Here is a 57671-nt window from a genome sequence, read left to right as displayed (position 1 = left end):
TGCCCGGTACCAAAGCCATAAATCATTGATGATGGAAGCCAGTTCGGAAATTTCTGTGTTTAATTGACAAGAACGGGGGAAATCATTTTCGTCTGAAAGCTCGGCTTGTTTATGATTAATTACCTGTTCCAGGTCCGCGATTCGGTCAGGAATCGAACCTCGAATCCGTTCCCAATGATAGAGAATAGCTTCTTGATTTGCTTTGCTGTACTGATCCCAATCCGCTCGTAAATCAGGTATATAAATGCCAAGACGTGAGTCGAATGTAAAGTCCTCTTTCATAGAAGCCTCCAAAAATCAATTATAGGTTAATTTTATTTTACTACAAGTCTATGGTGCATTCACGCAAAAAAGTTCAAAATAAAGCACGAAGCCAAAGTAGCTTCGTGCACGTGCAGTAGTCTTTATTCTATATCTTTTGAAGTACGGACGATGAGAACATCACATGGTGCGTAACGGGTTATATGTTCAGAAACGCTCCCAATAAAGAATCTTTCCACCATATTCATTCCAGTTGCACCGCAAATAATTAAATCTACATCATGCTTCTTAGCCAAATCCCTAGGAATTCTTACTTTTGGTGAACCGAAATCAATTTCATACTCAACGTTGGAGAGACCGGCATCCTCTGCCTGTTTTTTGTAGTATTCAAGCATATCCTCGGCTAGTTTTTCTGCTCTTTCCCCAACAACCGTATCATAGGCTTCAATTAAGGCAAATGATCTAGTATCAATGACATGAACTAATAGAAGGCTGGAATTGTTCCTTTTTGCAATTTCAATTCCCTTTTTAAAAGCCCAATCAGCTTCCTTCGACCCGTCTATCGCGACTAAAATATGCTGATATTTAAGTCCCATGATTATCATCTCCTCACCTTGATTATACAATATTTAACAACGAATAACTGTTGCAATTTTTCGAACAATAATGAAGTAACTTACTTATAAAGGGGTGGGGTAAATGACTAAATTTGATCCGAAAAAGCAATATTCATTTGAGTTTGATGAAAATGGTGCGATTGAAGTAAGTGAACAAATTATGAATTCTTATAACAGCGGCTTTATTGGCGAAGGAACAGCATTAGCGACAAATGATGATTTTTCAGCAATTGAGGAATAGGAAAATGGCGGAGGGGCTGTTCAATGAACAGCCTCTTTTCATTAGTACATATGACTATGAAATTCTTCTTGGAAGGACTTTTACCCAAGAATTTATCTTCGCATTCGCATATTCTTTAGTAAATTCTAAAAAATAGGCAAATAGATTTGGAGGTATGAAAAATGCGTATTGGAGTACCTAAAGAAGTGAAAAACAATGAAAATCGTGTGGCTATGACTCCAGCAGGAGTAAGCAATTTGTTGAACCATGGCCATGAGGTTTATATTGAAAAAGGAGCTGGAATGGGGTCAGGATTCACCGATGACGATTACTTGGAGGCTGGGGCTAAATTAACGGACACTGACGACGAAGCTTGGTCAATGGATATGGTTATGAAGGTGAAAGAGCCGATTCCAAGTGAATATAAATATTTTCGGGAAGGTCTGATCCTATTTACATATTTGCATCTGGCACCTGAACCCGAGTTAACAAGGACTTTAATCGAAAACAAAGTGGTTGGTATTGCGTATGAAACAGTCCAGCTGCCAAACGGAAGCCTTCCATTATTGACACCAATGAGTGAGGTTGCAGGAAGAATGGCGGCCCAAGTTGGTGCGCAATTTTTGGAAAAGGTTTATGGAGGCAAGGGAATCCTGCTTTCCGGTGTACCTGGTGTACAAAGAGGAACGGTGACAATTATTGGCGGCGGTGTAGCGGGGACAAATGCAGCCAAAATGGCGATTGGCTTGGGAGCAAAAGTGACAATCATTGATTTGAATCCAGACCGCCTTCGCCAATTAGATGATATATTTGGCTCAGAAGTCACAACGTTAATGTCAAATCCTTATAATATTGCTGAAGCAGTGAAGGAATCGGATTTAGTAATTGGGGCAGTATTAATCCCCGGTGCGAGAGCCCCGAGACTGGTAACGGAAGAAATAATTAAGACAATGAAACCAGGGAGTGTCGTGGTGGACATCGCGATCGATCAAGGCGGGATTTTTGAAACAACCGACAAAATAACTACCCACGATAATCCGACCTATATTAAACATGGTGTTGTCCATTATGCTGTTGCCAATATGCCGGGAGCTGTTCCAAGAACTTCGACCATTGCTTTAACCAATGTAACCGTTCCTTATGCCGTTCAGATTGCCAATAAAGGCTACCGACAGGCCAGTTTAGAAAATGAAGCACTTATAAAAGGAATAAATACACTAGACGGCTATGTAACTTATAAGGCGGTAGCCGAGGCTCAAGGACTGGAATATAGAGAAGCAAAAGGATTGCTTGGTCAGTAAGGAACATGAAAAAAGGGAGGCCGCTATAGCGCGTTCTCCCTTTTGTATTGAAAAAATAAAAACCAGCTTCATATGGAAGCTGGTGAGAAAGACCCAAATTAAAAGAGCCGCATTTGCCGTACCTCATATAAGAAAGTTTTAAACCACCACTCCTCAAAGTGGGTGTTTTCAGAAGCCTTTCTGCGTGTCCTCCACGTCATATAGACAGAGGCTTGTCATTCCAGCTTCGATGTTTAAACTCCCTATAACAGCTTAAAGGTTAAAACTTTATTATTGTTACGTACAACGCAGCTTGTATTTGTATGTTACATCAAATCAATCTACAGTTCAATGTTAAAAAATTCCAAATGGATTATTTTATTATTTGTAACTCTTTCGGGAATTTTGTTAATGCTCTTGCTCCATCAGCTGTAATATACACATCATCTTCAATGCGTACGCCTGCAACACCAGGCACATAAATACCTGGTTCAATGGTGTAAACCATTCCTTCCTGGAGAACTAGCTGGTTTGTTTCTGTCATCGATGGATATTCATGGATACTGATTCCCAGACCATGTCCCAGCCGATGCGGAAAGTATTCGCCATAGCCGGCATCTGCAATAATTCTTCTTGCAGTCAAATCAACATCGGCTGCAGTTACACCAGGCTTGCTCGCATCCAATGCTGCTAACTGAGCTTTTAAGACTGTATCATAAATTTCTTTTTGCTTATCATTTATATCACCGTATGCAACTGTTCTTGTAATATCAGAACAATAGCGGTCGACGACAACACCTAAATCAAATAAGACGAAATCGCCTTTCTTAATTTTGGTCATGCCTGGATTGCCGTGTGGAGAGGCGGCATTCGCACCAGTTAATACCATAGTTGAAAATGACATTTCTTTTACACCTTTTTGTTTTAGTGCATATTCAAGGGCGTTAAGTATATCAAGCTCGGTTTTCCCTTCTTTAATTTCACTGGCGCCAAACCGAACTGCGTAATCTGCAAGGGCACACGCCTCTTCAATCGCTTTTAATTCTTTTGCATCCTTAATCATGCGGAGTAGTCTTAATTTTTCTTCAGCAGAAATAAACGCTGCATTTGGGAATAATTCCGTTAGCTGTTCATAGCGTTCCACATTCATGTGTTCTTTTTCAATTGCTGCTTTACAAACAGTAATTCCGCGCTTCTTAATCGCATGTACAATCATATCCCAGGGATTTACAATGTCGTTGAAGGCAATGATTTCATGCTGCCAGCCGGCATTTTTTGCATTGTAAATCTCCATTTCCGGACAAACCATAAACGGCTCTTCTTCTTGAAAGACAGCAAGAGCAAGCAATCGTTCATGCGGGTCTGTATAGTAGCCGCTTAAGTAAAATACATTTTCCGACGAAGTAACAAAGCTTACTTGAATATCATTTTCCTTCATCCAGCTTTGCAGTTTTTCAATTCGTTGATTCATTAATAGTTCCCCCTTGAAAAAATCATTTCCTATTTGAGAGTAACAATTGAAAAATTAATTGTAAACAATCTGAACTTATGATGTGCTAAATCAGAAAAGATATGGGTATATTGTGGAAGGAATTCCTAAACTTTTATGGAAGTAGTTAATATAGTATTTGAAAGGGGTAATAGAAATGAAAATTTCTTATCACGGCCATTCTGTTGTCCAAATTAACACGAATGGAAAGACGATTTTAATTGATCCGTTTATTACAGGAAATAGCTTAACAGATTTAAAGGCCGAGGAAGTCCATGCAGATGTGATTATTTTAACGCATGGGCATAACGACCATGTCGGTGATACTGTGGCTATCGCCAAAAGATGCGGGTCACTTGTTGTTGCTAATGCCGACCTGACTACATATCTTAGCTGGCAGGGCGTTGAAACACATGGAATGAATATCGGCGGAGCGTATCATTTTGATTTTGGAACAGTTAAACTGACCCAGGCCTTTCATGGTTCAGGCTACGCAACGGGCAACAATGAAATCATTTATTGCGGCATGCCGACTGGCGTTTTGTTCAGCAATGAAGGCAAAACGATCTATCACGCTGGCGATACTGGTTTATTCTCTGATATGAAATTGATTGGCGAACGTCATCCAATTGATGTGGCCTTCTTGCCAATTGGTGATAATTTTACGATGGGGCCAGAGGATGCTGCCTATGCTGCTAAGCTGCTGCAGGCAAAAACAGTGGTCCCAATTCACTTCAATACATTCCCGCCAATCAAGCAGGATCCTAATCGATTTATTGACTTACTTGAAGAGAAAAACGGCAAAGTGTTAAACCCGGGTGAAGCAATCGAAATTTAACTACTTTTTTTCCTCCTTATAGCATAAAAATGAAACAAGCAGTCTGTTAAGGAGGAAGGAAGATGAAAAAAAATAGATATTTACTATGTATTTTGCTTGCAGCACTTATGCTGTATTTTGCAGTCCCTAGGCTTTCGGTTACTGCTGAGGGAACGCAAGGGATTTTTTCAATCGCTTGGCTAGGGTTTGCTCTAATGGTCATTTCCGGAAATCTAACGGCACTACTTTATACACCCAAAAAGCAAATCTCAAAGCAGCAAATGGGGCAATTAAAGAAGAAATCCCGCTCTTTTCATTAAGACGCGGGATTTCTTTGTGAGATTCCCAGCTCCAGCGCCTAGGGGCTTGGGGTCACAAGTCAATCCGTCAAGAAGGCTCGTCTTGTGCCTGGCTAGCAGAAAGCTGACGCTTATCTGTAAGCATTAAGGGAGACTAATCTCTGGCTTCGCTCTCGCTTGCCAATCGATAAGTCTCCCTGGACCGCCCCTGGTCAAGGCGCTTCCGCTTTATTTGCAAACCGCATTGAATCAAGACTTTTTAATCTTTATAATGAAAACTAGATACATTAACCGTTACTGTTAAATTATATTGGAATTTGATTATAAAGGGTGAAGGTCTTGGCGACAAAGCATGAACAAATTTTAGAATATATTGATGGTCTTCCGATTGGGGAGAAAATCTCAGTCAGGCAGATAGCCAAAGCAATGAATGTCAGCGAAGGCACAGCCTATCGTGCTATTAAAGAAGCCGAGAATAAAGGCTACGTCAGTACTATAGAACGGGTCGGCACGATTCGCATTGAACGGAAGAAGAAAGAAAACATTGAAAAGCTTACCTTTGCCGAAGTGGTCAACATTGTCGATGGTCAAGTATTGGGCGGAAGAACGGGACTGCATAAAACGCTCAATAAATTTGTGATCGGGGCTATGAAATTGGAAGCCATGATGCGCTACACTGAGGCAGGAAATCTGTTAATCGTCGGAAACCGGACACAGGCCCATGAGCTCGCGTTGAGAGCTGGAGCAGCTGTACTTGTTACCGGAGGATTTGACACGGAAGAGCAAGTAAAGCGATTAGCAGACGAACTTGAGCTTCCGGTTATCTCTTCAAGCTACGACACTTTTACGGTTGCTGCGATGATAAATCGGGCGATTTACGACCAATTAATAAAAAAAGAAATTATTTTAGTAGAAGATATTTTAACACCTTTATCGGAGACCTATTATTTAAAAACAACCGATAAGGTTTCAAGGTGGCATGAATTAAACCAGCAGACAACACATAGTCGCTACCCTGTTGTTGACCAAAATTTAAGAATTCAGGGGATGGTAACAAGCAAAGATGTTTTGGGGCAGGATATGGATATAACGATTGATAAAATAATGACAAAGCAGCCTATGACTGTAAACGGTAAAACAAGTATTGCTTCAACGGCGCATATGATGGTCTGGGAAGGAATTGAGGTACTTCCTGTTACTGACGACACCAATCACTTAGACGGGCTGATCAGCAGGCAGGATGTTCTGAAAGCACTGCAAATGAACCAACGGCAGCCACAGGTGGGGGAAACCCTTGATGATATTGTCACCAATCAAATTGGAATTTTACAGGGGAAAGATAAAGGGGATGATGCTTTTACCTGTGAAGTGACCCCGCAAATGACAAATCACCTTGGTACCATGTCCTATGGTGTATTTACGACCATCGTCTCCGATGCCGCTAACCGAGTGCTGAGAAGCTATAAAAAAGGCGATCTTGTCGTCGAAAATATGACAATTTACTTTATTAAACCGGTCCAAATGGAAAGTACATTGGAAATCTACCCAAAAGTACTTGAAGTAGGTCGAAAGTTTGGAAAGGTTGACGTGGAAGTATTTAACGAAGGCATTCTGGTTGGAAAAGCAATGATGATGTGCCAATTGATTGACAGATAACATGACAAAAAAAGCCGCTTCCTTCGTATTTCAGGGAGCGGCTATAATTATATTACTTTTCTGCCTCAAGCAGTTCTGCTTCTTCAATAGCAAACCGATGGTAATGCTTATATTTTTTGAATCCTGCCCAGCTGAATAAGACTCCGTATATAATGAATATGGCTGCAACGATATAAGCCGCAGTTGAGGTCGAAACATAGATGGTATTAATCCCAAACATAAGGACAAAAAGTCCGAGGGCAATATTGGATTTAGCGGAAAGCCATTTCTTTTCAACAGGACGGTTGCTCCTGATGTATTTTGTTTTATAAAATAAATAAAAAGCAAATAAAATAACGATAAGAAAAACCAAACCTAGCATCTAATGTTCCTCCAATTTTAAAAATCACCTAATATTTTACCTGTATTTGAGAGAAAATGCTACAATGTTTATAAAAGGATGGTTGAAAAGGAGAATATATGAAAGAGAAAATACTGGAAACAATCAAACAATATGAAACGATTATTATTCATCGCCACGTTCGTCCTGATCCGGATGCTTATGGTTCGCAGGGCGGATTAGCAGCTATCTTAAAAGCGTCTTTTCCGGAAAAGAATATTTATGCGGTAGGGCAGGAGGAGCCGACTCTTAACTTTATGAGAAGGTTGGATGAAATCTCTGATGAAGTTTATGAGGGCGCACTGGTGGTGGTCTGCGATACGGCCAATCAAGAAAGGATTGATGATAAGCGCTATACTAAGGGGGATATGCTGATTAAAATCGATCATCACCCAAATGAAGATCCTTATGGCGATTTACTGTGGGTCGATACGGCTGCAAGCTCTTGCAGCGAAATGATTTATGAATTTTATTTAGATGGAAAAGAAAAAGGGCTTAAAATAAATGATGAAGCAGCAAGGCTGTTATTCGGCGGCATTGTCGGGGATACCGGAAGATTTCTATTTCCAAGTACAACGGACAAAACATTTGCTTATGCAGGAGAGTTAATCCACTATAATTTCTCGCGTACAGAGTTGTTTGATAGAATGTACGAGCTTGAACCAAATATTATTAAGTTAAATGGGTACATATTGCAGAATTTTGAAATGCAAGAAAACGGCGTCGCAGCAGTCAGACTGACAAAAGAACTGCTTGAGGAATACCATGCAAGACCTGCAGAAGCGTCATTATTAGTCAGTACCTTAGGGGATGTAAAAGGGATTAAAGCGTGGGTCTTCTTCATTGAGGAAAGCGACCAGATCAGGGTGCGGCTGCGTTCAAAGGGACCGGTCATCAATGTAGTCGCCAGGAAGTTTAATGGAGGAGGACATCCGTTAGCGGCAGGTGCCTCCATCTATTCTTGGGATGAAGTAGAGAATGTACTTAGAGAATTACATGCGGTTTGTAAATAAGACACAAAGAAACGGCCTGACAGCGGCCGTTTCTTTATTCAGCTAATAGAAATTATATATTTTCACAAATTTATTATTTCCTAACGCATAAATTCAACTGCGTCTCTGTCTTCGTCCTATCCGGACTCGCCAATCACGAGTTTTCATTCAGCAAACTCCATTTCTAACTGTATGGTCAGTGTAGTATAAATAACCATTTCCTTTACCTTAAGCCGATAGCGCTTTTCGTTTAATTCATATGGTTTGTTTTCGATGATTTTTTTTAACATGTCTTTGCTCTTGGCAACAGTTTCTAAATCTTTGGCAAGCACTATTTTGATATCATCTCTGACTGCTTCTTCTGTTTGAAAAACACTGAATTGATCTAGTTTGTATTTCTCCCAGTTGGTTATTCGGATATTTATTTTTTCAATCGTGATTTTTCCTAAATTTTTATTGTTCAATTCGGCGTAATCTTGCTGCCAAATTTTAACGTCGTCTTTTAACTCCGCTATATCCTTCTGCTGCTTTCTGATTAGTTTTGCATTGTCCTCTTGAAAGACTCCATAAATATATAAAAATATGCACCAGCTGATGGCACCGCCGACGGCCATTCCGGAAATAAAACGCTGCCACGAAGGTCTGCGGTAATAAGGTGGAATTCTCATGACGAAATATGCTCCTGGGTAAGCCAGTTAATAATCAGTGCACCTGTCTGGGCACCGCCCAGGGCCGAAAGAATTAATAGAAATTGTTTAAACAGGTCCTTCGTATCGGCGTTTAAAAAACCGCGTTCAAATGTATAAACTGTATCAAAAGTTCCTCCTATCGCCGCAACAATGGCCCAAATTCTTAGGGCGGATGATAACCGGTAAACTGTTGTTAATGGGGGCTGTCCAGTTATAAAGGAGGCGATCCCCCCAATAAGCGCCCCCCCCAGCACAACGCCTAAGGCAATAAAATAGCTTTCAATAAAAGCTGGAAAAAAACCAAGTTCTTTCATTCCTTCAACCGCCTTTGTCTAGCCAAATGATCTTTATACATTTATATGGACAAGTGCAATTTATTATGTGTTGACAGTAAAAAATAGAACATATTTTCTTTTTTTCGTATCAAGTTTTATAATGGAAGTAAGATAAAAGTAGAATGAGAGGTGCGACGGGATGTCTTTTATTCACCTTCATGTATATAGTGCGTATAGTTTATTGACCAGCACGGCGTCTGTACCCGATTTAGTGGAGAATGCCCGAAACAAAGGATTTCGGACGCTGGCATTAACCGATCGGAATGTAATGTACGGAACGATTGAATTTTATAAGCTTTGTAAAAAGCAGCAAATAAAACCGATTATTGGACTGACAGTGGATATCGAAAGTGAACGGACGGAAGGAGAAACATATCCACTTGTCTTGTTAGCGGAAGATGATACAGGCTATAAGAATCTATTAAAAATATCCAGTGCTGTGCAAACAAAGGCTGAAAATGGACTTCCTCACAAATGGCTTAAGGCTTATTCTAAGGGGCTCATTGCCATTACACCAGGCATAGAAGGGGAGATTGAGCAAGCTTTATTAACAAACGAAGTGACTTTGGCCAAAGATATTGCTCTTGAACTTTCTGGTGTTTTTGGCAGCGGCAATTTTTATCTTGCCCTTCAAGACCATCACCTTGAACAGGACAAAACACTTAAGGAACCGCTCCTCCGGCTTTCAAAAGAATTGAATATCCCGCTCGCAGCCACCAATCAAGTCTATTATTTGGAAAAAGAAGATATGTTTGCTCATGAATGCCTGTTAGCCATTAAGAATGGTGACAAATTGCAGGACGACCATCATCAGCAGCTGGGCAGTGACCAATTCTATTTAAAAAGTTCCGCTGAAATGGCCGAGTATTTTGCAGATGTCCCGGAGGCACTGGAAAATACGCTTAGGATTGCTGAACGTTGTAATATAAATATTAATTTAGACAAAACGTACCTGCCATCCTTTCCGACGGAAAACGGCATGCTTGCTGAAGAATATCTGGAAAAACTTTGTCAAAAAGGTTTAAAGGAAAGAATTTCGGAGGAACCATCCACAGAGTACTTGGAACGCCTGGCCTATGAATTGAATGTAATTAAGCGGATGCAGTTCAGCAATTATTTTTTAATTGTTTGGGATTTTATGAGATATGCACGGGAAAAGGGGATTTTAACGGGACCGGGCAGGGGATCTGCCGCTGGGTCCCTGGTCGCCTATGTGTTATACATAACCGAAGTTGACCCGATTGAACATCATCTGTTATTTGAGAGATTTCTAAACCCCGAACGGATTTCCATGCCTGATATTGATATCGATTTTCCCGACCATCGCCGGGATGAAGTTATTGAATATGTGGCACGAAAGTATGGAGACCTGCATGTTGCGCAAATTGCTACATTCGGTACCCTTGCCGCGAAAGCGGCCTTAAGGGATGTAGGCAGGGTGTTCGGACTAAATACAAAAGAGTTGGATTATATGTCAAGGCTTATTCCTTCTCGCCCGGGTCTAACCTTAAAGGATGCCTATAAGGAGTCGGAAGGTTTACGGAAGTTCATCCAGGAGACGCCTTTAAATAGCCGATTGTTTGATACAGCACTGAAATTGGAAGGCCTGCCCCGTCACACCTCAACGCACGCAGCAGGTGTTGTCATCAGTGAGAAGCCGTTAATCGACTTAATTCCGATTCAGCAAGGATCAGGTGAGATTTTTTTAACACAGTTTTCTATGGAATACTTAGAGGAACTGGGCCTGCTCAAAATGGACTTCTTGGGGCTTAGAAATTTATCGTTAATTGAAACGATCCTGTCTTCTATCTATCGCCACACGGGAAGGAGATTGGATATTGGCACTATTCCGCTTGATGATGCGAAAACCTTCAATCTTTTAGCTCAAGGCGAAACAACAGGTATTTTTCAGTTTGAATCAGAGGGGATGAGGAAGGTGTTACTACGCCTGAAGCCGACCCATTTTGAGGATATAGTCGCTGTCAACGCTTTGTACAGACCAGGTCCGATGGAAAATATCCCGCTTTTTATTGACAGGAAGCATGGACGACAGAAAATTGATTATCCACATCCCGACCTTCAGTCCATCCTTGAAAATACGTACGGGGTCATTGTCTATCAAGAACAAATTATGCAGATTGCGTCTATCATGGCAGGATTTTCCCTTGGTGAAGCAGATCTGTTAAGAAGAGCGGTTGGGAAGAAACAAAAAGAAGTATTGGATAAAGAGCGTCAGCATTTTGTCCAAGGGGCGCTGAAGAAGGGATACAGCGAAGCTTTGGCGAATGAAATATATGATTTGATTGTCCGATTCGCCAATTATGGTTTTAATCGCAGCCATGCGGTGGCTTATAGCTTAATTGCCTATCAGCTTGCCTTTTTAAAAGCCAATTATCCGGTTCACTTTATGGCTGGCCTGCTTACATCCGCCATCGGAAATGAGGCGAAAATCGGCCAGTATGTTCTAGAAGCAAAACAAAAAGAAATTGATATCCTGTCTCCTTCCATTAATTTGAGCACTTATTTATTTCAAGTGGAGAAAGGGAAAATTCGCTATAGTCTGGGTGCCATCCGCGGGGTCGGGGCGGCTGCTTTGAAGGAAATTTTTCAAGCGAGAAAACGAAAGAAGTTTAGCGATTTATTTGATTTTTGTATCAGGGTATCGGGAAAGGCAATCAATCGCAAAACACTTGAATATCTTGTCCATTCCGGTAGTTTTGATGAATTCGGGGAGGACCGGGCCGTCCTTTTGGCCAGTCTGGATGTTGCGATAGAGCATGCGCAAATATTTAAAACGGATGACACAAATCAAATTGATATGTTCGAGGATGAACTGATTCCGAAACCGAAATATGTGAAAGTTGATGAAATGACCCAACAAATAAAGCTCTCCTTTGAAAAAGAGGCGCTGGGTTTATATCTTTCTGATCACCCGATCTCCATATATGAAAAAAGGCTTAGACGAGCTGGTGCTCAAGCTTTATTTCAATTAAATAGCCATGGCAGGAAGGTGGCGGCAGTTGGAGTCTACATTACAACAAAAAAATCAATCCGGACGAAAAAAGGGGAATCAATGGCCTTTTTAACTATAAGCGATCCAACCGGTGAAATGGAGGCTGTCGTTTTTCCTGATGCATACCGAAAATTTTCCCAATACCTAGAGGAAGGATGCTTTGCCCTGCTGGAAGGGAAAGTCGAAGAACGTGATGGAAAGCGGCAATTGATTATTCAACAAGTTACAGAAATCGAGAAATGGCTGAATGCGCATGCAGACAATCAGCCTGTGCTATATTTAAAAATCACCCAAGACAAGGAAAATGAAGGGACTCTCCAAGAATTAAACAAGCTTCTAAGCAGCAATAAGGGTCGAGCGGGGGTAGTTCTCCATTATGACACAACTAAGAAAACAGTTAGGTTAGGCGCGGAGATGAAAATTAACCCCCGTCCAGAAATCATCCAATCCTTAAAGGATTTATTGGGTGGTCAAAATGTAGTCCTGAAAGATTAAATCTTTACAACTTTGGAAGATATGTTATAGTGGTAAGGAGACATGTGTGGTCTGACCACCAATGTTATGATGGGGAATTTATTTTATTTTTTATTCATTTGCGGGGTGACAGTCTTGACTTTAAGAGAAGAAGCATTACATATGCATCGAATTAATAAAGGAAAATTAGAGTCGAAATCGAAGGTGCCAGTAAGAAATGCACAGGATTTGAGCTTAGCCTATTCTCCAGGTGTAGCCGAACCTTGTAAGGATATTTATGAAAAACCGGAAACTGTCTACGACTATACAATGAAAGGGAACATGGTTGCAGTTGTTTCTGACGGAACAGCCGTACTTGGACTTGGCAATATTGGCCCTGAAGCGGCGCTGCCGGTTATGGAGGGTAAAGCGGTCTTGTTTAAGAGCTTTGCCGGCGTTGATGCCTTTCCAATTTGTTTAAACACTACCGATGTAGACAAAATTGTTGAGACTGTTAAGCTTTTAGAACCTACCTTTGGCGGGGTAAATCTTGAAGATATTGCCGCCCCAAATTGCTTTGTGATTGAGGAAAGATTAAAGAAGGAAGCGAATATTCCAGTGTTCCATGATGATCAGCATGGAACAGCTATTGTAACCGTTGCAGGACTTGTTAATGCTTTAAAGCTGACAGGCAAGAAAATGACGGAAATTAAAGTCGTTGCTAATGGTGCAGGAGCAGCGGGGATTGCTATTATAAAATTATTATTTAGCTATGGTGTAAGAGATATCATCATGTGTGACACTAAAGGTGCGATATACGAAGGTCGTCCGGAAGGCATGAACAATGTGAAGGCTGAAGTGGCTAAGTATACGAACCGCGACAGCTTGGCAGGAAGCCTCAAGGATGTAATTAAGGGGGCCGATGTATTCATTGGTGTTTCCGCAGCGGGTTCGTTAACGAAAGAAATGGTTGCATCCATGAATACTGATCCGATTATTTTTGCAATGGCAAATCCGGTACCGGAAATTATGCCTGATGAAGCCAAAGAAGCAGGGGCAAAAGTGGTGGGAACAGGACGTTCTGATTTTCCAAATCAGGTAAACAACGTTCTTGCATTCCCTGGAATTTTCCGTGGAGCACTTGATGTGCGTGCTACCCATATTAATGAAAAAATGAAAATTGCTGCTGTTGAAGCCATTGCCGGTTTGATCAAAGAAGAGGAAATCAATGCAGATTATGTCATTCCGGGACCATTTGATCCGCGGGTTGCTCCAAATGTTGCTGCTGCAGTAGCAAAAGCTGCCATGGAAACAGGGGTAGCACGAATAAAAGTAGACCCTGAAGATATAAAGGAAAAAACAAAAAGGCTCGCTTTAATTGGCAAAAGTGAGTGATATCTTTCGTGACAAATTCTAAAGTGTACCTAGAGATCTTAAAACAGCTAAGAGAAATGATAACGGATGATGGACTAAAGCAGGGAGATAAAATTCCTTCGGAACGTGAACTGTCTGAGCGCCTGAATGTCGGGCGCTCTTCCGTTAGAGAAGCCCTTAGAGCTTTGGAGCTGTTAGGCTTAATTGAAACACGAAGAGGCGAGGGCACTTATCTTCGTGACTTTCGGGGAAATCAGCTGGTCCAGCTTCTTAGTACGTTTATTTTGCAAGATGAAAAAGCAAAACAAGATGTCTTCGAAACAAAAAACTTTATTGAAATGGACGGTCTGCGCCTTGCACTGAAAAGAATGGACCGAATGAATATCGCTGCTGTGAAAGAATGGGTGACGGAGTCAGAAGGATTCCAGGATGATGAATTTTTTTATCAGATTTTTGAAGCCGCAGACAACCATCTTTTTTTTAAGATTTGGGAAATCTTAAAGGATTACTATCATTCCTTATCTTCTTCTCCTGCAGAGTACAAGCGTGAAGACTATCTAAATTTATTAGATGCAATGGCTGATAAAGACGAAATGAAGGTCCTTTTAGCATATGGCCAAATACGAAAATTGTCATCTGTCTAACGACAGAAAGCAACAGATTTTGAACTTTTTTTATTTTATAGTAAATTATACAAGCCCCTTCATAGGGGGCATTTTTAAATCCTTCAGTGGTCTGGCCGCCTATCGGTATATGTATGAGAAAGACAATTGTTAGAAAGACTGCTGATAGAATAACGTCATCAGCCAAAATTCCATACAAGGAGGTTTAATTTTTGGCGCTAAAAGATTTATTTTCCAAAAACCAGACAAAAAAGAAGAAATACGCAACCATTCCTACAGAAGCGGCGAAAAGCGACGTTCCTGAAGGAATAATGACAAAATGTCCTTCATGCAAAAAAATCATGTATACAAAAGAGCTTTCTAAAAACTTAAAGGTTTGTCTTCATTGCGGACATCATTTTCCAATGAATTCAAAGGAGCGTATTGAAAGTTTCCTTGATGAAGGAAGCTTCGAGGAATTCAACGAAAATATGATTTCAAAGAATCCCTTGAATTTTCCCGAATATCTAGAAAAGGTTGAAAAGGACAGAAAAAAAACCAATATAAATGAAGCGGTTGTCACTGGGGTTGGTACAGTTAACGGCCTTAAAGTCGTTGTGTCCATTATGGATTCAACCTTCCGTATGGGCAGTATGGGATCGGTTGTCGGCGAAAAAATTACCTTAGCGATTGAAAAAGCGGATGAATTGTCTGTCCCATTCATTATTTTTACAGCATCTGGCGGAGCTAGAATGCAGGAAGGCGCACTAAGTTTAATGCAAATGGCGAAAACAAGTGTTGCTTTAAAGAAATTCAGCGAAAATGGTGGTTTAATCATCTCAATTATGACCCATCCGACAACTGGCGGGGTGTCTGCTAGCTTTGCATCATTGGGTGATTATAACCTTGCCGAGCCTGGTGCATTAATCGGTTTTGCAGGACGCAGGGTGATTGAGCAGTCAATCCGTGAAAAATTGCCAGAAGACTTTCAAACAGCAGAGTTTTTGTTAAAACATGGGCAGCTTGATGCCATCATTTCCCGACTAGAATTGGCAGAGAAAATTGCAACTATACTTGATATCCATCAGCCAGGGGGTGTGTTCGAATGGCAGGCGAATTAGAATTTGAACGCCCAATCAATGAACTGAGGAAAAAAATAGCTGAACTAAAGGAATTTACGGATACCACTGATGTGGATTTGAGCTCTGAAATCAATAAATTAGAGGCTCGGCTGGAAAAGTTGGAACGGGATATATATGAAAATATTAAACCATGGGACCGGGTGCAAATAGCCCGCCATCCTAACAGGCCAACAACCTTGGATTACATTTCCTATCTCTTTGACGATTTCTTTGAATGCCATGGAGACAGGACTTTTGGCGATGATGAAGCGATTGTTGGCGGAATTGCCAAATTTAAAGGGCTGCCTGTAACCGTAATAGGTCATCAGCGGGGAAAGGATACGAAAGAAAATATCCGCAGAAACTTTGGAATGCCACATCCTGAGGGCTACAGAAAGGCTTTACGGCTGATGAATCAGGCAAATAAATTCAATCGTCCAATTATTTGTTTTATTGATACGAAAGGGGCATACCCTGGTAAAGCAGCAGAAGAGCGGGGACAGAGTGAAGCAATTGCCCGTAACCTTTTCGAAATGGCAGGGTTGAAAGTACCAGTTATCTGTATTGTCATTGGTGAAGGTGGAAGCGGCGGCGCTCTTGGACTTGGTGTAGGCAACCGGATTTACATGCTTGAAAATTCCACCTACTCAGTCATTTCGCCTGAGGGTGCTGCGGCAATTTTATGGAAAGACGCTGCCTTCGCTAAAAATGCGGCAGAATCTATGAAAATCACAGCGCCTGACCTAAAGGAACTAGGAGTTATCGATGATATCGTTCCAGAAATTAAGGGCGGTGCCCACAAGAATGTGCAAGGTCAAGCTTCGGAAATTGAACATGTCCTAATCAAATCCTTGGAGGAGCTTTTGAAGCTTTCTGCTGACCAATTAATTGCTGATCGATACAATCGATTTAGAACAATTGGAGAGTTTGGATTGATAAATGAATACATTGGAGTAAATTAAGGAAAATGCGTGCTCATTTGGGCACGTTTTTTCGTTGAATTATTCACAAAAAATTCATAGAAAATCGGTGGGGAATCCGATGATACCGTTCTCATTATGATATGAAACGCTTTCAGTTAACGAACTATTCCGTCTATTAAGAAATGGCGATTGACATAGTTGTTATGGCTATTCCTTCGTGATATTTTATTAATATTCAAGGGTTTTATGTTAATAATAGAAGAAGGAAAATGAATGCAATTATAAACCTTCCTTCAAGAGGCTTACATAGTACCTTTATCCTATTAATGAGGTGATTACCATGAAAAAAATTGGGGTGCTGACAAGCGGCGGGGATTCACCGGGAATGAACCCAGCAATTCGTGCTGTTGTCCGAAAAGCCATTTTTCACAATGTTGAGGTTTATGGAATCTACGGTGGTTACTCAGGGTTAATTTGCGGCAATATAAAAAAGCTTGAGCTCGGTTCAGTTGGAGATATCATTCATCGCGGAGGAACAATGCTTCAATCCGCCCGTTGCCCGGAATTTAAAACAACAGTGGGCCAGCAAAAAGGAATTGAACAGTTAAAGGCCCATGGTATTGAAGGACTTGTCGTCATTGGCGGTGACGGATCATATCGTGGTGCCAAGGCATTGACAGAGCTTGGGTATCCTTGTGTTGGTGTACCGGGTACGATCGATAATGACATTCCAGGAACTGATATGACAATCGGTTTTGATACGGCATTAAATACAGTCATTGATGCAATAGATAAAATTCGCGACACGGCTACTTCGCACGAAAGAACCTTTATTATTGAGGTAATGGGGCGAGATGCAGGTGATATTGCATTGTGGGCAGGGCTTGCCGGCGGAGCGGAAACGATCCTAATTCCAGAAGAGAATTACAATATGGACGAAATCGCTGATCGTTTGAGAAAAGGTCAAGAGCGTGGAAAAAAACATAGTATTATTGTGGTTGCAGAGGGTGTATGCAGCGGGGGTGAGTTTGCTAAGAAGCTAAAAGATGCCACCAACCTTGACACAAGGGTTTCAGTATTGGGACATATTCAACGGGGAGGCTCGCCAACTGCGGCAGATCGGGTGCTTGCCAGCAGATTGGGTGCGAGAGCAGTGGAACTTCTTATTGAGGGCAAAGGCGGCCGTGCTGTAGGCGTGGAGAATAACAAGCTTGTCGACTACGACATTATTGATGCTCTTGCCAAAAAACATACATTGGATCTTGAACTATATAATCTTTCAAAAGAACTTTCGATTTAATAAAGGGAGGGCAAGAAATGTTGCGCAAAACAAAAATTGTTTGTACGATTGGCCCTGCAAGTGAAAGTGTTGATAATTTAACACAATTAATGAATGCAGGAATGAATGTAGCACGATTAAATTTTTCTCATGGGAATTTTGAAGAACACGGTGGCAGAATCAAGAATATCCGTGAAGCGGCAAATTTAACAGGTAAAACGGTTGCCATTTTGCTTGATACAAAGGGTCCTGAAATTCGTACCCACAATATGCAAAATGGTGCCATTGAACTTAAGGCCGGAGATGAAATCATTGTATCCATGACCGAAGTGGAAGGAACCACGGAGAAATTTTCCGTTACATACCAAGGTTTAATTGATGATGTACAAGCAGGTTCCAAAATTCTGTTGGATGACGGTTTAATTGGACTGGAAGTGATCAACATTGATCATCCAAAGGGCGAAATTAAGACGAAAATTTTAAACAGTGGTACATTGAAAAATAAAAAAGGTGTTAATGTGCCGGGAGTTTCCGTTAACCTGCCTGGTATTACAGAGAAGGATAAACAGGATATTTTGTTTGGAATTGAGCAGGGCGTTGATTTTATCGCGGCCTCATTTGTTCGTCGTTCCAAGGATGTCTTGGAAATTCGCCAGCTATTAGAAGAAAACCAGGCAGCACATATCCAAATTATCCCTAAAATTGAAAACCAAGAAGGCGTCGATAATATAGATGAAATACTTGAGGTTTCAGACGGTCTGATGGTAGCACGCGGTGACCTTGGTGTTGAAATTCCTGCAGAAGAGGTTCCGTTGGTGCAAAAATCGTTGATTAAGAAATGTAATGCGCTTGGTAAACCGGTCATTACTGCTACCCAAATGCTTGATTCAATGCAAAGAAATCCAAGGCCAACTCGTGCCGAAGCTAGTGACGTGGCCAATGCCATTTTTGATGGAACAGATGCCATCATGCTTTCTGGAGAAACTGCAGCAGGGCTATATCCGGTTGAAGCAGTGCAAACGATGCATAATATCGCATCACGGGCTGAGCAAGCTTTGAACCATAAAGAAATCCTTTCACACCACAGCAAAAATACACAACACAACCTAACTGATGCGATTGGTCAATCAGTTGCTCATACAGCATTAAATTTAGAAGTAAAGTCAATTATCACTCCAACTGAGAGTGGACATACCGCAAGAATGATTTCAAAATACCGTCCAAAAGCTGCTATCGTGGCGATCACTGCTGATGAATCGACCTGCAGGCGTCTGTCGCTTGTCTGGGGAGTTTATCCACGGATGGGCAGGATGGCTTCCACAACGGATGAAATGCTCGAAATCGCCGTAGAGGAAAGCTTAAACAGCGGCATTGTTAAACATGGTGAACTGGTGGTTATTACTGCCGGTGTACCTGTGGGAGAAGCAGGAACAACGAATTTGATGAAAATTCATGTAGTGGGCGATATCATTACGAAGGGTCAAGGGATTGGACGTAAGTCAGCTTTTGGAAAAGTTGTCATTGCACATGATGCAAATGAAGCTATCGACAAGGTAAAAACGGGTTCTATCCTTGTTACCATCGGTTCCGATCGGGAAATGGTTCCGGCCCTTGAGAAATGTGCCGCCCTTATTACAGAGGAAGGCGGCTTAACAAGCCATGCTGCTGTTGTTGGTTTAAACCTAGGTATTCCTGTTATTGTTGGAGTCGAAAATGCCCTGAAACTGTTTAAAGAAGGCCAAGAAATCACGGTGGATGCATCAAGAGGAATTATTTATGACGGCCATGCTAGTGTACTATAATAAAAAACTCGCCATCCGGCGAGTTTTTTTTGGTCTAGGAAAGTATACAATCATTGTGGATAACTTGTTCCTGGATAGATACGTCCAGCTCCAGCGCCCTAGCGGCTAGTGTCCTTCGCTCTCCGCCCTACGATAAGTCAAGCACGAATGCGCTTGCGCTCTTCGTGTTTCCTTTATCTCAGTTGGAGAGCTCCAGGCCATACGCCGCGGACCAGGGCGCTTACGCTTTTATTCCTTTAAGCTTCTTTTCCTACAATAAATTTCCATAAATCATGAAAAACATTGGCCCTGTATAGTGTACTAATGATGACAAGAGTTACGGGACCAACAATTAATCCAAGAAAGCCAATTAATTTAAAACCTATGAAGAGTGCAATAAGTGTTGCCAAAGGGTCAAGTCCGATGTTTGAAGAAAGGATTTTTGGCTCCATGATCTGTCTCTGAACCAAAACGATTATGTAAAGGACACCAAGCCCAATGGCAAGCCCAACATCGCCGCTTATAGCTTCATACACAATCCAAGGGACGAATACCGCTCCCGTACCAAGATAGGGAATAATGTCGACCAGACCTGTCAAGAGGGCAATGGTAATCGCATAGTCCACACGAAGAATAAGCAATCCAACAAGAATGATGACCGTTGTTATGGAAATCAGCGTCAACTGGGCTCTAATAAAGCCGAAAAGCGCCTTCTTTAAATCAACAAATACCGTTTTGCCGCTTGTTCTGGCTTTCGGTGGTAATAGCCTTCCGCCCATCGCCTTTAAACGGTACCAATCCTTGCTTATGAAAAAGGTGGCTAACAAGGAGAAAATCAGCACGGTTGCAGCATTTGGAATCCATGAAATAACATTAGGAATGCTGCCAAAAAAGTCTTGAATAAAGTTTCCGACAGTTGTTCCTACCCTTTTACCGATACTTTGAATATTGGTAATGATAGTGTCTTTCTGCCCGGGATTCAACTTATTAAAGACGCTGGTTAATTGATTGTACAAATCCGTAAAATAGTCTTCTAGGAATTTGATTAAAGTATTTAAATGCTCTGGAATAACTTTCGCTAAGTAAGTGGCTCCTGTAACAATCTCGACTACCAGCAAAGTAATCAATCCGGCAAAGATGGCAAATATAATTATAAGGGCAACAAAAACAGCAAGTACTCTTGGCATTTTTGCTTTATTTTCAAAAAGATTGACGAGCGGGTTTATTGCTAGGGCTATAATAAGGCCGATTAAAAATGGATAGGTTATTTTTGATAAAAAGTAAAAGGAAAGCAGCCCTAAAACAACAACGCCGATAACAATTAAAAACCTAATGCTCCGGTTTATGTATTTGGGATTCAAAGATAATAGACCTCCATTTTTTTCAAAAGTCGCTTACTCTATTTTACCATTTTATAAATTTTTCTGCATATTTTTCCATTGCTTAAAAATTTCCTCTTAAACTTATACGTTTCGGTAAAAAATTAGTTTCAGAAGATTATAGAAAAAACTACTAGAGTTTTCTTATTACCTGCCATTGATAATATTATGGTAAAATAATTTAAAAAAGGTTTGTGTGAAAATATAAGCTGAAAACAAATGAAAATGCTCACTTTTTTAGCGCCGTTTTTTTTGAAATAATATTTTTTTGCTATTTTCATTCCTTTTCATTCACAAAAATCTGATTATTGTTTATAATAGGCTTGTAAGCATTATCTTTTTTTACATAAACCATATAGGAATACTGGAATATCTGAAAAATAATTTATTCCTGTGAATGAAAGGGCATACAGACTTTTTGGTTTTAATCCGAGCAATCGCTCAGTCACCTAGGGGTATTGAACAGCTTATCGGCGATGATTTTGCAGTGGAAATCTTTAAAATTACTTTATGCCGTTTCTTTTTATCCTAGACTGGGGATTTTCCGGTTTAAAAGAATTAATGAAGCAGTGGGTAATGGGGAATTTTACAATGTAAAGGAGAGATTTTTGATGACAGTAACACGTGGTCTCGAAGGAATTGTGGCAACTACTTCTTCCATTAGTTCAATTATTGATGATACGCTGACATATGTTGGCTATAACATCGATGATTTAGCTGAAAATGCAAGCTTTGAAGAGGTTATTTATCTATTATGGCATCGCAAGCTGCCTAATTCAGAACAATTGGCTGAATTAAAGCAGCAGCTTGCTGATAGTGCTGCACTTCCACAGGAAGTAATTGAGCACTTTAAATTGTTCCCGGTCCAGACGGTACATCCCATGGCAGCACTTCGTTCAGCTGTTTCTTTATTAGGACTTTACGATACGGAAGCAGATGTTATGGAGAAGGAATCTAATTATCGTAAAGCGATTCGTCTCCAAGCTAAAATGCCATCTATCGTGGCAGCTTTTGCACGTATTAGAAAAGGACTTGAGCCAGTTGCACCTAGGCAGGATTTGAGCTTTGCAGCGAATTTCTTGTATATGCTTTCTGGTAAAGAACCGGAAAAAATTGCAGTAGAGGCAATTGATAAAGCCTTGGTTCTGCATGCCGACCATGAATTAAACGCTTCTACATTCACTGCCCGTGTCTGTGTTGCTACATTATCCGATGTTTATTCAGGTATCACAGCAGCAATCGGAGCGTTAAAAGGACCTCTTCACGGAGGAGCAAATGAAGCTGTTATGAAAATGCTTACCGATATTGGCACACTTGAAAACGTTGAGCCATATATCCGTGGCAAACTTGAGAATAAGGAAAAAATCATGGGCTTTGGTCATAGGGTATACCGCCAAGGAGATCCTCGTGCCAAGCATTTAAAAGCAATGTCTAAGAAATTAACAGAACTTACCGGCGAGCCGCATTGGTACGATATGTCAGTGAAAATTGAGAGCATCGTAACCGGTGAAAAGAACCTGCCGCCGAACGTTGATTTCTATTCTGCATCTGTATATCACAGCTTAGGTGTTGACCATGACCTAATGACGCCAATTTTCGCTGTCAGCCGTGTATCGGGATGGCTTGCTCATATTTTGGAGCAATACGACAACAATCGTCTGATCCGCCCGCGTGCTGAATACACAGGTCCTGGAATGCAGAAATATGTTCCAATCGAACAAAGAGGATAACATTTTACTTTTTTTCGAAAAATTGGTTAAATAGGATTTGGTAGAGGTTAGGGGTGGATACCTGCTAACCTTTACTTAAGTCTTTACTATATCATCATGTTTTCACGTTTTTACATACTAGGAGGGAGTACTACAATGCAAGGTGAAAAAATTACAGTAACAAATGGAGTCTTAAACGTACCAAACAATCCAATTATCCCATTCATTGAGGGAGACGGTATCGGTCCAGATATTTGGGCTGCATCTGAGAGAGTTTTAAATGCAGCTGTTGAAAAAGCCTATAAGGGCGAGCGTAAATTAGTTTGGAAGGAAGTTCTTGCTGGAGAAAAAGCATTCAATCAAACTGGCGAATGGCTTCCAAAAGAAACTTTAGATGTAATTAATGAGTACCTGATCGCCATCAAAGGCCCACTGACAACTCCTGTTGGCGGCGGAATTCGTTCGTTAAACGTAGCTTTACGCCAAGAGTTAGATTTGTTTGTGTGCTTACGTCCAGTAAGATGGTTTGAAGGTGTTCCTTCACCAGTTAAGCGTCCGCAAGATACAGATATGGTTATCTTCCGTGAAAACACTGAAGATATTTATGCAGGTATCGAGTATGAAAAAGGAACTGAAGCTGCTAAAAAGGTAATTGACTTCCTTCAAAACGAAATGGGCGTAAATAAAATCAGATTCCCTGAAACATCAGGTATCGGTATCAAGCCTGTTTCTCAAGAAGGTACAACACGTCTTGTCCGTGCTGCTATTAACTACGCAATTAAAGAAGGCCGCAAATCCGTTACACTTGTGCATAAAGGCAATATCATGAAATTTACAGAAGGCGCGTTTAAAAACTGGGGTTATGAGCTTGCAGAAAAGGAATTTGGCGATAAAGTCTTTACTTGGGCTCAATATGATCGCATTAAAGCTGAGCAAGGTGCAGATGCTGCGAACAAAGCTCAGGCTGATGCTGAAGCTGCTGGCAAGATCATCGTGAAAGATGCGATTGCAGATATCTTCTTACAACAAATCCTAACTCGTCCACGTGAGTTCGATGTTGTGGCAACAATGAACTTAAACGGTGACTTCATTTCAGATGCGCTTGCAGCGCAAGTTGGCGGTATTGGTATCGCTCCAGGAGCAAATATCAACTACGAAACTGGCCATGCTATTTTTGAAGCAACCCATGGCACTGCACCAAAATATGCAGGTCTTGATAAAGTTAACCCTTCTTCTGTTATCTTATCTGGTGTGTTATTGCTTGAGCACCTTGGCTGGAATGAAGCTGCTAACTTGGTTATTAAGTCTGTTGAAAAAACTATTGCTTCTAAAGTAGTTACTTATGACTTTGCTCGTTTAATGGAAGGCGCAACTGAAGTTAAAACTTCTGAATTTGGTGATGAACTAATTAAGAACATGGAATAATAAAAGCTATTGTGATAACAACAAAGTTTATTTAGGGCTGTTTTTATAACAGCCCTTTATTTAAAAAGTTCATTCAAAAAGGGGAGAAAAAGTATGTCATTAAAACGTAAAAAGGTTTCTGTGATTGGCGGAGGTTTTACCGGAGCAACTACTGCATTTTTGCTTGCCCAAAAAGAGCTTGGTGATGTTGTATTAGTTGATATTCCGCAAATGGAAAATCCCACTAAAGGGAAAGCGTTAGATATGCTTGAAGCAAGCCCTGTTCAAGGATTTGATGCCAATATTACCGGAACATCAAATTATGAAGATACGAAAGACTCAGACATCGTTGTTATCACTGCAGGTATCGCACGCAAACCGGGCATGAGCCGTGATGATTTAGTGCAAACAAACCAAAAAGTAATGAAAGCAGTTACCTCTGAAATCGCAAAATATTCTCCAAACTGTACCATCCTTGTATTAACGAACCCGGTTGATGCCATGACCTATACGGTATTTAAGGAATCAGGTTTCCCTAAAAACCGTGTAATCGGTCAATCTGGTGTACTTGATACAGCTCGTTTCCGTACATTTATTGCACAAGAATTAAATATTTCTGTTAAAGATATTACAGGCTTCGTTTTAGGCGGCCACGGTGATGACATGGTACCTCTTGTACGGTATTCTTATGCTGGTGGTATCCCATTAGAAACGCTGATTCCAAAAGATCGCTTAGAAGCAATTGTTGAACGCACAAGAAAAGGGGGCGGTGAAATCGTTAACCTTCTTGGTAACGGAAGTGCCTACTATGCTCCTGCAGCTTCATTGGTTGAAATGTGTGAAGCAATTTTAAAAGACCAACGCCGTATCTTACCTTCTATCGCTTACCTTGAAGGTGAATATGGTTATGAAGGCATTTATCTTGGTGTGCCGACTATCCTAGGTGCGAATGGTATTGAAAAGGTAATCGAACTTGACCTGACTGCAGATGAAAAAACTGCATTGGATAAATCGGTTGAATCTGTTCGCAATGTCATGAATGTCTTAGTTTAATTAAGATGCTTCTGATTCGGGGAGGGCAATAAGCCTTGCCCGAATTTTTCGGAGACTGTGAAATCGTTTTCATTAAGGGGGTTCTTGATGCTTTTAGGGAAAAAACGCAAGCTAGGAAGAAGAATTGAGGAAATCACCGTCGGGGAAAAACTATCCTTCTCTGAGAAGGTGGAGGATAAAGATCTTCTCTTATATTTGGGATTAACCGACGATGCGAATCCACTCTACATACAACACGACTATGCTTCGCAGACTCCTTTTGAAAAGCCGATTGTTCCGAGCGTTATGCTGACAGGGATGATGACTTCAGCCATCTCAAAATATCTCCCTGGCCCGGGAAGTCATATAGTGAGCCAAACGCTCGAATTTTCAAAGCCTGTTTACCATTATTCAACAGTTGAATTCCTGTTTGAAGTAACCGAGGTAAATCGCGAGGGGCATTTTGTTGCTATTCGTGTTTTGGCGTTCAATGAAAAAAATGAAACGGTTATCACCGGTGTGATTAAAGTCTGCCCGCCATATCGTCTTGAAGAAATCCATGCAAGAGCATTAGATAATTTTTAATATGACCTGTTTTTTATTAATAGATTGTCTCTGCATTTGGGCCTGTTGATTTCCGCTCTGGGCACACGCTTTCCGCGGGGAGGTCCTGGAGCCTCCTCGGCGCTGAAGGCGCCTGCGGGGTCTCCAGTGACCTCTACATCCCGCAGGAGTCGGTGCCCTCCACTCCAATCAACAGGGAGTCATTCAACTAAAGATTGCAAGACACTTTTTCTAAGATTATTAAGTGTGTTGCAATCTTTTTTTATTGTTTGGTCTGTTATAACTGAAAGTTGATTTCACTGTTTTTGTAAAATAAGCGGTAAAATTCCGTTTAAATTGGGAAATACCCATATTTCCTTAAAAATAAAGGAAGCTTTTCCGTTAATATGCTCCAAATCTTTGGATTTTGTCTTATTTAGAGCAGTTAGTCGGAATAATTCTGTTTATTTCTGCTTCTTAAGCTTCCTCTATATACATTAGCGGGAAATTCTCCGCCTATGAATTCTCTTAGCTACAAGAAATCAACAATTAATAATAATAGAGCCTATTTTTTATTGTGAGATTAAGGTCCTTATTAAATACACCTGTTGATTGGAGCGGAAGGCGTGTAGACTCCTGCGGGAGTACGGGGCAGGGGAGACTCCGCAGGAGCTTTAGCGACGAGGAGGTTCCCCGGCACGCCCGCGGAAAGCGAAGCGCCTGGAGCACAAATCAACAGACCTGTTGAAAAGCCTTTAAACTAATAAAATCATAACAAAGTAACGCGTTGAAATTGTTATAGATTGAGGTGAAATAAAAGGCAATCGAAAGTTTTTCAACAGCTTAAAGGAATGTGCAGACACACATTCCTTTTCGTATTTTCAGTGTGAGTTATCCGATAAAGGTATTGTTTCCTGGTTTATATTATAATAATGTTAAATGAAGGAAAGAGAGAATCGAAATCGGAGGGCCTTACGATGAAAACAAAGGTGTTGGTAGTGGATGACGAACACTCTATTGTAACACTTCTTAAATACAATTTGGAACAGGCAGGGTATGAAGTTATGACCGCTATGGACGGGGAGGAAGGACTGCAGCTAGCAGAGCAGGAGTCACCAGACATCATCCTGCTGGATTTAATGCTTCCTAAAATGGATGGTATGGAAGTGTGCAAGCAGCTTCGACAAGAGCGTATAATGACACCGATATTGATGTTAACGGCAAAAGATGAAGAGCTTGATAAAATCTTGGGCTTGGAGCTTGGTGCGGATGACTATATGGTGAAACCGTTCAGTCCAAGGGAAGTGATTGCACGTGTTAAAGCAATTCTCAGACGAACTTATTTGCAGACAGATGCGGGAGACCAAATCCCAAAAGAAGATTCATTGATTACAATCGGGAAAATAACCATTTTTCCGGGAAAATATGAGGCATTTATTGAGGGGAATTTGCTTGATCTAACTCTTAAAGAATTTGAATTGCTGCACTACCTTGCACAAAACAAAGGAAATGTTTTAACTCGGGACCAATTATTAAGTGCTGTTTGGAATTATGACTTTGCTGGCGATACTAGAATAGTCGATGTACATATTTCTCATTTAAGAGAAAAGATTGAAAAGGATACAAGAAAACCAGTTTATATAAAAACTATTCGTGGACTTGGTTACAAATTGGAGGAGCCCAAAGAAGGATGACAAAGTTTCGAACTAAACTTTTGTTTTCTTTAATGATATTAATTTTTTCAGAGTTAATTGGATTGGGAATTCTGCTCGGTCAGTTGTTCCATAGCTATTTTGTACTTTCATTTAATGAAAGGCAAATATGGTGGATCCTATCCATCAGTCTTTTAATTGACCTTATTATCATTGTTTATCTCGGTATCCGCATTTCCACCAGATATATAAAGCCGATAAAGGCCGTGACAAATGTAGCGGTTGAACTCTCGAAGGGGAATTACCGTGCCCGGACAACTGTTGACCGAAATGATGAAGCGGGGATGCTAGCTGTAACCATTAACAGGCTGGCAGAAAATCTTCAGGAACTCAAAAAAATGCAGGAAATGCAGCAGGACCGCTTGAAGGCATTGATTGAGAACATGGGAGCAGGTTTAATTCTTATTGATAGCCGAGGATATATAAATTTAATTAATAAAGGCTATATTGAACTTTTTCAAGTGGACCCATCTGATTATTTAGATAGACTTTACTATGAAGTTCTTCAGGAAAAAGAATTATGCCAAATAATAGCAGAGGTTTTCCGGACAGAACAAAAGGCAAGAAAGCAGCTGCTTATCCCATTACAAATTGAAAGAAGATATTTTGATGTTTACGGGGTTCCAATCATTGGGAAAAACAATGTCTGGAAAGGAATTTTACTTGTTTTTCATGACATTACGGAAATGAAAAAGCTCGAACAAATGCGGAAAGACTTTGTCGCCAATGTTTCGCACGAACTAAAAACACCGGTTACATCGATTAAAGGTTTTTCGGAAACTCTTTTGGATGGAGCAATGAATGACAAAGAGACATTGGAATCATTTCTTTCCATTATTTTAAAAGAGAGCGATCGGCTGCAATCCCTAATCCATGACCTGCTAGAACTTTCAAAAATTGAGCAGCATAACTTTCTGTTAAACATTAATGAATTAGATTTATTTGAACTGCTAGAGGATGTCATTACTCTATTATCCGGTAAAGCACAAGTGAAAAATATTCAGCTTGAGCTTGTCAGCAAGCAAGAAAGTGTCATCCTTAAAAGTGATATTGACCGATTAAAGCAAGTGTTTATTAATCTTATAGGGAACGCCATTACTTACACACCTTCAGAAGGAGTGGTAAAGGTAATACTCGTTGAAGAAGACGAAGTTGTCCGTGTTCATGTTAAGGACTCCGGTGTAGGGATTAAGAAGGATGAAATTCCCCGGATTTTTGAACGTTTTTACCGGGTCGATCGGGCTAGAGATCGAAATTCAGGCGGGACAGGCCTTGGTTTGGCCATCGTGAAGCATTTGATTGAGGCACTTCATGGAAATATCAAAGTAAAAAGTGATTTAGGAAGCGGCAGCGAGTTTATTATTGAACTGCCGAAGAACGTGAACTATTTTATAGGAAGGTGATTGAATGGAAAACAAAAAGCTTGTGCTGATTGATGGCAATAGTATTGCGTACCGGGCCTTTTTTGCATTGCCGCTTTTGAACAATGATAAAGGTATACACACTAATGCCGTTTACGGCTTTACAATGATGCTGATGAAGATTTTGGAGGAAGAAAAGCCAACCCATATCCTGGTAGCTTTTGATGCAGGCAAAACAACCTTCCGCCACAAAACCTTTGAAGAATACAAAGGCGGCAGACAGCAAACACCCCCGGAATTATCAGAACAATTCCCTTTTGTTAGAGAGCTGTTAGATGCCTACGGAATATCAAGATATGAATTGGAGAATTACGAAGCTGACGACATAATTGGAACGCTTTCGTTAACAGCTGAAAAAGAAGGATTTGAAGTAAAAGTTATTTCCGGTGACAAGGATTTAACACAGCTTGCATCACCGCATACTACCGTGGGGATTACCCGAAAAGGTATTACAGATATAGAGGTGTACACCCCTGAACATGTTCAGGAAAAGTATGGCCTAGTCCCTGACCAAATAATTGATATGAAAGGTCTGATGGGGGACTCTTCCGATAATATCCCCGGTGTACCAGGGGTAGGCGAAAAAACTGCCATCAAGCTGCTGAAGGAATTTTCCACCCTTGAACAATTATTAGAATCAATTGACAAGGTTAGCGGGAACAAGCTGAAGGAAAAGCTTACAGAGTATAAAGAGCAGGCGGTAATGAGTAAGCAGCTTGCAACGATTGAAAGACATGCACCCGTGGAGGTAGATCTAGCGGATATCTCATATAGTGGGTTTACGAGAGAAAAATTAATAGGCTTGTTCAAAGAATTAGGATTTTCATCTTTATTGGATAAACTTGGCGAAGATTCGGCAGTAGATACGGTACAAGAGCTTGAAGAGGTAGAATACATAATTCCATCCGAAATTAGCAGCGATTTATTTGCAAATACCAATTATTTTTATGTGGAAATGCTTGAGGATAACTACCATCAAGCAAAAATCATCGGGTTTTCAGTCGTTAACGGCAATGGACATTTCTTCCTTCCGACGGAACAAGCGCTAAATTCGAAAGAGTTTAAGAAATGGGCTGAGGATGAAGGGAAGAAGAAAACGGTATATGACGCAAAACGCACCGAAGTTTCCTTAAGAAGACAGGGAATTCATTTAAAAGGAGCGGAATTTGATATTTTAATGGCATCTTATATTTTGAATCCATCGGAAACGGGTGAGGATTTAGCTGCAATTGCGGGTAAGTATGGCATTCACAATATCCAATCAGATGAATCGTTTTATGGAAAAGGGGCTAAACAAAGGATTCCTGAAACAGAACAGCTTGCCGAACACCTTGTCCGTAAGGGGATGGCTATGTCCGAATTAAAGGACAAATTAGAAGATGACCTTAAGAAAAATGAACAATACAGTTTATTTACGGAACTTGAAATGCCGTTATCACTCATCTTAGCTGATATGGAATCATGTGGAATTAAGGTGGAGCGGGAGCGCCTGGAGTCAATGGGTCGCGAGCTTAACGAACGGCTAATTGAAATTGAGGAGAAAATCTGTGAATTAGCCGGTGAAAAATTTAATATTAATTCTCCGAAACAATTAGGTGTCATTCTATTTGAAAAATTACAGCTCACTTCGTTTAAGAAAACGAAGACCGGGTATTCGACCTCCGCCGATGTTTTAGAAAGGCTGGCTGGTGAACATGAGATTATTGAACATATTCTTCTTTACCGTCAATTAGGCAAGCTGCAATCCACTTATATTGAAGGATTGCTAAAGGTAATCGAACCAGAGACGGATAAGGTTCATACAAGATTCCAGCAAACCTTAACGGCTACAGGGAGGTTAAGCTCCATCGATCCCAACCTGCAAAATATCCCAATCCGCCTTGAGGAAGGTAGAAGAATTCGACAGGCCTTCGTTCCGTCCGAAAAAGGCTGGTTGATTTTTGCAGCGGACTATTCACAAATTGAGCTGCGGGTTCTTGCTCATATTTCCGGTGATGAAAAGCTAATCCAAGCTTTTAAAGATGATATGGATATTCATACACGCACAGCCATGGAGGTATTCCATGTTGATGCAGACCAAGTTACTTCTAATATGAGACGGCAGGCAAAGGCTGTAAACTTCGGAATCGTTTATGGAATCAGCGATTATGGACTCTCCCAGTCGCTCGGGATTACGAGGAAAGAAGCAGGTGATTTCATCGAGCGATATTTAAACAGTTATCCTGGTGTAAAGGAATATATGGAGACAATCGTCCATTCAGCGAAGCAGAAAGGATATGTCTCTACATTACTTCATAGGAGAAGATACCTTCCGGAAATAACGGCCCGAAATTTTAACCTGAGAAGTTTTGCCGAGAGAACAGCAATGAATACGCCTATTCAGGGAAGTGCAGCTGATATCATAAAAAAAGCGATGATTGATATGGATGAGGCATTAAAAGATAAAGGGTTGAAATCACGGTTACTCTTGCAGGTACATGACGAATTAATTTTTGAAGCTCCTGAGGAGGAAGTGGAAATTCTTAAGCAATTAGTGCCGTTGGTGATGGAAAATGCGATTGAGCTATCCGTCCCGTTAAAAGTAGATTATGCGTACGGACCAACATGGTTTGATGCAAAGTAAATACACTAGCAAAGGGGGCTGCATTATATGCCAGAGCTTCCAGAAGTAGAAACAGTCAGGAGAACGCTGGAAAAGCTTGTTCTTCATAAAACCATCGAAAATGTAACCGTGTATTGGCCGAAAATCATTAAAAACCCAGCTGAAGCAGAACAATTCATCGATGCTTTAAAAGGTGAAACTTTTGCTGAGATCGGAAGAAGAGGAAAATTTCTAATTCTTTATACAGAGAATTTCGCCTTAGTTTCCCATTTGCGTATGGAGGGGAGATACGGATTATATCCAAAGGAAGAGCCTTTCGATAAGCACACCCATGTGATTTTCCATTTTACAGATGGAACCGAACTGCGCTACCGGGATGTCCGAAAATTTGGAACCATGCATCTATACAAAAAGGGTGAGGAATTTACTAAGCCTCCCCTTATCCAGCTTGGTCCTGAACCTTTTTCAGAAGAGTTTACAAAAGAGTACTTAGCAAAAATGCTTAAAAAAACGAACCGAAAAATTAAAACGGCTTTATTGGACCAAAACCTATTTGTTGGTCTTGGAAATATATATGTCGATGAAGCGTTATTTCGTTCAGGCATCCATCCTGAAAGGCTGGCGGGGTCACTGAAGAAAAAAGAAATTGAGTTGCTGCATAAGGAAATTGTCGAAACGTTAAGTGAAGCAGTCGAAAAAGGCGGCAGTACGATTCGGTCCTATGTGAATTCCCAAGGGGAAATAGGCATGTTCCAGCTTGAGTTATATGCCTATGGTCGAAAAGGGGAACCGTGCAAGAAATGCGGAACCCCCCTTGAAAAAACGACCGTAGGGGGAAGGGGCACCCATTATTGCCCGAAATGCCAAAGGCTTAAACATAGAACTTCGAGGAGTGTCTAGCTCCACAAGGAAGGCTCCGGCAGCATAAGCATCGCAAGACTGAAAGCGATAGCTTTTTAGGGGAAGCGCCTAGGGGCTCGCAGGTCTACAGCCAAGCTGTCCTGAAGGGTAAAGAGTAACCTTCAGGACAGCTTGTCTTATGCCTGTCGCCCTTGGTCAAGTCACTTCTTTTTGAATTAACACTGGATAGGCTCCTGCCATATACTATCGTAGTATTTTGCAGGAAGGAGTCCTAGACACATCATGGTTCAGTTGTTCTCACTTCTCATACTCGCTCTTGCTCTCAGTCTTGATAGCTTTAGCGTAGGGTTTACGTATGGTTTAAGAAAAATGGTTATGCCGTTTAAGTCCATTCTCATTATCGCATGCTGCTCAGCAATCTCATTAATGATTGCGGTATCAATTGGGCATGGACTTGAAAAAGTATTATCACCAAGTATTACAGCAAAACTAGGGGGATTTATTTTAATCGGGCTAGGAGCATGGGTGTTATACCAGTTTTTCCGCCCTGAGAAAGAAAAAGAACCGATTGATCATGAAAAAACAATTGTAAACTTTGAAATTCGGTCATTGGGGCTGGCAATCAATATCTTAAGAAAACCGATGTCGGCCGATTTTGATAAATCCGGAACAATTACCGGGATAGAGGCATTAATGTTAGGCTTCGCACTCTCACTAGATGCCTTTGGTGCAGGAATTGGAGCAGCGATGCTTGGATTCCCTCCCATTTATTTAGCCTTGACCGTTGCGGTTATGAGTTCATTATTTGTGTTATTGGGAATTAAATTTGGGTCCTTTTTTTACCGTTTTGACTGGGTTCAAAAGTTTACGTTTATACCGGGGATCTTATTAATTATCATAGGAATATGGAAAATATAACAATAGGAAAGGGTAAGGAGCAGGGGTATGTCACTTGTTATTGGTTTGACAGGCGGAATCGCCAGTGGAAAAAGTACAGTATCTAATATGTTAAAAGAAATGAATTTAACAGTCGTTGATGCAGATGTCGAAGCACGTCTGGCGGTAGACAAAGGTGAACCTGCCTACCTGAAAATCATTGCCGAATTTGGTCAGGACATCTTATTAGAAAATGGGGAAATAGACAGACAAAAACTCGGTTCGATTATTTTTTACAAAGAAGATAAAAGGCAGCTCTTGAATCAAATTGTTCATCCCGAAGTTAGAAAAAGAATGATGGAGAAGATTCAAAATGCTGCTAAGAATCAAGAAGAAGTGATTATTCTTGATATTCCTTTGTTATTTGAAAGCAAGCTGACCTTCATGGTCGAAAAAACTATTCTTGTTTATGTAGATAGAGAAACACAGCTGAAACGGCTAATGCAGAGAAACCAGCTATCAGAACCGGATGCACAGGCCAGGGTCAACTCGCAAATGCCGCTTGCTGAAAAGGTTAAGCTTGCCGATGCGGTCATTGATAATAATGGATCAATAGAAGATACAAAAAAGCAGCTCATTGAAATATTAGCCGGATGGGGAATTCAAAAACAGCATTAATAACATGTGGAAGGGGGCATTCCCCCTTCTTTTTTGTGTTTAGTTATCTGAATTATAAAACTTTAAAAAATACGCTTTTTATTCATCACAAATAAAATTAAATGTGTTATACTAATACCATCAGATAAAGATAAAAGTATAACATTAATGCGGAAGGGGCCGTAAAATGAGAGCAAGAATTGCCATTAACGGATTTGGAAGAATTGGAAGGATGGTTTTTAGACAAGCAATCCTTGAGAAAAAACTGGATGTTGTCGCAATCAATGCAAGTTATCCTGCTGAAACGTTAGCACATTTAATTAAATATGATACCAATCATGGAACTTTTCAGGGAGAAGTCATCCCTTTAGATAATGAACTGCTTGTAAATGGAAAGAGAGTCAAGCTTTTAAGTAACCGTAATCCAGAAGAACTTCCATGGAGAGAATTGGGAATTGATATTGTCATTGAAGCAACAGGAAAGTTTAACTCTAGGGAAAAGGCTGCGCTGCATTTAGAAGCGGGAGCGAAGAAGGTAATCCTGACTGCTCCGGGTAAGAATGAGGATGTAACGATTGTTATGGGTGTAAATGAAGAAATGCTTAATATTGAACAGCATGAAGTGATTTCAAATGCATCTTGTACAACAAACTGCCTTGCACCAGTTGCAAAGGTTTTAGATGATAAATTTGGAATTGAATGCGGATTAATGACTACTGTTCATGCTTACACAAATGATCAAAAAAATATCGATAATCCACACAAGGATTTGCGACGGGCTCGTGCTTGCGGACAATCTATCATTCCGACTACGACGGGAGCAGCGAAAGCACTATCCCTTGTTCTGCCGCAATTGAAGGGCAAACTACATGGCATGTCACTACGCGTTCCAACGCCAAATGTTTCCCTTGTTGATTTAGTTGTAGACCTTAAGCAAGATGTAACAGTAGATGATGTTAACAAGGCGTTTAGAGAAGCTGCTGGAGGTACGTTAAAAGGAATTTTAGACTTTACGATGGAACCATTAGTTTCAGTCGATTTTAACACGAATGAACATTCTGCCATTATCGATGGACTTTCCACGATGGTAATGGGGACAAGAAAAGTAAAAGTATTGGCTTGGTATGATAATGAGTGGGGTTATTCTACACGTGTAGTCGACTTAAGTTTACTTGTCGCCGAAGAAATGGCTAAAATGTCGCAGGTAAAGGTTAGCTAAATAATATTGATTAAAAAGAGGTTGCTTTTATACTAACGGGTTCCGTTAACTATCGCAAACATTAAAAATGTAAGTTAAAATGAGGGTCAATTTGCATATGAAATTGACCCTCATTTTTTATTGGTGTAAAGCGATTTGGGTGAGAATTACATAAAAAATTGTATAGGGAAATGCACCCCAAATTGTAGGGGTACAATGGCTGTTGTGCCCCTACAATTTTACCCTCAATTTGATATACAATTTATCTTACAAAAAATGCTTACGTTATAAATGAGGTTCACTTGTTCTTTTTGAAAGATAAGATGTCTTATCCTTTATCGAGTAACCATTGATAGGAAAATAAGCGGAGATTTTTCCGCTAAATGCAGAATAGGGCTCATTCCGGGGTAAATAAGGGAAGGTTTTCCGCTTAATCAAAGCAAAATCCCCAATACTCCCGTTTTTTGCGTCAATAGGGGAAATTTTTCCGCTTATTTAAGCTAGTTTTAATCTTATTTCTTAATTAAGAGAAATTTCTCCGCTTATTTATCAAACCATACTGATTCCCCCATCCGGGTCCACTCTTTTACCAAAAATGGAAATTAAAAATGGCTCAGTATAGTGAAATGAGCCATTTTATTTTGAAGTGCAAAAACAATACAAAAGGCAGTACAAATTGGGATACATTTTCGGGTTTTGCGACAGGAAACGGAACCCGTTACTCTTATACAGGCACCTCTTTTTATATTTTTCGGATATTGATATACACTAGAAACAAAGATTTACAAGGAGGAACGCAAATGGCGATTTTATTGGGGCTCTTTACCCGTTTTAAGAGACAAATTGAAACAACAGATAAACAAACTGATGATTCCCTAAAAACTCATTATTATAAAGGGACATTTAATCAGGTTTTTGATTCAGTAGAACAAATTTTTAAAGAAGATGCAGATTGCCTTGTTACAACGGTTTCTAAGGAGCACGGCGAAATTGCTGTTGATATCCAGAAGCCCTTTCCATGTTTTCTAATTGCTACAATTGTCTCTGTTAAACCTTTGGAAACAGCTGTGGATTTCACTATTTCATCCGAAAAGTTCGCAATGCTTGGGACATATCCGGAATTAAAAAAACGTATTGATGCCTACTATAAGCGAATTAGCCAAATACATACCAATATTGGAACAGGAAAAAACTATTAATACTTTTACTTGTGAAAAGGTGTTCTTTTTTATAAGATAATAGTAAGAATTGTTGCGGAAAATGTTCGGATTTACCTATTAGATTTGGAGTTGGTTTAGGAGATGAAATGCCCTTCATGTCAGAATTATGGCACACGCGTACTTGATTCCCGGCCCGTGGATGAGGGACGTGCAACACGAAGAAGACGAGAATGCGAAGAATGCGGGTACCGTTTTACTACATTTGAGAAAATCGAAGAGATTCCTTTAATTGTTGTCAAAAAGGAAGGAACGAGGGAAGAATTCAGCCGCGATAAAATCCTGCGCGGGCTTATTAAGGCATGTGAAAAACGCCCTGTTGCTTTAAAGGAATTAGAGGACATTACACATGGTGTAGAGAAAGCTCTTCGGAGTCAGGGTGTTTCTGAAATTAAAAGCGATGAGATAGGTGAAATGGTAATGGATAGGCTGGCAAAAGTAGATGAGGTTGCATATGTCCGCTTTGCATCAGTCTACCGCCAATTTAAAGATATCAATGTGTTTATCGAAGAATTAAAAGAATTAATGAACAAAGAGAAATTATAAAAGAGCTGTTTCGGCTCTTTTTTAGCTAATAGGAAAGGTTTGAATGAAAATGGCGCAGCATTGGCAGGAAATACTTCCAATCGATCGTTATATTGTAACCGCTAATGGACTGCTGCATGAATATGACCGAAAAGTGCTGACATTTTTATACCAGCCTTTAATTGGGTCAACTTGCTTCAGCTTGTATATGACACTCTGGGCAGAACTGGAAGAAAATCGATTATGGTCGGAATCCTCCACACACCATTTATTAATGAATCTACTAGGTCGTAATCTAAATGAAATCTATGAAGCACGTCTAAAACTTGAAGGAATCGGCTTGGTAAAGACTTATGTTAAAACGGAGGATGAGGTGCGTTCCTTTATTTATGAACTCCATCCCCCTTTAAGCCCAGACCAGTTTTTTTTGGATGGTATGCTTAACATTTATCTATATCGTAAAATTGGAAAAAATCATTTTTCCCGTTTGAAACGTTTTTTCTCGGAACAGCAAATTCCAAAAGGTACAGGTTATCAGGAAACCACTAAGGCGTTTCAGGAAGTGTTTATGTCAGCAACGCCCGGTACTATCCAATATATGCAGGATCTATCTGCAGATCTTGCTGCCGATTCAGACCAGCACTTTATAGGTCGCCACGATTCAAGCGGTGTGCAAATTGATATCGGTACGTTTGATTTTGATCTGCTTATCGCCGGTTTAAATGAATCACTTGTCCCCAAAAAAGCTTTAAACCAAAAGGTAAAAGAGGTTATTAGTAAACTCGCATTTCTTTATAATATCGATGCTATTCAAATGAAAAATATTATTCTCAGTGCTGTTAATGAGGCAAATGAAATTGATTTGGAAGAGTTGCGAAAGGCTGCGCGTGATTGGTATCAATTTGTAAACTATGATCAGCTGCCGACACTCATCGAACGTACCCAGCCGGCTGCCCATCGGGTTCAAGCGGAAGAGCCAAAAACTAAGGAAGAGAAGCTCATTTATTATTTGGAAACAACGTCCCCATTGCAGTTTTTAAAAGACCTGTCAGGAGGGGCAGAACCTTCAAAATCGGAAATTGAGCTGATTGAAGGGATCATGTTCAATCAAAAGCTGCTTCCAGGTGTTTTAAATGTGCTGATTCATTTTGTGATGCTAAAGACCGATATGAAACTGACAAAGGGGTACACCGGGGCAATTGCTAGCAACTGGGCAAGGCTGCAAATAAAGACGGTCAAAGAAGCGATGGAGCAAGCCAAGAAGGAATCACAAAATATGGCCAAAAGTAAGAAACAGACTGGAAAAGCATCGAAGCAAAAGCCAATTCGGACAGAGTTTCTTCCAGAATGGTTTGACGAAGAACCATCCAAAAAGGCTGAGCCGCACAAGGAAACAACCAAAGATTTAGAAGCAAAAAAACGTGAAATAGAAGAAATGCTTAAGGCGTTTGATGACTAGATGCTGGAGGTGAATTATGGAAAGGATCAACCACACTCTAAAAAGGTTAGCTTCACATGAGAATTTTCAAAAACGATTTGCTCAAATGCGTGAGGACACATTGGCTAATCCTGATGTCAGGGATTTTTTAAGGAAGCACCAGCAGGACCTCACGGAGGAGATTATTGAGAAAAGCCTGATGAAGCTTTATGAATATACGCAGCAAAGCAGGTACTGTCACAAATGTGAAAGTCTTGAGGCCTGTACGAACATGATGAAGGGGTATCATCCAGAATTAATTTTAACGAGGAGTTCCATCGATTTGAGGTACGACCGCTGTCCGCGGAAAATTATGGAAGATGAGAAACGAAAAAACGAAAAACTTATTAAAAGTCTATATGTACCGAAGGATATCCTGAATGCCTCGTTTGAGGAATTAGAACATGATGAGGAACGGATCGACGCCGTTCAAAAAGCTGCCGCTTTTTTACTGAAATATGAGCAGGGCAAGCCTGTGAAGGGGCTTTATTTCTACGGGAAGTTTGGTGTTGGTAAATCCTATTTATTAGGTGCCATTGCCAATAAACTTGCCAAAAAGCAGATTTCTTCGATGGTTGTTTATGTTCCAGAGCTGCTGCGGGAGATGAAAAGCTCTATCGCCGATTCGACTTTAAACGAAAAAATCGATGCGTTAAAAAAAGAGCCGATTTTAATGCTTGATGATATTGGTGCTGAAGCGATGTCCAGCTGGACTCGCGATGAAGTTCTTGGACCAATCCTGCAATTTCGCATGCTTGAGAGCCTGCCAACTTTCTTTACTTCTAATTTTGACTTTCAAGGGTTAGAGCACCATCTAACCTACAGCCAACGTGGCGAAGAGGAAAAAATGAAGGCCCGCCGCATAATGGAAAGAATTCGCTCTTTGAGCGAGCCCGTTTTGGTTGGCGGTTCCAACCGCAGAATGTAAGAAAATTATTATTTAAAGGGATTTCGGTGTTTGCCGAAGTTCCTTTTTTGCTATTGAAAACTTCTATTTTGGCCAAGTCCCCCATATATATTAAAACAGAGATTCGGTTTTTAGGGGGGATTTGGTTGGCAGAAATCATCTTCCAAAATAAGATGGATGCAATCCGTTTTTATAATCATTTGCAAAAAGTATTAAATAATCTTCCTGAGTATGAAAATATTCTTCTTTTTGAAGATCGACATATAGTGAAAATTATTGATTGCTCATGTTCCGACCACATAATTGCGAAGGTTAAAGAAGCCTTTTATGAGTTTATTACTTGTATTAAACGCGATGACTGGTTTATGGATATTTTGGAGCAGCAATTTTTTTACGAGGACCTGGAGGAACGGCAGCAAATTTTGGAGATTCTATATTCCATTTTAGAAGGACATCGCTTTGAGCTATCTTCTTTTTTACAGCAAAACAAAGAGGAGCCTAATATTAAGGAAGCCATTCATCATGTTTTCCAGGAAAATATTTCGTTCTCGTTTGATTCGTTTGCGAAATTTAGGTTGCGATCATATCTTCAGCTCCTTGAAAGCTATGTAGAGCTTTCTATTGATGAATATAAAATGGAACAGGAATACCAAATGTTTGTTAATATGCTTCGGGATTTTCTGGCAAATCGGGAGCCGAAAATTGAAGTGCTGCATCTAATAATTGACGATGAAATCACCTTTTACAATGAACATTTTGAAGAAATGAAACGAAGCGAATTAATTCGTCTGATTGACCGAAAACTGTTGGTAAACCATCCGGTTTACGTCGATTCTGCTTCGATTGCCCCGCTTTTGTCACTGGCTCCAATTTCTATTTTTCTTTATACAAATGATCCGGAGGCCCCGCTTGTAAGAACGATTAAGAATATTTTTGAGGAAAGAGTGACGGTCAGACGATTCGAGGAGCTCCGGGAAGTAAAAAATTGGGTAGGAAAAGCGGCTTCTTCTGAAAATCATGGATAAAAAATACAAATTGTTGAAATAATTTGTTTTATGAAGTTGATTTTTTAAAACTAAATCATTATAATAACGTACATAGCTTAAATCACAGTAAATGTAATGATAAGGACAATAGTATTTTTTTACGGTTTTTAGAGAGGGAGGACAAGGCTGGAAGCCTCCTAGCACGAAAGAAATACTTACCACCTTTAAACTTCATCAGTGAACCCTTCATTTTTTTGAAGCTAGTAATTGTTGACGGAAATCAGCCGTTACCCTGACCTAAAGTCATTTTCAGTGTGCCCTGTTGGCAACTTCTGAAAATGAAAAATTGGGTGGAACCACGTGTTAATCAAAACTCGTCCCTATTCCTAGGGACGGGTTTTTTTATTTTTTATTTTATAAGGAGGAATTGATGATGTCAGATGTTGTAAAAATTGCATTTCCTGATGGGGCAGTAAAGGAGTTCCCAAAAGGAACGACAACAGAAGATATTGCGGCATCCATCAGCCCTGGTCTTAAGAAAAAGGCTATTGCCGGCAAACTAAACGGTCAAATGTATGATCTTCGCCGTCCAATTCAAGAAGACGGATCAATAGAAATCGTGACACCAGAATCTAAGGATGCTCTTGAGGTATTGCGCCACAGTACTGCCCACTTAATGGCACAGGCTGTTAAGCGTTTGTACCCGGGAGCCAAGCTTGGTGTCGGCCCTGTAATTGAAGGCGGATTTTATTACGATATGGATTTAGAGGAATCTTTGACACCTGAAGATCTTCCTAAAATCGAAAAGGAAATGGCGAAAATCGTTAGCGAGAACATTGAAGTTGTCCGCAAGGAAGTGAGCCGTTCCGAAGCGGTTCAGCTTTTTAAAGAAATCGACGATGAGTATAAGCTTGAGTTGATCGAAGCTATCCCTGATGAGGAACAAGTAACGATCTATGAGCAGGGTGATTTCTTTGACCTATGCCGCGGCATCCATGTTCCATCAACTGGAAAAATTAAAGAATTTAAGCTGTTAAGCATCGCCGGTGCCTACTGGCGCGGCGACAGCAATAACAAAATGCTCCAGCGTGTATACGGTACTGCCTTTTTCAAAAAAGAAGATTTGGCTGAGCATTTACGTTTGCTTGAAGAAGCGAAAGAGCGCGACCACCGCAAATTAGGAAAAGAGCTTAACCTATTTACCAATTCTCAAAAGGTTGGTCAAGGCTTGCCTCTATGGCTGCCAAAGGGTGCAACTATCCGCCGGATTGTTGAACGTTATATCGTAGATAAAGAAGTCAGCTTAGGCTATGACCACGTTTATACACCAATTATGGCAAACGTTGAATTATACAAGACTTCCGGTCACTGGGACCATTACCATGAAGATATGTTCCCTGTAATGGAAATGGATAATGAGCAGCTGGTGCTCCGCCCGATGAACTGTCCACACCATATGATGGTGTACAAAAATGCGATGCACAGCTATCGTGAACTGCCAATTCGGATTGCCGAGTTAGGAACAATGCACCGTTATGAAATGTCGGGTGCGTTATCCGGATTGCAGCGTGTTCGCGGGATGACTTTGAACGATGCACATATCTTTGTTCGTCCGGATCAAATTAAGGAAGAATTCCAGCGCGTTGTTCGACTGATTCTAGAGGTTTATAAAGATTTCGATATTAAGGAATATTCATTCCGATTATCGTATCGTGATCCTCAAGATAAGGAAAAATACTTTGATGACGATGTAATGTGGGAAAAAGCGCAAAGCATGTTAAAAGAAGCGATGGATGATCTGGGCCTTGATTATTTCGAAGCTGAGGGAGAAGCCGCTTTCTACGGTCCTAAATTGGATGTTCAAGTCAGAACAGCTTTAGGCAAGGACGAAACTTTATCGACTGTACAATTGGATTTCTTGCTGCCTGAACGCTTTGACTTAACTTATGTTGGTGAAGACGGTAAGCAGCATCGCCCGGTTGTTATCCACCGTGGCGTCGTGTCCACTATGGAACGGTTTGTGGCTTACTTGATTGAAGAATACAAGGGCGCGTTCCCAACTTGGCTGGCGCCGGTACAGGTTCAAGTTATCCCTGTTTCGCCAGAAGCGCATTATGATTATGCCCGCAAGGTACAGGAACAGCTTAAGGCTGCAGGCTTCCGCGTTGAATTGGACGGCCGTGATGAAAAAATCGGCTACAAAATCCGCGAAGCTCAAATGCAGAAAATCCCATATATGCTTGTAGTCGGCGACAAAGAAGTCGAGGAAAATGCCGTCAACGTCCGTAAATATGGCGAGCAGAAGTCTGAGACTAAGGCATTTGATGAGTTCCTAGCCGGGATTAAGGCAGAAGTACAAAAGTAAACTTGTGATTTAAAAAAAGGGAGAGGGATCTCCCTTTTTTGTATGAAGTAATCCTACTCTTAAGGACAAAACTAACTGAGAACGAAGAAGAAATGTCCGTAGTCTGTGGTTCTACGGACAAAACGAGCTGAGAACGAGGTAGAAATGTCCGTAGTCTGGAGTACTACGGACAAAACCAGCTGAGTAAGAAGTAGAAGTGTCCGTAGTCTGGGTTTCTACGGACAAAACGATCAAAGAACGAAGAAGAAATGTCCGTAGGATAGAGTACTACGGACAAAAAACGAGCTAAGAAAGAAGCAGGAATGTCCGTAGGAAGAGGTCCTACGGACAAAACGAGCTGAGTAAGAAGTAGAAGTGTCCGTAGTCTGGGTTTCTACGGACAAAACGAGCTAAGAAAGAAGCAGAAGTGTCCGTAGTAGGAATGGGTCCTAAGGACAAAAACACCCAAAGAAAGAGGCAAGATGTCCGTAGCAACAGCTAATCTATAAAAAGCTCAGAAAAGGAAGCGGCATATTCAAATTTATAAAATATTACTCATAATAAGTATTTGGCCCAACCCCAAACGTTTTAAAATACCTATTCAAAATCCTCCTAATTCTCTTTTTCGACTCAATCACCCCACACCATTCATAAACAATATTAGTGGTTATTTTCATCCCAGGAAAAAGCAGCTTAATTTCCCTCACACATCGTAAAACAGCGTCTGTCACCAACTCTTCATGCCCGCAATCCAAGCAAATACAATTTTTCCCTTCAACAGAAATCGAAAACAAATTGCAAATTTTACAGGTAAGCCCTTTTCTTAATTGGTCATATTGATATTGTGGCAATTGTGTATAAGGTGATTTTTTAATATGGAGAGAAACAAGTTTATCTGCAAGCCTCTTGTGAGAATCATTTAGTTTTAATGGCGACTTGTCCAATTTTTCTAAATAACTGGACACCTGTGTTGGGAAGATAAAGGGTTTGGTGAGGGGAGCATGGTAAAGTGTGAACTTGGGATTGATGAAAATTACCCTGGCTTCAATTGGGAGATTTACTCCTAGACTATGAAGTAATTGGCGAAGTAGAGATTCACAACGAATTAATTGGTAAAGTGGATTTGTATACTCAGTTTTGGGCAGCTTGTATAATTTATCTGACTCTGGTTCAGATTCTGGCCCCAACTCGTAAAAATAATCATCTTCAAAATTTTTTATTTCGCTTAAATAAATTTTTTCAAAAGCAATCATCAAAGTGTCAATTTGAAAAGTGTAGTTGTTTACCTTAAGAAGCAAATCGTTTAAAATATAGCATTCGCACCTAAGCTTTTCTGTAAGCTCATCAAACATTATCTCCCCTTCATATCCCTTTTTAAGTCGCAGATAATGCTTCTTGTCATCCTCTAATAAAGTCATACGGGTGTTTAATAATCCCAATATAATTAATTCCTCAGACTCGGTTCGCGGTTTATACGCCATTAGCCACATCCTTTCTCCAAATTTATTATAATAAAAAATGACAACACTGTTTTCTCCTCGGAATGAATATTTTGTTAACTTTTACCTGTAATAAAAAAATGTTGAATAATTTCCGCTTTCCTGCTAAAATAAATTTCGTTGTCACAAAAGGAGTTCATTTGACAAAAGTTCTTTGCTTGTGATATAGTATCTAAGGTATAAATTGAATACTTGTTTTTAGGAAAAGAAGAAGCACCCGCTTCTCACCTGATTGACGCAGTTTGGCAGTTGGCAGGTTTTACGTGGACTTTTAGTTATTTTAACTTTGTTCGTAAAGTGTGGGTGTGTTCATCCGCACTTTTTTATTTGTACTTCTCATGGACTGCCAAACATATTGGTTTTAAAAAAATAAAAATCAGGTTGGGGAGTATGTATTTTCCAAACGTTGTATTCTTAATTAAACCTTGGAGGTGGCTAATTATTAGCAAAGACATGTTAGTAAATGATGGGATTCGCGCTCGTGAAGTTCGCCTGATTGATCAAAATGGCGAGCAATTAGGAATTAAATCTAAAAACGAAGCGCTGGAGATTGCCGGACGAGTGAATCTTGATTTAGTGCTTGTTGCACCGAATGCAAAGCCTCCGGTAGCCCGGATTATGGACTACGGCAAATTTAAATTCGAGAATCAAAAGAAAGAAAAAGAAGCTCGAAAGAATCAAAAAATTATCACGACAAAAGAAGTTCGTTTAAGTCCAACAATTGATGAGCACGACTTTAATACAAAGCTTCGCAATGCCATTAAGTTCTTGGAAAAAGGCGACAAGGTAAAAGCTTCTATCCGATTTAAGGGCCGGGCGATTACCCATAAAGAAATCGGTCAGAAAGTATTAGACCGTTTTGCAGCAGAGTGTAAGGAAGTAGCTACGATTGAGTCTCATCCAAAAATGGATGGCCGTAGCATGTTCTTGGTTTTAGCACCTAAAATCGAAAAGTAATAAGGAGGACGTCCCAATGCCAAAAATGAAAACTCACAGAGGCGCGGCAAAGCGTTTTAAGAAAACTGGAAGTGGTCAATTAAAGCGTGACCACGCTTATACAAGCCACTTATTTGCAAACAAATCTACAAAAGCTAAGCGTAAGCTTCGCAAGTCTTCACTTGTATCTAAAGGTGATTTCAAACGCATTCGTCAGTTATTAACAAACGTGAAGTAATCGATATAAGCATTGATTTAAACTAGGAGGGAAATTACATGCCACGTGTAAAAGGCGGTACAGTTACTCGCAAACGTCGTAAAAAAGTTCTTAAATTAGCTAAAGGTTATTACGGTTCAAAACATACATTATACAAAGTTGCTAACCAACAGGTTATGAAATCATTACAATATGCATTTCGTGACCGTCGCCAGAAAAAGCGCGACTTCCGCAAACTTTGGATTACTCGTATCAACGCAGCAGCTCGCATCAACGGTCTTTCTTACAGCCGTTTAATGCATGGCTTAAAGCTTGCTGGTATCGAAGTAAACCGCAAAATGCTTGCTGAATTAGCAATCAGTGATGCTAACGCATTTGCTGAATTAGCAAACGCTGCTAAAGCTCAAATAAATAAGTAATTAAAGATATGGCCATTCTCTGCGATGAGGATGGCCTTTTGTGTAGAGGAGATATTTTTATGTTAGGATTATGGATAGTTATTGCGGCTATGAACATCGTTGCCTTCACCCTAATGGGTGTTGACAAAAGTAGAGCGAAAAAGCATCAATATCGGATTCGGGAAAGGACGCTGTGGCTTGCAGCGTTATTTGGCGGTGCAGTTGGCGCTACGGTGGGGATGTACTTTTTCCGGCATAAAACAAAGCATCTGCAGTTTAAGATTGGCTTTCCGATTCTGGCAATCATCGATGTAATACTTATTATAAAGGGAGTGTTTTAATAATGAACCTTGTGAAGTTGTTCCAAATGCAAAAGGCATTAGATTTGCATATTGAGGAAAAGCATCAGCTTCAGAACGAGGATTTATTCAGCCGAAAAATTCTCGCCTTATTGGTTGAGCTTGGCGAGCTCGCTAACGAAACCCGCAGCTTTAAATTTTGGAGCGTTAAGCCTTCATCACCAAAAAGTGTGATTCTTGAGGAGTTTGTTGATGGGGTTCATTTTATTTTGTCGCTGGGGATTGAGTGCGGCTTTGATCAAAAGGGAATCGAGTTAAACGCTGCACAGACTGAGTGCACCGTGACAGAACAGTTCCTAAGTGTTTATAGAGGAGTTACGATTTTTCAAAATACAAAAAGCTTCGAGGATTACTTGGGATTATTCGAGGCATATTTGCAACTGGCTGTATTGCTTGGGATCTCTTATGAAGAAATGGAACAGGCATATTTTGAAAAAAACGAAGTAAATTATCTAAGACAGCAAAACAACTATTAATTTGTTAATTGTCAAATAGTTTCGTTATAATGAAAAATGAACGTACATATAAAGGGGGCTAAATAATGGCAAAAATGGATGAAACATTGACCATGCTGAAGGATTTAACCGATGCCAATGGAATTCCCGGCAATGAGCGTGAAGTGCGCGAAGTCATGAAAAAATACATAGCACCATATGCAGATGAAATCACGACTGACGGATTAGGCAGTTTAATTGCAAAGAAAGTCGGCAAAGAGGACGGCCCTAAAATCATGGTAGCCGGCCACTTGGACGAAGTTGGCTTCATGGTGACGGCGATTGATGATAAAGGCTTCCTGCGCTTTCAAACGGTTGGCGGCTGGTGGGGCCAGGTAATGCTTGCCCAGCGTGTGACCATTGTAACAAGGAAGGGAAATGTAACAGGGATTATCGGTTCTAAGCCGCCGCATGTATTATCCGCGGAAGCCCGCAAGAAGCCAATTGAAATCAAAGATATGTTTATTGATATTGGTGCATCAAGCCGTGAGGAAGCATCTGAATGGGGAGTCCGGCCTGGAGACATGGTCGTGCCATATTTTGAATTCACGGTAATGAACAATGAAAAGATGCTTCTTGCGAAAGCTTGGGATAACCGCATCGGATGTGCAATTGCGATTGATGTTTTAAAGCAATTGCAGGGTGTTGATCATCCGAATGTTGTTTACGGCGTCGGAAATGTTCAAGAAGAGGTTGGCTTACGCGGTGCCAAGACTGCTACTTATAAAATCCAGCCTGATATCGGCTTTGCTGTTGATGTAGGTATTGCCGGCGACACACCGGGAATTAGCGAAAAAGAAGCGATGAGCAAAATGGGCAAAGGGCCGCAAGTGGTTGTCTACGATGCTTCGATGGTAGCGCACAAGGGACTGCGTGATTTTGTAACGGATACTGCGGATGAACTCAACATCCCTTACCAGTTTGAATCCATCCCAGGCGGTGGAACAGATGCAGGATCCATCCATTTAACTCATAATGGCGTACCAGCGCTGGCAATTACGATTGCCACTCGTTATATTCATTCACATGCTGCAATGCTTCATCGTGATGACTACGAAAATGCTGTCAAGTTGATAGTAGAGGTTATTAAGCGTTTGGATCGCGAGGCTGTTGATAAGATTACGTTTGAATAAGAATATTTGGATCCTCGGCTGCTGTGTTTGCGGCTGAGGACTTTTGCATTTCGGCGATTTGCCGATAGAATACTCCACTCCGATTCGCTGATAAAAATGCAAAATTCGCTGAATGACTTCTCATATTCGCCGATAGACCCTGCTCAACCTAAAAAAAAACAGCCGCTAGCAAACATGCCAGCGGCTACAAATCCTATTTTTAATGCTTTAACCCGCTTTCAAGCGTTTGAAGCATCTCTTTTTTATCTTGTTCAGAGGAATTTTGCCAAATTACTTCAAATAGTACCCCTAAACCTGGCAGCATTTTCTCTTCCCCGCTTTGAATCGCATCGACAATGGTATCCTCTAATTGGTCTTGCGTATTATTGGAAACATTGTGAATAACAGCATTCCGCAAATTGAAATTCATAATGGGCCACCCCTTCTTTAACCTTAAATTATTTAGCTAATAGGGAATCATAAATATCCCCAAATTTATTATCCCCAAACGCATAAATTCAACTACACTTCGGTCCTCTTCCAAACGGACCCCTCAATCAGCGAGTTTTCATTTATTATCATTTCTAATTTTGGTTTTAATATGTATTTTAATTGGGCTATAATGTTAAAATCAGAGTAATTTTTAAAGGGGAAACAAAATTGAAATATATACAATCGCAGCAAAATCCGCAGGTTAAGCAATGGAAAAAGCTTTTAACGAAAAAAGAACGGGACCGCTCAGGTACATTTTTAGTGGAAGGCTTTCATTTAGTGGAAGAAGCACTCAAACAGGATGAACAGGTTTTAGAAATCATTATTTCGGAAAAAATAGGTGTGCCGCCACGCCTCGATGCTGGTCAGACGCCTATTTACATGGTGTCGGAGGAAATCGCCGATTCTTTATCGGAAACGGAGACGCCCCAGGGGATTTATGCGGTCTGCCGGCAAATCGATCAAAAAACAGACTTAGAAAATGCAAAAACGTACCTCCTAATCGATGCTGTTCAAGATCCGGGAAATCTCGGTACGATGATTCGAACAGCCGATGCTGCAGGAATCGATGCGGTAATAGTGGGCAAAGGCAGTGTCGATGTGTTTAATGGAAAAGTCCTGCGGTCTGCTCAAGGAAGTCACTTTCACCTTCCAATCATAAGAGGCGACCTTCACGAATGGACGACAAAACTAAAAGAAAAAAATATACCTGTATATGGGACAGCACTTGAGGGAGCTTCTGCATATACTGATATTTCAACCGGTGAAACCTTCGCCCTGATTGTCGGCAACGAAGGGAGCGGCATGAATAATGAACTTTTGTCCCAAACAACCGCCAACCTTTATATTCCGATTTACGGCAAAAGCGAATCGCTGAATGTTGCGGTTGCGGCGGGAATTCTTTTATATTATTTAAAAAAATAAATTTGAAACACTCAAAAAATTAGTATATAATAATGAACAATGTTGATATTTAAAAGACATTGACGGAGAAAAGTATCTTGTCAAATGGCCATTTTTAGGGAGAAAGTGCCGCGACTGAAAGCACTTTTATGGACAGGGCAGGAGAAGTTCACCTCCCGAGTCGGCATCGGGACCATTTCCATTGGAGATGTAAAGATGCACCCGGCTGCAGCCGTTATCCGAATGAAGCGAACACAATATGTGTATACATACGTGTTTACAAGGGTGGTACCGCGATCTAATACCTCGTCCCTTTTTAGGGGCGGGGTTTTTTATTTTGTCTAGCTGCAGCGCTCAGGTGCTCGAAGGTCTACAACCATCCGTAAGAAGGCTGCTAGGCAGTCTTTTCGCTGAACCGTCTGTGGGATTGTGCCCTGGCAAAGGCGCTTCCGCTTGTCTATTTACATAATAAATTTAAGGAGGAATCCAAATGCAAGATCGTTTAAGAGAATTGCAGCAAGAAGCGATACAAAAAGTGGAACAGTCTTCTAGCTTAAAAGAACTGAATGACATCCGAGTTGCTTATTTAGGAAAAAAGGGCCCGATTACCGAGGTTCTTCGCGGTATGGGGAAATTGTCAGCGGAAGAGCGTCCGGTGATTGGAGCTCTCGCTAATGAAGTGCGTGAAGCCATCGCAGCCAAAATCGAAGCCAAGCAAAATCAGCTTGAAGAAGCAGCTGTTTTAGAAAAATTGGCTTCTGAAAGCATCGACGTCACACTTCCAGGGCGTCCTGTTAAGGTTGGGAACCATCATCCATTAACAAAAATTATCGAGGAAATCGAAGACTTGTTTATCGGAATGGGTTATGAAATAGCAGAAGGACCTGAGGTAGAGCAGGATTATTATAACTTCGAAGCGTTGAACCTGCCGAAGGGCCACCCAGCCCGCGACATGCAGGATTCTTTCTACATTACAGAAGAAATCTTGCTTCGTACCCATACATCGCCGGTTCAGGCACGTACGATGGAGAAGAACAACGGCAAAGGTCCAATTAAAATCATCTGCCCTGGTAAAGTATACCGCCGTGATAATGATGATGCCACGCACTCACATCAGTTCATGCAAATTGAGGGCTTAGTGGTAGGCGAAAACATCCGGATGAGTGACCTAAAGGGAACATTGGATGTATTTGCGAAAAAAATGTTCGGGCAGGATCGTGAAATCCGTCTGCGCCCAAGCTTCTTCCCATTTACTGAGCCCTCCGTTGAGATGGATATATCCTGTAAAGTATGCGGCGGCCATGGCTGTAGTGTTTGTAAGCAAACTGGCTGGATTGAAATTCTTGGTGCCGGCATGGTTCATCCAAACGTGCTTGAGATGGCTGGCTATGATTCGAAGAAATACACTGGATTTGCTTTTGGAATGGGACCGGAGCGGATTGCGATGCTAAAATACGGCGTTGATGACATCCGTCATTTCTATACAAATGATGTTCGTTTCTTAAAGCAATTTTCAGTGGAAGAATAGGAGGTTGACGTTATGTTTGTTTCATATAAATGGCTCCAGGATTATGTAGACTTAACTGGAGTTTCGGCAAATGAATTAGCTGAAAAAATTACTAAAAGCGGGATTGAAGTAGAAGGCGTTGAAATCCTAAATGAAGGCATTAAGGGTGTTGTTGTTGGTCATGTAGTTGAACGTGTACAGCATCCAAATGCTGATAAATTAAGCAAGTGCCAGGTTGATATTGGTGAAGGTGAACCGGTTCAAATTATTTGCGGAGCACCGAATGTCGCCCAGGGACAAAAGGTTGCCGTTGCGAAAGTAGGCGCCGTGCTTCCAGGCAATTTTAAAATCAAAAAAGCAAAGCTTCGCGGGGAAGAATCCAACGGAATGATTTGCTCGCTGCAAGAGCTTGGCATGGAAGGGAAAATCGTTCCTAAGGAATATTCGGAAGGTATTTTTGTATTTCCTGCTGATGCAGAGGTTGGGACCGATGCATTAGCTTTACTAAACAGAGATGACGAAGTGCTTGAGCTTGGACTGACACCAAACCGTTCCGACTGCCTAAGCATGTTAGGTGTAGCTTATGAAGTGGCTGCGATTCTCGGCAGAGAGGTTATGCTTCCAGAAACAAGCCTAGAGCCGGTAAGTGAAAAGGCAACGGATTATGTAAAGGTTGTTGTCGAGGCGACTGAGGATAATCCGCTATACGTTGCGAAAATGATTAAAAATGTGAAAATCGGTCCGTCACCACTGTGGATGCAAACCCGCCTAATGTCTGCGGGAATCCGTCCGCACAATAATGTGGTTGATATCACGAACTACATTCTTCTCGAATACGGCCAGCCGCTTCATGCATTTGACTATGACCGTTTGGGTTCAAAAGAAATTCTTGTCCGCCGTGCGAACGACGGCGAGAAATTTGTGACGCTGGATGATGTAGAGCGAACATTAACAGCAGACCATTTAGTGATCACGAATGGAACAGAACCTGTTGCGCTTGCAGGGGTTATGGGCGGTGCTAATTCTGAGGTAACTTCTGATACGACTACGGTGTTGTTGGAAGCAGCATATTTTACCGGAGCAACAGTAAGAAAAGCGTCTAAAGATCACGGCCTTCGCAGTGAAGCCAGTGCCCGCTTTGAGAAGGGGGTTGACCCGAACCGGGTTCGTGCAGCTGGTGAACGAGCAGCCTACTTAATGGCTAAGTACGCTGGCGGTGAAGTTTTAGAAGGAGCAGCAGAGGTAGATACACTAACTGTTGAACCGGCAGTGGTTTCAGTTACTCTGGAAAAAATCAACCGAGTACTGGGAACCAGCCTTGATATGAAGGATGTGGAAGCCATCTTCGACCGCCTTCAATTTGGGGTTTCTGTTGAAGGGGATACAGTTACTGTAACGGCGCCAACACGCCGCGGTGACATCAAAATTGAAGAGGATTTACTCGAAGAGGTTGCCCGCCTATTCGGCTATGACAACATCCCGAAAACCTTGCCGATCGGTTCCACAACACCAGGAAAGCTATCTGAATATCAAAAGAAACGCCGTGTTGTCCGTGCATATTTAGAAGGAGCGGGTTTGTACCAGGCTGTTACTTATTCTTTAACAAGTGAAGAAAAGGCGTCTCAGTTTGCTATGGAAAAGAGGGATTTCACCCGCTTGGCCATGCCGATGAGTGAGGACCGCAGTGTCTTGCGCTTAAGTATCATGCCGCAGTTGTTAGAAGTATTGAAATACAACAGCGCTCGTCAAAATGACAACCTAGCAGTATACGAAACCGGAAATGTCTTTTTATCCAACGGTGTGGATGTTCTTCCTGAAGAAAAAGAGCATTTGGCTGGGGCGATCACCGGTCTTTGGAACAATCATTCTTGGCAGGGCGAAAAGAAACCTGTTGATTTCTTCGTTTTAAAAGGTATTTTGGAAGGATTATTTGCAAAGCTTGGTCTAACAGAACGTGTCGAATATGTTCAAACACAAGTAGAGGGCATGCACCCAGGGCGCACTGCGGAAATCCGGTTAGATGGTTTGAAAATCGGCTTTGCCGGCCAACTGCATCCAAGCGTCCAAAAAGACCTAGATTTAAAAGATACCTATGTATTTGAATTATCATTAAAAGCGGTTCTTGGTGTAGAAACGGAAGCACTGCGATATCAGTCTATTCCGCGCTACCCATCCATAACAAGAGATATTGCCCTTGTGGTAAACAGAGAAACGGTGTCAGGAACGTTGAAGGATGTTATCGTTAAAGCTGGTGCACCTCTTCTGAAAGAAGCTTATGTATTTGACTTATATGAGGGCGATAAGATGGAAGAAGGCAAGAAGTCCATTGCGTTCTCATTAAAATATGTGGATCCAGAACGTACTCTTACAGATGAAGAGGTAACAAAGGTTCACGCGCGCGTGCTTGAGGCATTAAAAGAGCAAGCAGGTGCAGTTTTAAGGGGATAATGTTTCGAAAAAAGAGTATCCGACGTTGGTTACGTTGGATACTCTTTTTACGTTTATTTATGTTTTTCGTAGAGGGTGTCATATTGTTTTGCAAGGGAGATATCCAGGTCGGTTAAACCTCCAGCATGCCAGGAGGTTATTTTTAAAGTGACCATTTTATAGTCAATCGATATGAATGGATGGTGATTTTTTTCTTCGGATAACTGGGCGATATCATTAACGAATGCCATCCCTTTTAAAAATTCCTGAAAACGGTACTTTTTAACAATAAACTTGCCATCCAGTTTCCAGCCGGTTAGACTATTAAGCACTATAGCAATTTCTTCTTCACCTAATCGTTTCAAATTGGCCCCTCCCTGAATCCTTACTTCTTCTTTTTATTAACCTTTGCCATCGCCTTATCCGTATTTGCAAAATGAATCTTCACAAACCCAGGAAGCACACCCTGCCCTTTTTTCAAAATGAGCTTGGCAGCGGCCTCATCCACCTGAGCCCCGGCCCCCTTAGGCAATCGAAAACCGGCAGCCTCGCTTAGTTTATCGATATATTGGATAAAAGCATACCGTGCGAGAATACTTGCCGCGGCCACGGCCAAATGGATGCCCTCGGCCTTTGTGCTGAAATAGACATTCTCCCTGACAATGGCCTTCTGCCCTTTAAGATGCTGATAATAGGTTCCCGCCTGCACAAATTGGTCAATTAAAACAGCATCAGGCTTCTCTGGTGAAATTTTCTCTAAAACCTTCAATATCGCCTGGTTATGAAGCAATGCCTTCATTTTCCCTTGCGACATTCCTGCTGCTTGAACCTGATTATACTTTTCATTTTTTAATGTCATTAGGCTGAACGGTACAATATCCTTGATCACCTTGGCAATTTCAATGATTTTGTCATCGTTTAAATCCTTCGAATCTCTAACTCCCAATTCTTTTAATAAAGGAATATCCTTTTTCCGTACATAAGCAGCGACGACCGTAATCGGGCCGAAAAAGTCACCAGTCCCTACTTCATCCGAGCCAATGACAGACCAGTCACTAAATCCGGCTGGAAGCCCCGCCCCTGCCTTGGAAGAGGTTGCTGTCGTTTTTCCATTGCCGGCTGCCTTCTTGGCAGGTCCGGCTTCTGAAGCGGCCCCGCCCCATCTTCCCGCTTCTTTCTCACAATCATTCCCCTGAAACAGTACCTTCCCCGATTTATAAGCAGTAATCGCACAACCAGGAGTTTTCGCCGCAAACACGCTTCCGGGTGGAAGCTTAGCTGCTAAATGCTTGCTGTAATAGTCTTTCATCTTTAAAATTGTATTTATATCACATACCAAAACAACATTTGCCACTTATAGCACCACATTTCTATTAAATATATTCATTATTACAACTTTTCGACTTTAATCTTTTCATGTTATGATATAGTGTAGGATTCTTGAAAGGGGCATTAACATTGTCGAATACTCAGAAAAACAGAATTACCGTAGATATTTACGGGCAACAATACGTGATCTTAGGCACGGAAAGTCCGAGTCATATTCGCTATGTAGCATCGTTAGTCAACGCTAAAATGCGCGAAATTAGTTCAAAGAATCCAGGACTCGAGGTAAATAAACTTGCAGTTCTAACAGCAGTTAACGCAGTCAATGATTATATCAAAATAAAAGAAGAGATGGAACGACTGACGATAGAACTACAAAAAGAAAAGGATTAAAAACGATGTTAGATTTAGCTATTATTTTATTTTTAATTATTGGTTTTTTTGTCGGCCTTAAAAGAGGCTTTATCTTGCAGCTGGTTCATTTAACCGGTTTTATCATTGCCTATATTGCTGCCTATATTTACTACGATGATCTTGCACCAAAACTGACCCTTTGGATTCCTTACCCAAACTTTGGTGAGGATACAGCATTAAAAATTATCACCGATGCCGCAAACATGGAGACCGCATTTTATCGGGCGATTGCTTTTGTTATTATCTTTTTTGCAGTAAAAGTGATTATGCAGATTATCGGATCGATGTTTGACTTTATTGCTCATTTGCCGGTATTAAGGCTGTTAAACGTATGGGCTGGTGGAATTTTAGGATTTTTGGAAGTCTATTTAATTATCTTTATTGTATTATATATTGGTGCCTTATTACCAATCGAACTTTTCCAAAATATGCTAGATGGCTCCTTCATGGCAAAGGCGATTGTGAATTACACCCCAGTCCTTTCTCAGCAGATTAAGGATTGGTGGATTGAATATAATGCCTGAGTGAACTTCTCTGATGCAGAGGAGTTTTTCTATTATCAGAAAAAAGGTTAAAATGAAAATGTGTTAATTAAAGGCAGGTGGAATTAATGGAAGTGAATAAAAAAGAAGTCATTCACTTATTAGAGACAATAGCGATTTATATGGAAATAAAGGGTGAAAATCCTTTTAAAATTTCAGCTTTTCGGAAGGCGGCCACAGCGCTTGAGACTGACGACAGAAGTTTAACAGAAATAGACGACTTTACAGCACTATCCGGTATTGGCAAAGGGACTGCTGCTGTAATCGAAGAATACATAAAGGAAGGATCATCCAATGTTTTAAAGGAGCTTAAGGAAGAGGTTCCGCCAGGTTTGATTCCGCTTCTCCAAATACCAGGTCTTGGCGGCAAAAAAATCTCTAAGCTTTATAAGGAATTGGGGATCACCGATGTAACAACCTTAAAAGAAGCGTGTGAAGCCGGGAAGGTTCAAGGGCTAGCTGGGTTTGGAAGGAAGACGGAGGAAAAAATCTTAAGTGCAATCTCGAACGTGGGAACAAGACCAGAACGGCTGCCCCTCGCTTACATGTTACCAATCGCGGAATGGATTGAAACAAGCCTTGAAAAATTTACTGATATTGAGCGTTTTTCACGTGCTGGAAGCTTGCGTAGGATGCGGGAAACTATTAAGGATCTGGATTTTATCATCGCTGCTAATCAGCCGGAAACTGTACGTGAACAGCTGTTAAAATTGCCGAATATTAAAGAAGTGATTGGAGCGGGGGATACAAAAATATCGGTTACCTTGGAATTTGATTATGATATATCCGTCGACTTCCGCTTGGTGAAGCCGGAGGAATTCGTTACAACACTTCACCATTTTACCGGTTCAAAGGACCATAATGTGCGGATGAGGCAATTGGCTAAGGAGCGCGGTGAAAAAATAAGCGAATACGGCGTTGAAAACGTGGAAACAGGGGAAAGCCTCACCTTCTCTTCCGAGGAAGAATTTTTCAAGCATTTCGATCTTCCATTTATCCCTCCTGAAGTAAGAGAGGATGGCCGGGAGGTAGATACATTCAAAGTAGATGAGGAATTAATTGAACTCGAAGACATCAAAGGCGACCTGCACATGCATTCGACCTGGAGTGATGGAGCCCATACCATCGAACAAATGGCGGAAGCCTGCCGAGCCAGGGGTTATCAATATATGGCTATTACCGACCATTCTCAGTATCTTAAAGTGGCTAACGGTCTAACTCGTGAAAGACTGCTGCAACAAAAAGAAGAAATTAAGAAGCTAAATGAACAATATGATGATTTTTTGATATTATCAGGTGTGGAAATGGATATTTTACCGGACGGCAGTCTGGATTACGATGATGACCTGCTAGCGGAAATGGATTTTGTCATCGCCTCCATCCATTCTGCTTTTTCACAACCAAAAGAAAAAATCATGGAGCGCCTAAAGAAAGCGCTGCATAATGCCCATGTCGATTTAATCGCCCATCCGACCGGCCGGAAAATTGGCCGCCGCGAGGGCTATGAAGTGGATATGGACTTACTGATCCAATTGGCGAAAGCAACGAACACAGCATTAGAGTTGAACGCAAATCCAAACCGCCTTGACCTCGCCGCAGAGCATTTACGGAAAGCCCAGGAGGCCGGCGTAAAAATATTAATCAACACCGATGCCCATCAATTGGATACATTAAAGCATATGGAAATCGGTGTATCCGCGGCTAAAAAAGGCTGGATTAAAAAATCAACGGTTCTAAATGCCCTGGATAAAAAGGACTTGCTAAATTTTCTACATAATAGATGACAAAGGAGGCTCGCCCTCATGCAAGATAGAGTTTTAAAGGTTTTAGAGTTTACCAAGGTCAGGGAGCAGCTATTAGAGCACGCTTCCTCCTCCCTTGGAAGGGAAAAAATAAAAAATTTGGTGCCGTCGACGGACTACGATGAGGTTGTCAAACTGCAAGCGGAAACCGACGAGGCGGCAGCCGTATTGCGTATTAAAGGCAATGTGCCACTGTCAGGCATTCATGATATTAGGCCTCATATTAAACGCTCTGTAATAGGTGGTGTTTTGAGCCCGCATGAGCTTGTGCAGATTGCCAGCACGATTCATACCAGCCGGCAGATGAAGCGATTCTTAGAGGAGATTGCTGAGGAACGGACAGAAATTCCCATTTTATTAGAACAAGTGGAGCAAATCATTCCATTGACGAACCTGGAACAGGCCATTAAAATGGCCATTGACGAAAGCGGTGAAGTGCTTGATGGTGCGAGCGAACTGCTTCGTTCGTTAAGACATCAGCTTCGCACCAATGAAGCACGGGTCCGTGAAAAACTTGAAAGCATGATTCGCTCTTCTAGTGCTCAAAAAATGCTGTCTGACGCGATCGTTACCATCCGCAATGACCGTTTTGTTATTCCTGTAAAGCAGGAATACCGCGGGCATTATGGCGGGATTATTCATGATCAAAGTTCATCGGGGCAAACATTATTTATTGAGCCGCAAGTGATTGTCCAGTTAAACAATCAGCTTCAGGATATCCGTGTGAAGGAGCAGCTGGAGATTGAGCGGATTTTAACAGAGCTTTCCGCCAAGGCAGCAGAATACGAGAGTGAACTTCAGGTCATTGTAAAA

The 57671-nt window shown here is 41.0% G+C and carries 54 protein-coding genes, 1 other RNA gene and 2 other annotated features (2 of these 57 only partly in view); of the genes, 43 read left to right on the top strand and 12 right to left on the bottom strand.

Annotated features, from left to right (window positions below):
• Together ACZ5AE_RS22995 and ACZ5AE_RS22990 are read right to left on the bottom strand one after the other, a co-directional pair.
• On the bottom strand, positions 1 to 282 hold the 5' portion of the coding sequence (locus tag ACZ5AE_RS22995; RefSeq protein ID WP_464566845.1) for a hypothetical protein. 33 nt of this gene lie to the left of the window's left edge; only the first 282 of its 315 coding nucleotides appear in the window; its start codon is at positions 280 to 282; the stop codon falls past the left edge of the window.
• Between the two features lie 122 nt (positions 283 to 404).
• Positions 405 to 857 carry a universal stress protein gene (locus ACZ5AE_RS22990; protein WP_464566844.1) on the bottom strand — a complete coding sequence of 151 codons (453 nt, stop codon included), beginning with the start codon at positions 855 to 857 and terminating at the stop codon, positions 405 to 407.
• A gap of 103 nt (positions 858 to 960) precedes the next feature.
• On the opposite strand from ACZ5AE_RS22990, the gene ACZ5AE_RS22985 reads away from it, so the two are divergent.
• Both ACZ5AE_RS22985 and ald read left to right on the top strand, forming a co-directional pair.
• A complete protein-coding gene (locus tag ACZ5AE_RS22985; RefSeq protein ID WP_464566843.1) occupies positions 961 to 1119 on the top strand; it encodes a hypothetical protein in 159 nt (52 codons plus the stop codon).
• A 161-nt stretch (positions 1120 to 1280) separates the two neighbouring features.
• Positions 1281 to 2399: an alanine dehydrogenase gene (gene ald / locus ACZ5AE_RS22980; protein WP_464566842.1), complete on the top strand. Its 1119-nt coding sequence runs from the start codon at positions 1281 to 1283 to the stop codon at positions 2397 to 2399.
• A gap of 100 nt (positions 2400 to 2499) precedes the next feature.
• Here the strand turns inward: ald and ssrS are convergent.
• A non-coding RNA gene (gene ssrS / locus ACZ5AE_RS22975) (6S RNA) lies at positions 2500 to 2696 on the bottom strand.
• A 55-nt stretch (positions 2697 to 2751) separates the two neighbouring features.
• Complete coding sequence (locus ACZ5AE_RS22970; RefSeq protein ID WP_464566841.1) at positions 2752 to 3849, bottom strand: M24 family metallopeptidase; 1098 nt, start codon at positions 3847 to 3849, stop codon at positions 2752 to 2754.
• A 175-nt stretch (positions 3850 to 4024) separates the two neighbouring features.
• Here ACZ5AE_RS22970 and ACZ5AE_RS22965 point away from each other — a divergent pair, with 175 nt between their 5' ends.
• The 3 genes from ACZ5AE_RS22965 (at position 4025) to ACZ5AE_RS22955 (ending at position 6639) form a co-directional block, all read left to right on the top strand.
• Positions 4025 to 4705 carry a metal-dependent hydrolase gene (locus ACZ5AE_RS22965; protein ID WP_464566840.1) on the top strand — a complete coding sequence of 227 codons (681 nt, stop codon included), beginning with the start codon at positions 4025 to 4027 and terminating at the stop codon, positions 4703 to 4705.
• Positions 4706 to 4767: 62 nt separating this feature from the next.
• Positions 4768 to 5004, top strand: a complete 237-nt coding sequence (locus ACZ5AE_RS22960; protein WP_464566839.1) for a hypothetical protein — start codon at positions 4768 to 4770, stop codon at positions 5002 to 5004.
• Between the two features lie 318 nt (positions 5005 to 5322).
• Positions 5323 to 6639, top strand: coding sequence for a DRTGG domain-containing protein (locus ACZ5AE_RS22955; RefSeq protein ID WP_464566838.1), 1317 nt, complete (start codon positions 5323 to 5325; stop codon positions 6637 to 6639).
• A 52-nt stretch (positions 6640 to 6691) separates the two neighbouring features.
• Here ACZ5AE_RS22955 and ACZ5AE_RS22950 read toward each other — a convergent pair whose 3' ends face one another.
• On the bottom strand, positions 6692 to 7000 hold the full coding sequence (locus ACZ5AE_RS22950; RefSeq protein WP_464566837.1) for a YtpI family protein: 309 nt from the start codon (positions 6998 to 7000) through the stop codon (positions 6692 to 6694).
• A 98-nt stretch (positions 7001 to 7098) separates the two neighbouring features.
• Between ACZ5AE_RS22950 and ACZ5AE_RS22945 the strand changes: the two genes are divergently transcribed.
• Positions 7099 to 8031, top strand: coding sequence for a DHH family phosphoesterase (locus ACZ5AE_RS22945; RefSeq protein WP_464566836.1), 933 nt, complete (start codon positions 7099 to 7101; stop codon positions 8029 to 8031).
• Positions 8032 to 8174: 143 nt separating this feature from the next.
• On the opposite strand, the gene ytrI is transcribed toward ACZ5AE_RS22945, so the two are convergent.
• Positions 8175 to 8678 carry a sporulation membrane protein YtrI gene (gene ytrI / locus ACZ5AE_RS22940; protein ID WP_213119916.1) on the bottom strand — a complete coding sequence of 168 codons (504 nt, stop codon included), beginning with the start codon at positions 8676 to 8678 and terminating at the stop codon, positions 8175 to 8177.
• On the bottom strand, positions 8675 to 9013 hold the full coding sequence (gene ytrH, locus ACZ5AE_RS22935) for a sporulation membrane protein YtrH (protein ID WP_464566835.1): 339 nt from the start codon (positions 9011 to 9013) through the stop codon (positions 8675 to 8677). The genes ytrI and ytrH overlap by 4 nt, the downstream gene beginning before the upstream one ends.
• 160 nt (positions 9014 to 9173) lie before the next feature.
• On the opposite strand from ytrH, the gene dnaE reads away from it, so the two are divergent.
• The 7 genes from dnaE (at position 9174) to pyk (ending at position 19601) form a co-directional block, all read left to right on the top strand.
• Positions 9174 to 12542, top strand: coding sequence for a DNA polymerase III subunit alpha (gene dnaE / locus ACZ5AE_RS22930; RefSeq protein ID WP_464566834.1), 3369 nt, complete (start codon positions 9174 to 9176; stop codon positions 12540 to 12542).
• A 114-nt stretch (positions 12543 to 12656) separates the two neighbouring features.
• Positions 12657 to 13895: an NADP-dependent malic enzyme gene (gene ystJ / locus ACZ5AE_RS22925; RefSeq protein ID WP_213144622.1), complete on the top strand. Its 1239-nt coding sequence runs from the start codon at positions 12657 to 12659 to the stop codon at positions 13893 to 13895.
• 8 nt (positions 13896 to 13903) lie between these two features.
• A complete protein-coding gene (locus ACZ5AE_RS22920) occupies positions 13904 to 14518 on the top strand; it encodes a FadR/GntR family transcriptional regulator (RefSeq protein WP_464566833.1) in 615 nt (204 codons plus the stop codon).
• 191 nt (positions 14519 to 14709) lie between these two features.
• The gene (gene accD / locus ACZ5AE_RS22915) at positions 14710 to 15597 is read left to right on the top strand and encodes an acetyl-CoA carboxylase, carboxyltransferase subunit beta (protein ID WP_464566832.1); all 888 of its coding nucleotides are present in this window, start codon (positions 14710 to 14712) and stop codon (positions 15595 to 15597) included.
• Positions 15582 to 16559: an acetyl-CoA carboxylase carboxyl transferase subunit alpha gene (gene accA / locus ACZ5AE_RS22910; RefSeq protein WP_464566831.1), complete on the top strand. Its 978-nt coding sequence runs from the start codon at positions 15582 to 15584 to the stop codon at positions 16557 to 16559. The genes accD and accA overlap by 16 nt, the downstream gene beginning before the upstream one ends.
• Before the next feature lie 301 nt (positions 16560 to 16860).
• On the top strand, positions 16861 to 17820 hold the full coding sequence (gene pfkA, locus ACZ5AE_RS22905; protein WP_464566830.1) for a 6-phosphofructokinase: 960 nt from the start codon (positions 16861 to 16863) through the stop codon (positions 17818 to 17820).
• 20 nt (positions 17821 to 17840) lie between these two features.
• The gene (gene pyk, locus ACZ5AE_RS22900) at positions 17841 to 19601 is read left to right on the top strand and encodes a pyruvate kinase (RefSeq protein WP_464573715.1); all 1761 of its coding nucleotides are present in this window, start codon (positions 17841 to 17843) and stop codon (positions 19599 to 19601) included.
• Between the two features lie 236 nt (positions 19602 to 19837).
• Here the strand turns inward: pyk and ytvI are convergent, their stop codons facing one another.
• Positions 19838 to 20941: a sporulation integral membrane protein YtvI gene (gene ytvI, locus ACZ5AE_RS22895; RefSeq protein WP_464566829.1), complete on the bottom strand. Its 1104-nt coding sequence runs from the start codon at positions 20939 to 20941 to the stop codon at positions 19838 to 19840.
• Between the two features lie 629 nt (positions 20942 to 21570).
• On the opposite strand from ytvI, the gene citZ reads away from it, so the two are divergent.
• The 17 genes from citZ to thrS all read left to right on the top strand — a co-directional run bounded on the left by citZ (position 21571) and on the right by thrS (position 42451).
• The gene (gene citZ, locus ACZ5AE_RS22890; RefSeq protein ID WP_464566828.1) at positions 21571 to 22689 is read left to right on the top strand and encodes a citrate synthase; all 1119 of its coding nucleotides are present in this window, start codon (positions 21571 to 21573) and stop codon (positions 22687 to 22689) included.
• A gap of 135 nt (positions 22690 to 22824) precedes the next feature.
• Positions 22825 to 24093, top strand: coding sequence for an NADP-dependent isocitrate dehydrogenase (icd, locus tag ACZ5AE_RS22885; protein WP_464566827.1), 1269 nt, complete (start codon positions 22825 to 22827; stop codon positions 24091 to 24093).
• Positions 24094 to 24186: 93 nt separating this feature from the next.
• Positions 24187 to 25125: a malate dehydrogenase gene (gene mdh, locus ACZ5AE_RS22880; RefSeq protein WP_464566826.1), complete on the top strand. Its 939-nt coding sequence runs from the start codon at positions 24187 to 24189 to the stop codon at positions 25123 to 25125.
• An 87-nt stretch (positions 25126 to 25212) separates the two neighbouring features.
• Positions 25213 to 25689 carry a MaoC/PaaZ C-terminal domain-containing protein gene (locus ACZ5AE_RS22875; protein ID WP_464566825.1) on the top strand — a complete coding sequence of 159 codons (477 nt, stop codon included), beginning with the start codon at positions 25213 to 25215 and terminating at the stop codon, positions 25687 to 25689.
• Between the two features lie 935 nt (positions 25690 to 26624).
• Complete coding sequence (locus ACZ5AE_RS22870) at positions 26625 to 27341, top strand: response regulator (RefSeq protein ID WP_464566824.1); 717 nt, start codon at positions 26625 to 26627, stop codon at positions 27339 to 27341.
• A complete protein-coding gene (pnpS, locus tag ACZ5AE_RS22865) occupies positions 27338 to 28762 on the top strand; it encodes a two-component system histidine kinase PnpS (RefSeq protein WP_464566823.1) in 1425 nt (474 codons plus the stop codon). Before ACZ5AE_RS22870 ends, pnpS begins: the two co-directional genes overlap by 4 nt.
• Before the next feature lie 4 nt (positions 28763 to 28766).
• The gene (gene polA, locus ACZ5AE_RS22860) at positions 28767 to 31403 is read left to right on the top strand and encodes a DNA polymerase I (protein ID WP_464566822.1); all 2637 of its coding nucleotides are present in this window, start codon (positions 28767 to 28769) and stop codon (positions 31401 to 31403) included.
• A 27-nt stretch (positions 31404 to 31430) separates the two neighbouring features.
• On the top strand, positions 31431 to 32282 hold the full coding sequence (gene mutM, locus ACZ5AE_RS22855; RefSeq protein WP_464566821.1) for a DNA-formamidopyrimidine glycosylase: 852 nt from the start codon (positions 31431 to 31433) through the stop codon (positions 32280 to 32282).
• Positions 32283 to 32525: 243 nt separating this feature from the next.
• Positions 32526 to 33161 carry a sporulation membrane protein YtaF gene (gene ytaF, locus ACZ5AE_RS22850; RefSeq protein ID WP_464566820.1) on the top strand — a complete coding sequence of 212 codons (636 nt, stop codon included), beginning with the start codon at positions 32526 to 32528 and terminating at the stop codon, positions 33159 to 33161.
• Between the two features lie 27 nt (positions 33162 to 33188).
• Positions 33189 to 33797, top strand: coding sequence for a dephospho-CoA kinase (gene coaE / locus ACZ5AE_RS22845; protein WP_464566819.1), 609 nt, complete (start codon positions 33189 to 33191; stop codon positions 33795 to 33797).
• A gap of 166 nt (positions 33798 to 33963) precedes the next feature.
• A complete protein-coding gene (locus ACZ5AE_RS22840; protein ID WP_464566818.1) occupies positions 33964 to 34995 on the top strand; it encodes a glyceraldehyde-3-phosphate dehydrogenase in 1032 nt (343 codons plus the stop codon).
• Positions 34996 to 35774: 779 nt separating this feature from the next.
• Positions 35775 to 36173 (top strand): cytosolic protein, encoded by a 399-nt coding sequence (locus ACZ5AE_RS22835; RefSeq protein WP_464566817.1) that lies wholly within the window; start codon positions 35775 to 35777, stop codon positions 36171 to 36173.
• Positions 36174 to 36275: 102 nt separating this feature from the next.
• The gene (nrdR, locus tag ACZ5AE_RS22830) at positions 36276 to 36737 is read left to right on the top strand and encodes a transcriptional regulator NrdR (protein ID WP_217033884.1); all 462 of its coding nucleotides are present in this window, start codon (positions 36276 to 36278) and stop codon (positions 36735 to 36737) included.
• A 49-nt stretch (positions 36738 to 36786) separates the two neighbouring features.
• Positions 36787 to 38175 carry a replication initiation and membrane attachment family protein gene (locus ACZ5AE_RS22825; RefSeq protein WP_464573714.1) on the top strand — a complete coding sequence of 463 codons (1389 nt, stop codon included), beginning with the start codon at positions 36787 to 36789 and terminating at the stop codon, positions 38173 to 38175.
• A gap of 16 nt (positions 38176 to 38191) precedes the next feature.
• A complete protein-coding gene (gene dnaI / locus ACZ5AE_RS22820) occupies positions 38192 to 39121 on the top strand; it encodes a primosomal protein DnaI (protein ID WP_464566816.1) in 930 nt (309 codons plus the stop codon).
• Between the two features lie 125 nt (positions 39122 to 39246).
• Positions 39247 to 40125: a putative sporulation protein YtxC gene (locus ACZ5AE_RS22815; RefSeq protein ID WP_464566815.1), complete on the top strand. Its 879-nt coding sequence runs from the start codon at positions 39247 to 39249 to the stop codon at positions 40123 to 40125.
• An 87-nt stretch (positions 40126 to 40212) separates the two neighbouring features.
• Positions 40213 to 40471 (top strand) — a binding site (T-box leader).
• A gap of 48 nt (positions 40472 to 40519) precedes the next feature.
• The gene (thrS, locus tag ACZ5AE_RS22810) at positions 40520 to 42451 is read left to right on the top strand and encodes a threonine--tRNA ligase (protein WP_464573713.1); all 1932 of its coding nucleotides are present in this window, start codon (positions 40520 to 40522) and stop codon (positions 42449 to 42451) included.
• A gap of 530 nt (positions 42452 to 42981) precedes the next feature.
• Here thrS and ACZ5AE_RS22805 read toward each other — a convergent pair.
• Positions 42982 to 43911 (bottom strand): nuclease-related domain-containing protein, encoded by a 930-nt coding sequence (locus ACZ5AE_RS22805; protein WP_464566814.1) that lies wholly within the window; start codon positions 43909 to 43911, stop codon positions 42982 to 42984.
• Between the two features lie 217 nt (positions 43912 to 44128).
• Positions 44129 to 44260: a sequence feature (ribosomal protein L20 leader region), on the top strand.
• Positions 44261 to 44382: 122 nt separating this feature from the next.
• Here ACZ5AE_RS22805 and infC point away from each other — a divergent pair.
• The 6 genes from infC (at position 44383) to ACZ5AE_RS22775 (ending at position 47466) form a co-directional block, all read left to right on the top strand.
• Positions 44383 to 44886: a translation initiation factor IF-3 gene (infC, locus tag ACZ5AE_RS22800; protein ID WP_464566813.1), complete on the top strand. Its 504-nt coding sequence runs from the start codon at positions 44383 to 44385 to the stop codon at positions 44884 to 44886.
• Between the two features lie 16 nt (positions 44887 to 44902).
• Entirely contained in the window at positions 44903 to 45103 is a 201-nt protein-coding gene (gene rpmI / locus ACZ5AE_RS22795; protein ID WP_213119942.1) for a 50S ribosomal protein L35, read from the top strand.
• Positions 45104 to 45141: 38 nt separating this feature from the next.
• The gene (rplT, locus tag ACZ5AE_RS22790) at positions 45142 to 45501 is read left to right on the top strand and encodes a 50S ribosomal protein L20 (RefSeq protein ID WP_464566812.1); all 360 of its coding nucleotides are present in this window, start codon (positions 45142 to 45144) and stop codon (positions 45499 to 45501) included.
• 59 nt (positions 45502 to 45560) lie between these two features.
• Complete coding sequence (locus ACZ5AE_RS22785) at positions 45561 to 45821, top strand: DUF1294 domain-containing protein (protein ID WP_464566811.1); 261 nt, start codon at positions 45561 to 45563, stop codon at positions 45819 to 45821.
• 2 nt (positions 45822 to 45823) lie between these two features.
• On the top strand, positions 45824 to 46315 hold the full coding sequence (locus tag ACZ5AE_RS22780) for a dUTP diphosphatase (RefSeq protein WP_464566810.1): 492 nt from the start codon (positions 45824 to 45826) through the stop codon (positions 46313 to 46315).
• A 65-nt stretch (positions 46316 to 46380) separates the two neighbouring features.
• Positions 46381 to 47466, top strand: coding sequence for a M42 family metallopeptidase (locus ACZ5AE_RS22775; RefSeq protein WP_464566809.1), 1086 nt, complete (start codon positions 46381 to 46383; stop codon positions 47464 to 47466).
• A 199-nt stretch (positions 47467 to 47665) separates the two neighbouring features.
• Here ACZ5AE_RS22775 and sspI read toward each other — a convergent pair whose 3' ends face one another.
• Positions 47666 to 47875, bottom strand: coding sequence for a small acid-soluble spore protein SspI (sspI, locus tag ACZ5AE_RS22770; RefSeq protein WP_464566808.1), 210 nt, complete (start codon positions 47873 to 47875; stop codon positions 47666 to 47668).
• A 230-nt stretch (positions 47876 to 48105) separates the two neighbouring features.
• On the opposite strand from sspI, the gene ACZ5AE_RS22765 reads away from it, so the two are divergent.
• The 3 genes from ACZ5AE_RS22765 to pheT all read left to right on the top strand — a co-directional run bounded on the left by ACZ5AE_RS22765 (position 48106) and on the right by pheT (position 52795).
• Positions 48106 to 48861: a TrmH family RNA methyltransferase gene (locus ACZ5AE_RS22765; RefSeq protein WP_464566807.1), complete on the top strand. Its 756-nt coding sequence runs from the start codon at positions 48106 to 48108 to the stop codon at positions 48859 to 48861.
• Positions 48862 to 49330: 469 nt separating this feature from the next.
• Positions 49331 to 50368 carry a phenylalanine--tRNA ligase subunit alpha gene (gene pheS, locus ACZ5AE_RS22760; protein WP_464566806.1) on the top strand — a complete coding sequence of 346 codons (1038 nt, stop codon included), beginning with the start codon at positions 49331 to 49333 and terminating at the stop codon, positions 50366 to 50368.
• A gap of 12 nt (positions 50369 to 50380) precedes the next feature.
• Complete coding sequence (pheT, locus tag ACZ5AE_RS22755) at positions 50381 to 52795, top strand: phenylalanine--tRNA ligase subunit beta (RefSeq protein ID WP_464566805.1); 2415 nt, start codon at positions 50381 to 50383, stop codon at positions 52793 to 52795.
• 53 nt (positions 52796 to 52848) lie between these two features.
• Here the strand turns inward: pheT and ACZ5AE_RS22750 are convergent, their stop codons facing one another.
• A complete protein-coding gene (locus tag ACZ5AE_RS22750) occupies positions 52849 to 53139 on the bottom strand; it encodes a 4a-hydroxytetrahydrobiopterin dehydratase (protein ID WP_464566804.1) in 291 nt (96 codons plus the stop codon).
• Between the two features lie 20 nt (positions 53140 to 53159).
• A complete protein-coding gene (gene rnhC, locus ACZ5AE_RS22745) occupies positions 53160 to 54128 on the bottom strand; it encodes a ribonuclease HIII (protein WP_464566803.1) in 969 nt (322 codons plus the stop codon).
• A gap of 104 nt (positions 54129 to 54232) precedes the next feature.
• Here rnhC and zapA point away from each other — a divergent pair, with 104 nt between their 5' ends.
• The 4 genes from zapA to ACZ5AE_RS22725 form a co-directional block, all read left to right on the top strand.
• Positions 54233 to 54493, top strand: a complete 261-nt coding sequence (gene zapA, locus ACZ5AE_RS22740) for a cell division protein ZapA (RefSeq protein WP_464566802.1) — start codon at positions 54233 to 54235, stop codon at positions 54491 to 54493.
• A gap of 5 nt (positions 54494 to 54498) precedes the next feature.
• Entirely contained in the window at positions 54499 to 55038 is a 540-nt protein-coding gene (locus ACZ5AE_RS22735) for a CvpA family protein (RefSeq protein ID WP_464566801.1), read from the top strand.
• Between the two features lie 86 nt (positions 55039 to 55124).
• Positions 55125 to 56840, top strand: coding sequence for a DNA polymerase/3'-5' exonuclease PolX (gene polX, locus ACZ5AE_RS22730; RefSeq protein ID WP_464566800.1), 1716 nt, complete (start codon positions 55125 to 55127; stop codon positions 56838 to 56840).
• 18 nt (positions 56841 to 56858) lie between these two features.
• Positions 56859 to 57671, top strand: partial view of an endonuclease MutS2 gene (locus tag ACZ5AE_RS22725; protein ID WP_464566799.1) — the start only. It continues 1551 nt past the right edge of the window; only the first 813 of its 2364 coding nucleotides appear in the window; its start codon is at positions 56859 to 56861; its stop codon lies beyond the right edge, outside the window.

It is taken from the genome of Neobacillus sp. S1227, assembly GCF_055385255.1.
Note: the sequence above shows the minus strand (reverse complement) of the source record. Positions and strands in the feature narration are given on the sequence as shown.

Coding starts and splice junctions, on each gene's coding strand:
- ACZ5AE_RS22990 (WP_464566844.1), bottom strand. CDS start 857: ATGGGACTTAAATATCAGCATATTTTAGTCGCGATAGACGGGTCGAAG.
- ACZ5AE_RS22985 (WP_464566843.1), top strand. CDS start 961: ATGACTAAATTTGATCCGAAAAAGCAATATTCATTTGAGTTTGATGAA.
- ald (WP_464566842.1), top strand. CDS start 1,281: ATGCGTATTGGAGTACCTAAAGAAGTGAAAAACAATGAAAATCGTGTG.
- ACZ5AE_RS22970 (WP_464566841.1), bottom strand. CDS start 3,849: ATGAATCAACGAATTGAAAAACTGCAAAGCTGGATGAAGGAAAATGAT.
- ACZ5AE_RS22965 (WP_464566840.1), top strand. CDS start 4,025: ATGAAAATTTCTTATCACGGCCATTCTGTTGTCCAAATTAACACGAAT.
- ACZ5AE_RS22960 (WP_464566839.1), top strand. CDS start 4,768: ATGAAAAAAAATAGATATTTACTATGTATTTTGCTTGCAGCACTTATG.
- ACZ5AE_RS22950 (WP_464566837.1), bottom strand. CDS start 7,000: ATGCTAGGTTTGGTTTTTCTTATCGTTATTTTATTTGCTTTTTATTTA.
- ACZ5AE_RS22945 (WP_464566836.1), top strand. CDS start 7,099: ATGAAAGAGAAAATACTGGAAACAATCAAACAATATGAAACGATTATT.
- ytrI (WP_213119916.1), bottom strand. CDS start 8,678: ATGAGAATTCCACCTTATTACCGCAGACCTTCGTGGCAGCGTTTTATT.
- ytrH (WP_464566835.1), bottom strand. CDS start 9,013: ATGAAAGAACTTGGTTTTTTTCCAGCTTTTATTGAAAGCTATTTTATT.
- dnaE (WP_464566834.1), top strand. CDS start 9,174: ATGTCTTTTATTCACCTTCATGTATATAGTGCGTATAGTTTATTGACC.
- accA (WP_464566831.1), top strand. CDS start 15,582: ATGGCAGGCGAATTAGAATTTGAACGCCCAATCAATGAACTGAGGAAA.
- pfkA (WP_464566830.1), top strand. CDS start 16,861: ATGAAAAAAATTGGGGTGCTGACAAGCGGCGGGGATTCACCGGGAATG.
- citZ (WP_464566828.1), top strand. CDS start 21,571: ATGACAGTAACACGTGGTCTCGAAGGAATTGTGGCAACTACTTCTTCC.
- icd (WP_464566827.1), top strand. CDS start 22,825: ATGCAAGGTGAAAAAATTACAGTAACAAATGGAGTCTTAAACGTACCA.
- mdh (WP_464566826.1), top strand. CDS start 24,187: ATGTCATTAAAACGTAAAAAGGTTTCTGTGATTGGCGGAGGTTTTACC.
- ACZ5AE_RS22875 (WP_464566825.1), top strand. CDS start 25,213: ATGCTTTTAGGGAAAAAACGCAAGCTAGGAAGAAGAATTGAGGAAATC.
- ACZ5AE_RS22870 (WP_464566824.1), top strand. CDS start 26,625: ATGAAAACAAAGGTGTTGGTAGTGGATGACGAACACTCTATTGTAACA.
- pnpS (WP_464566823.1), top strand. CDS start 27,338: ATGACAAAGTTTCGAACTAAACTTTTGTTTTCTTTAATGATATTAATT.
- polA (WP_464566822.1), top strand. CDS start 28,767: ATGGAAAACAAAAAGCTTGTGCTGATTGATGGCAATAGTATTGCGTAC.
- mutM (WP_464566821.1), top strand. CDS start 31,431: ATGCCAGAGCTTCCAGAAGTAGAAACAGTCAGGAGAACGCTGGAAAAG.
- ytaF (WP_464566820.1), top strand. CDS start 32,526: ATGGTTCAGTTGTTCTCACTTCTCATACTCGCTCTTGCTCTCAGTCTT.
- coaE (WP_464566819.1), top strand. CDS start 33,189: ATGTCACTTGTTATTGGTTTGACAGGCGGAATCGCCAGTGGAAAAAGT.
- ACZ5AE_RS22840 (WP_464566818.1), top strand. CDS start 33,964: ATGAGAGCAAGAATTGCCATTAACGGATTTGGAAGAATTGGAAGGATG.
- ACZ5AE_RS22835 (WP_464566817.1), top strand. CDS start 35,775: ATGGCGATTTTATTGGGGCTCTTTACCCGTTTTAAGAGACAAATTGAA.
- nrdR (WP_217033884.1), top strand. CDS start 36,276: ATGAAATGCCCTTCATGTCAGAATTATGGCACACGCGTACTTGATTCC.
- ACZ5AE_RS22825 (WP_464573714.1), top strand. CDS start 36,787: ATGGCGCAGCATTGGCAGGAAATACTTCCAATCGATCGTTATATTGTA.
- dnaI (WP_464566816.1), top strand. CDS start 38,192: ATGGAAAGGATCAACCACACTCTAAAAAGGTTAGCTTCACATGAGAAT.
- thrS (WP_464573713.1), top strand. CDS start 40,520: ATGTCAGATGTTGTAAAAATTGCATTTCCTGATGGGGCAGTAAAGGAG.
- ACZ5AE_RS22805 (WP_464566814.1), bottom strand. CDS start 43,911: ATGGCGTATAAACCGCGAACCGAGTCTGAGGAATTAATTATATTGGGA.
- infC (WP_464566813.1), top strand. CDS start 44,383: ATGTTAGTAAATGATGGGATTCGCGCTCGTGAAGTTCGCCTGATTGAT.
- rpmI (WP_213119942.1), top strand. CDS start 44,903: ATGCCAAAAATGAAAACTCACAGAGGCGCGGCAAAGCGTTTTAAGAAA.
- rplT (WP_464566812.1), top strand. CDS start 45,142: ATGCCACGTGTAAAAGGCGGTACAGTTACTCGCAAACGTCGTAAAAAA.
- ACZ5AE_RS22785 (WP_464566811.1), top strand. CDS start 45,561: ATGTTAGGATTATGGATAGTTATTGCGGCTATGAACATCGTTGCCTTC.
- ACZ5AE_RS22780 (WP_464566810.1), top strand. CDS start 45,824: ATGAACCTTGTGAAGTTGTTCCAAATGCAAAAGGCATTAGATTTGCAT.
- ACZ5AE_RS22775 (WP_464566809.1), top strand. CDS start 46,381: ATGGCAAAAATGGATGAAACATTGACCATGCTGAAGGATTTAACCGAT.
- sspI (WP_464566808.1), bottom strand. CDS start 47,875: ATGAATTTCAATTTGCGGAATGCTGTTATTCACAATGTTTCCAATAAT.
- pheS (WP_464566806.1), top strand. CDS start 49,331: ATGCAAGATCGTTTAAGAGAATTGCAGCAAGAAGCGATACAAAAAGTG.
- pheT (WP_464566805.1), top strand. CDS start 50,381: ATGTTTGTTTCATATAAATGGCTCCAGGATTATGTAGACTTAACTGGA.
- ACZ5AE_RS22735 (WP_464566801.1), top strand. CDS start 54,499: ATGTTAGATTTAGCTATTATTTTATTTTTAATTATTGGTTTTTTTGTC.
- polX (WP_464566800.1), top strand. CDS start 55,125: ATGGAAGTGAATAAAAAAGAAGTCATTCACTTATTAGAGACAATAGCG.